Raw genomic sequence first — 57,671 nt, forward strand, 5'->3', positions numbered from 1 at the left:
TGGAGGCCCGCCTGGAAAATCCCGGCGGCCTGGCGGGGCTGCTGGCGGGCTCGCGGCAGGCGCGCTACTGGCAGCAATTCACCGAGCTTTACCAGCAGATTGCCGGCGAGGCCGAGGACGATTTTCAAGACCTGTTCGGTCGCGAATTCTGCCGCGCCTACGAGGAACACAGCAGCCGCTCGCGTCGGCGCTGAGCAACACCAGGATCACACGGATACGACGTTGTCATTGAGGACACAGGATGAGGATCAGCGCTTTACTGGCTGCCGCGGCGACCTTGCTGCTGGCGGCCTGTGCCAGGGACCCGGCCCCCGCCCCCGCTATCGCGGACAAGGCCGCCGCGCCCCTGGTACTGCACCTGCAGGCCATCGCCGGGCTCAACCCTGGTGCTGACGGCGCGCCCGCGCCGGTCCGCGTGCGCCTGTACGAGCTGAAAAACGCCGCGGTGTTCAGCCGTGCCGACTACTTCGCGCTCGCCGACCGCGCCCAGGCCACCCTGGGTGGCGACCTGCTGGACCAGGACGAGGTGCTGGTGCAGCCCGGTGAATACCGCAAGGTGACCCGCCAGCTCAACCCTGCAACCCGCCAGCTCGGCCTGGTGGTGGGCTACCGCGCGCTCGACCAGGCGCAATGGCGCGAGGTGATCGCCGTGGCGCCCGGCGCCGGCGGCGAGTTGCAGATCAGCCTCGACGTCAACGCGGTGCGCAGCGCCGCCGTCGTCCCTTAATCCGAAGGAGTACCCATGTCCTGGAACAATCGAGTGGTGTGGTCGGAGGGGATGTTCCTGCGCCCGCAGCATTTCCAGCAGCACGACCGCTACCTGGAAACCCTGATCGACGCCCGCAGCCGGCCCTTCGTGCCAGGCAGCTGGGGCTTTTCCGAACTGCTGGTGGACCAGGCGTTGCTGGGCCAGGGCAAGCTGGCAATCCTCAGTGCCCGCGGCCTGCTGCCCGACGGCACCCCGTTCAACATACCCGCCGATGACCCGGCCCCGGCGCCGCTGGACATCGACGAGCAACTGCGCGACGGCCTCGTGTACCTGGCCCTGCCACTCAAGCGCGCCGGCGTGCGCGACACTGTCGACGAAGGCGAGAGCAGCGTGGCGGCCCGGTACCAGAGCCAGGTGCGCGAGGTGCGTGACGACAACTCGCCGTTCGAGAACCGCGCCCCGGTGGCCGTGGGCATTCGTGCCCTGCGCCTGCTGACCGCCCAGGACGGCCTCGATGACCATGCCGCCATCGGCGTGGTGCGCGTGGTGGAAAAGCGCGCCGACCGCGCGCTGGTGCTGGACGAGCGCTACATACCGCCGGTGCTGGACGTGGCCGCCAGCAAGGTGCTGGGCGGCTTCACCCGCGAGTTGCTGGGCCTGCTGCACCAGCGCGCCGAAGCCCTGGCCGGCCGCGTGGTGGCCAGCAACGCCGGCGGCGCTTCGGAAATCGCCGACTTCATGCTGCTGCAACTGGTGAACCGCGCCCAGCCATTGATTGCCCACCTGGCGCGCCTGAGCCCGCTGCACCCCGAGCGCCTGTTCAGTGAACTGGTGAGCCTGGCCGGTGAGTTCGCCACCTTCGCCAGTGAGGCCCGGCGCCCGCAGGAATTCGCGCTGTACCAGCACGACAACCTGGCCTTGAGCTTCGAGCCGGTGATGCAGGCGCTGCGCGCGGCGCTGTCGATGCTGATGGACAGCAAGGCCACGCCTATCCCGATCGTCGAGAAAGCCTACGGCGTGCACGTGGCCATGCTGGCCGACCGCACCCTGATCGACAACGCCAGCTTCATCCTGGTGGTGCGCGCCGACGTGCCCGGCGAGACCCTGCGTGGGCGTTTCGCACAACAGAGCAAGGTGGGTTCGGTGGAGCACATCCGCGACCTGGTCAACCTGCAACTACCAGGCATCGGCCTGTTGCCGTTGCCGGTGGCGCCACGCCAGCTGCCCTACCACGCCGGTTCCACTTACTACGAACTGGATCGTGGCAGCGACCACTGGCAGCAACTGCGCCAGTCAGGCGGCTTCGCGTTCCATATTGCCGGGCAGTTCCCTGGCCTGGACCTGGCCTTCTGGGCGATTCGAGGTTAACCGGCCATGCACGACGACCGCACCATGATCATGCCGCGCCCCGGTGGCCGCGGCGCGCCCGCAGGCGGCCAGGAACCGCCGGAGCTGCAAGTGCCCAGCGCGCCGATACTCGACGCCCAAGCCCAGGGGCTCAACCCCTTGGAGCAGGCCGCCGGCCCGCTGCTGACGCTGCTGACGCGCCTGCGCAACACCATCGCCCACCCGGCGCCCGCCAGCCTGCGCGCGCAGCTGCTGACCTGCCTGCGCCAATTCGAAGAGCGCGCGCAAGCGGCCGGCGTGCCGCGCAACGACGTGTTGCTGGCCCGCTACGTGCTGTGCACGGCGCTGGACGAAGCGGTGCTGAGCACGCCATGGGGCAGCGCCAGTGACTGGGGCAAGCAGAGCCTGCTGATCACCGTGCACAACGAAGCCTGGGGCGGCGAGAAGGTGTTCCAGCTGCTGGACCACTGCCTGCAAAGCCCGCGCGAGCGCCTGCCGCTGCTGGAGCTGCTGTACCTGTGCCTGTGCCTGGGTTTCGAAGGCCGCTACCGGGTAATGCATGACGGTCGCAGCCAGCTCGACGCCCTGCGCGAGCGCACCAGCGCCGCCATCCGCAGTGCCCGTGGCGAGCACGAGCGCGAGCTGTCACCGCACTGGCGCGGCGCCCCGGCCAGCCGCGACCGCCTGGCGCAGTTCCTGCCGCCGTGGGTGGGCCTGGCCATTGCCGTGGCCGTGCTGCTGTTGTTGCTGCTAGGCCTGCGCCTGATGCTGGCCGCCGACGCGGAGCCAGTGTTCAAGCATATCCACGCCTTGGGCGAAATCCCGGTGCAGGCCATCGACCGCCCGGCCCAGCAGCCCAAGGTGGTGGAGCGGCCACGCCTGGCCGGCTTCCTGGCCGACGACGTGCGCGCCGGCCGGGTGGCCGTGGAGGATGCGGTGGACCGCTCCATCATCACCATTCGCGGCGACGAACTGTTCCCGTCGGCCAGCGCCAGCATCAAGGACGATTTCCAGCCGCTGATGCTGCGCATCGCCGAGGCCATCGGCAAGGTCAAGGGCCGCGTGCTGGTCACCGGCCACAGCGACAACCGGCCCATCGCTACCCTGCGCTTCCCGTCCAACTGGAAGCTGTCCCAGGCCCGTGCCGAAGAAGTCCGCCAACTGCTGGCCGCACGCACCGGCCAGGCCGAACGCTTCAGCGCCGAAGGCCGCAGCGACACCGAGCCGCTGGCCTCCAACGCCACCGCCGAGGGCCGCGCGCGTAACCGCCGGGTAGAAATCACTGTGTTTGCGGAGGGGGTCGAGTGAAGGCCGTGCTTGCGTTTGTAGTGCGCTGGGTCATCCCGGTGCTGGGCCTGCTGGCCTTGAGCCTGGTGATCTGGTTCGTCGGCCCGCTGCTGGAGTGGCTGGTGCCTGAAGGCCGGCGCTGGGCGCTGATCATCCTACTGTTCGCCGCGTGGCTGGCGTACCGTACCTGGCGCCTGGTGCAGGCCCGGCGCCAGGCCGCCAAGGTGCTTGCCAGCCTGGCCGCCGACACCGCGCCAGACCCGGCCAGCGTGGCCACCGCCGAAGAACTGGCGACGCTGAAGGCGCGCATGGCCGAAGCCCTCGCGCTGCTGAAGAAAGCTCGCCTGGGCGGCGACGAGAAGCGCAGCCTGTACGAGCTACCCTGGTACGTGATCATCGGCCCGCCCGGCTCGGGCAAGACTACCGCCCTGCTCAACTCCGGGCTGAATTTCCCCCTGGCCGCGCACCTGGGCGCCGGCGCCGTGCAGGGTGTGGGTGGCACGCGTAACTGCGACTGGTGGTTCACCGACCAGGCCGTGCTGCTGGACACCGCTGGCCGCTATACCACCCAGGACAGCCACGCCGCGGTCGACAAGGCCGCCTGGCTGGGCTTCCTTGACCTGCTCAAGACCCAGCGGCCACGGCGGCCGGTGGATGGCGCCTTCATTGCCATCAGCCTGTCCGACCTGCTGCTGGCCAGCGAGGCCGAGCGCGCCGCCCACGCCGCGGCCATTCGCACGCGTATCCAGGAGCTGTACAGCCAGCTGGGCGTGCGCCTGCCCATCTACCTGACCCTGACCAAGCTCGACCTGGTGCCGGGCTTCATGGAGTTCTTCGACAACCTGAGCAAGGAAGAGCGCGCCCAGGTGTGGGGCATGACTTTCGCGCTGGACGACGGCAGCAGCGGCGACGGCCCATTGAGCCAGCTGGACAGCGAGTTCCAGGGCCTGGAGCTGCGCCTCAACCAGCGCCTTGTGGAGCGCCTGCAACAAGAACGCGACCCCGCGCGCCGCGACCTGATCTATGGCTTCCCCCAGCAGTTCGGTGCGCTCAAGGCTACGTTGCGAGACTTCCTGCAGGCGGTGTTCCGTCCCAACCCCTACGAAGCTCGCGTGCTGCTGCGCGGCGTGTACTTCACCAGCGGCACCCAGGAAGGCAGCCCCATCGACCGCCTGATTGGCGCCATGGCCCAGAGCATGAACCTGGACCGCCAGCATCTGGCGCGCCAGACCGGCACGGGGCGCAGCTACTTCATCCAGCGCCTGTTCACCGACGTGGCCTTTGCCGAGCGCGGCCTGGTCGGCAGCAACCCGGCCGTGGAACGACGACGCAAATGGCTGGCCCGTGGTGCGCTGGCCGCCAGCGTGGCGCTGGTACTGGTGGTAGGCGGCCTGTGGGTTGCCAGCTACCGGGCGAACCAGGCCTACATCGCCCAGGTCGATGCCCGCGTGGCCCCGCTGGGCCAGGCCGTGCAGGCGCTGACACCGGCACAACGCGAGGTGCTGGCGGTGCTGCCACTGCTCAACGCCACGCGCCACCTGGCCGACGACCCACCCAACTGGGCGCGTGGCCTTGGCCTGTACCAGGGTGACATGCTGGAAAGCGAAGCCAGCAGCCTCTACCGCAAGCTGCTGGTCGCGGTGTTCGCCACGCGCCTGGTGAGCCGGGTTGAAGAGCAACTGCGCAGCGGTGGCACTTCAGACTTTCTCTACGAGGGGCTCAAGGCCTACCTGATGCTGGGCGACCATGCCCACTACGATCCGGCCTTCATCAAGGCCTGGGTCAGCCTGGACTGGGAGCAGCACCTACCACGCGACCTGGCCGCCGACCAGCGCCAGGCGCTCAATGAGCACCTGCAAGCCCTGTTCGAGCGCCAGCCGCCCGATGCCCGCCTGGACGCGCGACTGATCGACGACCTGCGTCGCCAACTGCAACAGCTGCCTGTAGCCCAGCGCGTGTACGACCGGGTCAAGCGCCAGCCACTGCCTGCCGGGGTCAGTGATTTCCGCCTGAGCGATGCGGCCGGGCGCGATGCCGCCCTGGTGCTGGTGCGCAAGAGCGGCAAGCCCCTGGGCGAGCCCTTGAGCGGGTTCTTCACCGCCAAGGGCTACCAGCAGGCCTTCCTGCTCAGTAGCCTGAACCAGTCCAATGCCCTGGCCGAGGAGCAATGGGTGCTGGGCCTGGACCCGGCGCAGCAGCAGGACGCCATCGGCCTGGCCGGCGAGGTGCGCCGGCTGTACCTGCAGGACTACATCCGCCAATGGGACGCCCTGCTGGCTGACATCGACTTCGTGCCGGTGACCAACGTCGCCCAGGCCGCAGACGTGCTGCGAGTGATCTCGGGGCCCACCTCGCCCCTGAAAAAGCTGCTGCAGGCCGTGGCCCGTGAAACCGACCTCGGCCACCTGGACAAGGCCGTGGCTGCGCAGGCCACGCCGGTGGAAAACAACGTCGACAAGCTCAAGCAGAAGCTCGGCTCGCTGGTGGGCCAGGCACCTGCAACGACCCCGCAAGCGCCCGCGGCACAGGAAGACCTGGTGACCGCGCACTTCGCCGAACTCAATGCCCTGGTGGGCAAGGGCAATGGCGACCCCGCCGCCATCGATGGCCTGCTGGCCGACCTCAACGCCCTGTACGTGCAGGTCAGCGCCATGGTCGGCGCCAGCGGCGACGCGCTGCTGGGCGAGGCCAAGAACCAGGCCAGCGCTGCGGCCGCACGGGTCAGCCTGACTGCCGAGCGTGAGCCGCCGGTCGTACAGGGGCTGGTCAAGTCGGTGGTCAGCGCCACCACCAACAGCATGATGGGTGGCGTGCGCAACCAACTCAACGCCGCCTGGGCCAGTGAGGTGGTGAACGTGTACCGCCAGTCCTTGGCCGGGCGCTACCCGCTGGTGACGGCCAGCAGCCGCGACGCCACGCTCGACGACTTCGGCCAGTTCTTCGGCGTCGGCGGGGTCATGGACAGCTACTTCCGCAAGTACCTGCAACCCTACGTCGACACCTCCGCAGCCACCTGGCGCTGGCAGCCGGGCGCGGCGCAGCGCCTGGGCATCACGCCGGGCGTGTTGCAGACCTTCCAGCGCGCGGCGTCGATTCGTGATGCCTACTTCCGCGCCGGCGGCACCCAGCCCGTGGTGCGCTTCGAGCTCAAGCCGGTGGCCATGGACAGCAGCATCACCCAGTTCAACCTCGACCTGGATGGCCAGCAGCTCAGCTATGACCACGGCCCCAGCCGCCCCACCGCGCTGCAATGGCCGAACCCCAACAGCGTTGGCGTGGTGCGCCTGGCCATCGAGCCGCCTGCCGCCAGCGGCCGTTCGGGCATGACCCTGGACGGGCCATGGGCGTGGTTCCGCCTGCTGGAGCAATCGGACCTGAGCAGCGCCGGTTCGCCCGACCGCTTCACCCTGCGCCTGCGCGTGGACGGCGCCAGCATCTCCTATGAACTGCGCGCCAACAGCGCCTTCAACCCGTTCAACAACCGCCTGGTCGCAGGCTTCAACCTGCCGGAGCGGCTATGAACCCAGTGGGCTTCTACGGCAAGCTGGCCAGCCGCGGTGACTTCATCAGCCGCGCCCTGCCGCCCGCTTTCATCAGCGCCTGGGACGCGTGGCTGGCCGCTGGCCTGCGCGCCAGCCAGGCCGAGCTGGGCGAAGGCTGGCTGGACGCGTACCTGGTCAGCCCGCTGTGGCGCTTCCTGCTGGCGCCCGGCGTGTGTGGCGAACAGGCAATGACCGGCGTGCTGATGCCCAGCGTCGACCGCGTAGGCCGCTATTTCCCGCTGACGGTGGCCATGGCGCTGCCCGGCGATACCGACCTGGCCGCCGTGGTCGGCGGCGAGCAGGGCTGGCATGAACAGGTGGAAAACGCCCTGCTCGACACCCTGGAACCGCACGCGGAACCGCAGCATTTCGAAGCCGCGCTGGCCGCACTGCCGCCCCTGGCACTGACCCCGTCGCTGCCTGACAACGACTTCGCCGGCCTGCGCCGCAGCCACGCCGACACGCCGCAGGCGCGCCAGGCCACGCTCGGGCAATGGGCCTGCCTGGGCGCCAGCCTGTGGTGGGGCACCGGTTCGCAGCGGGTGGCCCCAGGCCTGCTGCGCTGCCAGGGCATGCCGGCCAGCGAGGTGTTCACCCGCTTCCTGCACAGCCAGGGAGGCGCGCTGTAGATGGCCGCCCTTCCCGTCCAGCACATTCAAAGCGCCAGCTACAGCCATGTGGGCATGGTGCGCCAGGTGAACGAAGACGCCTGCCTGGACCTGCCCGACAGTGGCCTGTGGGCGGTGGCCGACGGCATGGGTGGCCACGCCGCGGGCGACTATGTCAGCAGCCTGATCATCGACGCCCTGCGGCGCATTCCCGGTTCGCCGTCACTACCGGTGTACTGCAACGCCCTGCGCCAGGCACTGGCCGAGGTCAACACCCTGGTGCGCGACCAGGCGCAGCTGCGTGGCGTGGGCATGATGGGCAGCACCGTCGTCACCCTGGCCATGCGTGGTAGCCAGGGCATGTGCCTGTGGGCTGGCGACAGCCGCCTGTACCGCCTGCGCGGTGGCCAGTTGAGCAGTATTTCCCGCGACCACAGCTACGTGCAGGCACTGGTCGACAGCGGCCTGCTCAGCGAAGCCGAGGCGCGCCTGCACCCGCGCGGCAACATCGTTACCCGCGCCCTGGGCGTGGCCAATGAGCTGGAGCTGGACAGTGCCTTCCTGCACATCCTGCCCGGCGACACCTACCTGCTGTGCAGCGACGGCCTGACCAAGACCGCCGAAGACCACGAGATCCGCGACGTGCTGTGCCACAGCGACGCCTACGCCGTGGTCCGCAGCCTGGTGCACCTGGGCCTGACCCGCGGCGCCCCCGACAACATCACCGCCGTCGTCATCAAGGCCAGCTGAAGAACCCCGAACCATGCAGATCACTATTCCTGGCTACGACATCCACGGCGAAATCGGCGAAGGCGCGATGGCCACCGTGTACCTGGCGACCCAGCGTTCGCTGGAGCGCAAGGTGGCGCTCAAGGTCATGGCCGCGGCACTGGCCGCCGACGCCACCTTCTGCGAGCGCTTCCTGCGCGAAGGCCGCACCCTGGCACGCCTCACCCACCCCAACACCGTGACCATCCACGACATCGGCAATGTCGGCGAGCTGTACTACATGGCCATGGAATACTTGCCCAACGGCACTCTCAAGGACCGCCTGGCCCAAGGCCTGGGGCCCGAGCAGGGCTTGCCGTACCTGCGCCAGATCGCCTCGGCGCTGGGCTATGCCCACGCCCAGGGCCTGGTGCACCGCGACGTGAAACCGGCCAACATCCTGTTCCGCGCGGACGGCACGGCAGTGCTCTCGGACTTCGGCATCGCCAAGTCCCTGGACGACCGCACCCAGTTCACCCAGGCCGGTTTCGCCGTGGGCACGCCCAGCTACATGAGCCCGGAGCAGGCGCGCGGCCAGGAGATCGACGGCCGCGCCGACCTCTACGCGTTGGGCGTGGTGCTCTATGAAATGCTGGCGGGCAAGCTGCCGTACGTGGGTACCGATGCCCTGTCCACGGCGCTCGCGCACCTGACCCAACCGCTGCCGGAATTGCCCATCGCCCAAGGCCGTTACCAGCCGATCCTCAGCCGCCTGCTGGCGAAGGACCCCGCCGAGCGCTTCGCCGATGCCCATGCGCTGCTGGCCGCCCTGGACGAACTGGACCGGCAGCCGGATAACGACGCCACGCGCATCCGCCCGGTGATTAGCGCACCTTCGCTGGCCGGCCTGGAGCCGGTGAGCATCGACATTCCCCAGGCTGCTCCTGCCCCTGCCCCCGCCGAACCACCTGCCGTGTTGCCAGGGAAAACCAAGCGCCCGGTGCTGGCCCTGAGTGCCATCGCCGTGGCCGTGCTGCTGGCCATCGGCGGCGGTGGCTACGCCCTGCTGGGTGGCGGCAAGACCAAGGCGGCCGCCGAGCCCGCCGCGCAGGTGGCGCCCCCGCCACCGGCCGTTGCCGCCGAACAGGACGGTGGCAACCGACCGCTGCTGATGGCGGGCAAGAAAACCCTGTTCCAACGCATTCTCAGCAAGCCTGGCGCCAGCCTGGCAGCCGAGCCCGGCGCCAAGGGCGGCAAGGCGCTGCCAGCGTTCTCGGTGCTCTATGTGTACCAGCGCAAGGCTGTCGATGGCGTTGAATGGCTGCGGGTGGGCGCAGGCACCGAAGGCCACAGCGAAGGCTGGCTGGCAGCCGGCCAGGTCAGCGACTGGAAGCAGAGCCTGGTGCTCAAGTTCACCGAGCGTTCGGGCCGCGCGCCAGTGATGTTCCTCAACGCTGCCAGCAGCGTTGAACGCCTGCTGGCCGACCCTGCTGCCGCCCGCCGCGCCCTCACGCAGGCCCAGGCGGGCCAGGGCGATGGCAAGTTGCTGCTGGCCCTGGAGCCAGGCGCCAGTGCTATCCCCCAGGACAAGTTCTACCTGCTGCCCATCTTCGACTCGAAGGAAAGCTTCGATGACAACGGCCAGCCGGTACAACTGCTCAACGTCGCCTCCATCGACCCGGGCACCAACGACGGGCCAGCGGCCACGGCCAAGACCGACGCCTTCCGCACGGCCGTGGTGCTGGTGGTGGACACCTCGGTGTCGATGCAGCCCTACATCGACCAGGTCACCGCCGTGGTTCACGAACTGCAGAGCCAGATTGCCCAGCGCGGCGAGCTGGATAACGTCAGCTTCGGCCTGGTGGGCTTCCGCAACAACCTGAGCAAGACCCCGGGCCTGGAGTATCTGGCCAAGACCCTGATCCCCCTGGACCAGGGCCGTGACCCGCAACGCTTCCTGGACCTGGCCCGGCAGGTGAAAGCCACCACGGTGTCCAGCCAGTCGTTCAACGAAGACGCCTTCGCCGGGGTGATGCAGGCCGTGCAGGGCATGGATTGGTCGCCGTACGGCGGCCGGTTGATCCTGCTGGTGAGCGACGCCGGCGCGCTGCGCAAGGCCGACCCGCTGAGCAGCACGCACATGAACGAGGCCGAAGTGCGCCAGGCGGCGCTGAACAAGCAGATCAAGATTTTTGCCTTGCACCTGCGCACCGACGCCGGCAAGAACAACCACGCCTCCGCCGAGCAGCAGTACCGGGTGCTGACCGCCGACGCCAACCCGCAGATCGGCGATCTCTACGTGCCCATTCCCGGTGGCGACGTGCAGCGCTTCGGCGAGCGCGTCCGCGAGATCGGCTCGGTGTTCGCGCAACTGGTGCATCAGGTGCGCAGCGAATCGCCGGCGGTGCCGCTGCTGGCCAAGTCACCGAGCCTGAGCGATAAATCCGCCGCCATCGGCTACGCCATGCACATGGACTTCCTTGGCCACCGCGCCGCCAACCGCGCCCCCCAGCTGGTCAGCGCCTGGACCGCCGACCGCGACCTGACCAACCCGGCGCTGCCGGCGTTCCAGGTGTGCGTGCTGCTGACCAAGCTGCAGCTCAACGACCTGCAACAGTCGTTGAAGCTGATCGTCGACGCTGCGCGCAAGACCCAGACTTCACCCAAGGACTTCTTCCAGGAGATCGCCAGCGCCAGCGCCTACATGAGCCGCGACCCTTCGGCACTGCGCAGCGGCGCCAACCTGGCCGACGGCGGCGTGCTGGGCGAATACCTGCAAGGCCTGCCCTACCGCAGCAAGGCCCTGACCATGACCCAGAACCTGTGGTTGTCGCTGTCGGTGGCCGAGCAGCAGGACTTCATCGACGAGCTGGAATCGAAGATCCAGCTCTACGAAACCTTCCACAACGACCTGGCCAACTGGGTGCGCTTCGGCGACGCCGAGCCGGGTGACGCGCTGTACCGCGTGCCACTGTCGACGCTGCCATGATTATGCTCGACCTGCACGAGGTGTGTACAACGCGCGGCCAGGGCGCCCAGCGCTACAGCTTGGAAATCGAGCGGCTGCAGCTGGCTGCGGGTGAGCAGTTCGCCCTGGTGGGCCCCAGCGGTTGCGGCAAGAGCACCCTGCTCGACCTGCTGGCCCTGGTGGCGGCCCCGGAGCAGGCTGCGCGCTTTCAGTTCTGCGGGCAGGACGTGCTCGGCCTGTGGCGCGCCAACCAGCAGGACCGCCTGGCAGACCTGCGCAGCCGCCACCTGGGCTATGTGCTGCAGACCGGCGGCCTGCTGGGCTTCACCAGCGTGCGCGGCAACATCAGCCTGCCGCGGGCACTGCTGGGGCTGCCCGAGGACGGCAGCGTCGAGCGCCTGGCCGAGCAGCTGGGCATTGCCGAGCAGTTGGGCAAGAAGCCGGCGCAATTGTCCGTGGGCCAGCGCCAGCGGGTCAGCTGCGCCCGCGCCCTGGCCCATGGCCCTCGCTTGCTGCTGGCCGATGAGCCGACGGCAGCACTCGACCCGTTCAATGCCGAGCGGGTGATGCAACTGCTGCTGGCCCAGGCCAGTGCACAAGGCGCCACGCGACTGATTGCCACCCACGACGAACAATTGGCCGAACGCTGCGGCCTGCCCATGTTGCGCCTGGCGCTTGTGCGCGACAGCGACGGCGGCGTGACCGCACGCCTGGAGCACGGCTGATGCGCGCCGCCCTGATGATGACGCTGGCCTGGCAGGACTTCCGCGACGAGTGGCGGCTGTCGCTGTGCGCGGTGCTGGCGCTGGTGGCCGTGGTCGCCCCCTTGCTGTTGTTGTTCGGCCTCAAGTTCGGCCTGATCGGCGGGCTCACCGAGCGCCTGCAACAAGACCCGGCCACGCGCGAAATTATCCCGCTGGCCGGTGGCCGCTTCAGCGCGGCGGACATCGCTGCGCTGGCTGCGCGCCCCGACGTGGCGTTCGCTTTGCCGCGCACCCGGCAAATCGCCGCCACCGCGGACCTACTTGATCCCCAGGGCAAGACGCTCGCGGTGGAGATGATTCCTACCGGCGCGGGCGATCCGTTGCTAGGTAGCATCGCGGCGCCAGCAGGCCTGACCGATGTCCTGCTGAGCCAGACCACCGCGCAAAAACTCGGCGCCCATGCCGGGCAAGCGGTCGAAGCCTTGATCACCCGCCAGGACGCAGGCCAGGTGCAAGTCCGCCACCTGACCCTGCTGGTGAAAGCTGTGCTGCCCATCAGCGTTTTCCAGCGTGACGCCATCTTTGCTTCCCTGGCCTTGCTGGAGGCCGCCGAGGATTACCGCGATGGCCGCGCCGTGCCCGCCCTCGGCTGGCCCGGTAGTGCGGCGGGCAACGCCCGGGTTTACCCGGCGTTCCGCCTGTACGCCCGGGACCTGGCTGCCGTCGAACCGCTACGCCAGTTCTTCGCCCGCCAAGGGTTGGTCGTGGCAACTCAAGCCAGCGCCATCGAGCAGGTCCAGGCGCTGAGCCAGCGGCTCTCCACGGTGTTCTGGCTGATTGCCGGGCTCGCCTGCGCCGGCGCTTTTGCCGCCATCGCCGCCGGCACCCTGGCAGCGGTGGAGCGCAAGCGCCGGGCATTGTCGGTCCTTCGTTTGCTGGGGCTGCGCACCGGCGCGTTGCTCGGTTTCGTCTTGGCGCAGGCGCTGTACAGCGCCTTGCTGGCCGCCCTGCTCGCCGCGCTGCTCTACGGCCTCGGCGCCAACCTGCTCAACCACCTTTTCGATCAACTGGCCAGCCACTTGCTGCCAGCCCACCTGGCCGTCGCCCTGCTGGCGATTGTACTGGTCAGCCTGCTCGCGGCCACCGCCGGCGGCTGGCGCGTGACCCGCCTGCAGGCCGCACAAGGAATTCGCGATGTTTAGACACTGGGCCTTCGCGGCGCTGATGGCGGCCAGTTCGCTGGCCATGGCCGACGACAACAAGTTCGACAACCCCAAGCCGCTGCCCGATGACGTCAGCCTGCCGCTGCCCTGCGACGGCGAAATGGTGTTCCGTTATGTCTACGTGCTGGCCAACGGGCCGCTGGACGACCGCGAGATCAACCTCGGCTACCCGTTCAGCGAGGGCGAGGCCGGCTACAAACAGTCGTTCATTTCCGGCTACCGCCGCGACTACATCAACGGCCAGTTCACCCTCAATGACCTGGCGGCGGACTGGCGCAAGACCCTCACCCCGCTACTGCCCAGGAACGGCCCCGGCAACCCGCTGAAGCCGATGCTGTATTTCATCGGCAAGTACGAGGTCACTGCCCGCCAGTACGCCCAGGTAATGGCACAGGCGCAATCACTGGCCAGCGGCGAGGCGCCCCCAGCCTGCGAGGCCGATGCTGCCATGACCGGGCGCCTGCCCAAGGTCAGCCTGTCGCACTTCGAAGCGGAACGTTTCGCCGCGGTGTACAGCGCGTGGCTGATGAAATACCACCGCGAGTTGCTGCCTGTGAGCGGTCGCGGTACCAGCGCCGAAGACGGCGGCCTGGGCTTCGTGCGCCTGCCTACCGAGGTGGAATGGGAGTATGCCGCCCGTGGCGGCCAGGCGGTCAGCCGCCAGGAACTGGAGGGGCGGCTGTTCCCCCGCCACGCCGAAGGCAGCGATGAAGATGGCCCGCTTTCTGACTATGCCGTGTTCAGCCAGGTCGCTGGCGGCACCGGGCAAGGCGCGCGGCTGATGCCGATTGGCACCAAGTTGCCCAACCCCATCGGCCTGTTCGATGTGATCGGCAACGCCGCCGAAATGGTCCAGGAGTCCTTCCAGCTGGTCAGCGCCGGACGCCGCCAGGGCACCTACGGCGGCTTCGTGGTCAAGGGTGGCAACTACCTCGAAGGCGAGATGACCTTGTTCACCGGCATGCGCCGCGAGTACCCGCTGTTCGCCGCCGACGGCACCGAGCAGCGCAACGAGACCACCGGTTTCCGCGTGGCCTTGGGCGCCCTCGCCGCGCCGCGTTCGCGCTACAGCGAGCTGTTTGCGCAGTGGCAAAAAGAAGGCCGGCTGGCTTCGCTGACCGACGCCATCGACGACGCCCAGGACCCGACCAAGCGCCTGGACAGCATCATCGCCGCCAGCGTCGACCCTCGCCTGCAGGCTGAGCTGGGGCTGGTCAACGAAGAGCTCAAGCGCAACGTCTCGCTGATCGCCAAGCAGCGCGAGGAAGCCGCCGGCAACCTGATCCAGTCCTCGGCCCTGGTGGCCGAGACCATCAATAACTACAACATCCGCCTGACCAACCTGCGCACCACGCGTGAAAAGGCGTTGGCCATGAAGGACCAGGCCAGCGCCGACCTGCTCGGCTCGGCCATCGACAACGGCCGCAGCGCGCTGGATGGCGCCGTGGCGATCTACATCGACAACCTGGCCACGGGCACCCGTTACACCGACGCGGTGATCCAGGCGCAGTTTCAACGAGTCAAGGAAGAACTGGGGCGCAAGCCGGTACTGGGCAAGAGCCTGGTAGCACGCGCCACATTGTTCGTCACCCACGTGGGCCAGTACCGCAAGCAACAGCGGGCTGACCCCGAGGTGATTTTGAAGGAACTGCTCGCCCAGGCTGGCAAGAAGTAAGCCGGGCCCACGAGCGAGCGAACAAAGGGTGGGCAGCCATGGTGGCAGCCCGCCGCAACAGCTAAACCAAAGGAAGAGACACTTATCATGCGTTCGACCCTCAACACCTTTACTGCCGCCAGCGCCCGCCGCAGTGCACTGCTGATCGCCACCAGCTTCACCCTGGTACTGGGCGGCTGCGCCAGCGCGCCAACCTCCAAGGTGGCGCAGACCACCAAGGTCGAGTACTACCCCACCTGCTACGAGCCGGTAGAACACCTGCGCAGCACCAACTCGGACATGACCAAGTCGGTAGCAACCGGCGCGGTGGTGGGCGGCCTGCTGGGCGGCGTGACCGGCGCCCTGGCTGGCGACAAGGAGAAGATGGGCCGCAACGCCGCCATCGGCGTGGCCGGCGGTGCACTGGCCGGCGGCGCAGTGGGCTACTACACCCAGAAGCAGCAGCAGATCACCGACGACAAGCAGCGCATCGGCTCCTACGCCACCGACGTCGACAGCAGCACCCAGTCCCTGGACCGCAACATCGCCTACGCCAAGGCTTCGCAGACCTGCTACCAGGCCGAGTTCGATCGCCTGATTTCGGCTCGCAAGGCCAAGACCATCAGCGACACCGAAGGCCGTCGTCGCCTGGCCGAGATCGTCTCGGGCCTGCGTGAAAGCAACCAGTTGATCGTGGCCGCCAACGGCAAGGCCACCCAGGACGTCGACTCCTACTCCCAGGCCTATGAGAAAGACCTGCAACAGGTAGGCGTGCAGCGCCAGGACGTGGTCACCGTGGCCACCGCCGACAGCACCTCGGTAGTACCGACCAAGGCCAAGACCAAGGTCAAAGTGAAGAAGCCCGCTCCAAGCAACGTGCCTACCCAGGCCGTGAGCACCGAGAAGAGCCTGCAGAACGCCCAGGCCAAACAGGCTGAAGGCAAGCAAGTGGCCGCCAACGGCCAGAGCCTGATGGCCAAGGTGTGCAGCAGCCCGGACATGGGCGACTGGGCACCGGACAGCTGCAAGGCTTGAGCTGACGCAGGCTAGACCTAGGTCCCCAGCTGCTTCAGCGGCTGGGGGCTTTTCTTTACCTGGGATTTGGGATTTAGACCGGAGTGTTCCACGTGGAACGTGCGCTTGACCGTTGAAACTGTCAGTTACTCCTTCGGCGAGGCGCTATTGCGATTCGGCTTGACTATTTTTCGTCCACCCGTAGGATTGCGTGCAGATAGATGTGCCCGGGGACTTGCTGCTCAGTCATGCAAGGAATTCTATTGGCCGACCCCTACGGGGGGCTCCAGACACCACTGGTTTAAAGAGCACCCGAAACTTTCTTCTGCGAAAAGCCACTCCTCGGAGTGGCTTTTTTGTATGCCTCATTTTCTGGTTTTCACGCGCGGCAACTGCCCTGTGTAGGCCACCGTCTTGACCAGCACCTGAAAAGGGATGCTGTTGACCCTTCCTGCTACAGGGGGACGACTTCGGTCATAGGGATGCACGGTCTTGATCCACATCATGATTCCGGGCACGAGCAATTCATGTTTATCGACGCTGAAAGCGACCTTGATCCTTTGGTGCTCACGGCACTCCACAACGATCCAATTCTCCACCCCATGGCGGAAATTTTTACCGAAAACGCATGGTTGCGCTCGCCACTTGGAAATCCATCCCACCAGCAAAAAACTCAGATGGTACCGGACGGGACATAGGACCCTTAACTCGCCTCTTTCATCACGGATAGTTACGAGACCTGCCAGCGACTCATCATGCCCAGGTTTCCGCGTGTAGCAGTGGCTCTTGAAACGACACTCCGCAACGATGTGTTGGCAGTCGGCCAGATTCAATTTCAGGACCGTTGAGGCCAGATGAGCAAAATCATAGGTCGCGCCTCCATGGGTAAAAGGCGCGGGATGGTCTTGGAATGCGTGCACTACCTGTCCTTATCAAGCCGTCCTTGGCGGTCATGAGCAGGCCACTGCGGCCTGCCCCGACAAGATTCTAAGGGCCAGTACGTAAGCTTGATCGAAGATTTTCAAGTCAAAAATTGTCGATCCGAGCAGGCCATAGCCACGGCATTTCATTAGCGAAACAAGCCATCAAAACGCCGCTATCGCCGACGTTACCGGAAAAAGCACTCTTTTCTCGCAGTTACACACCGCGCGCACAGCCGGTGTGCAGATCCGTGCCATATAGAAAACCGTGTTTTACCTGTGGAACGTTCACAAATTAACCACACGCATTTAACCATCTAATAAATAACGGTTTTTTTCAAAAATCTAGTGAGGAAACGCTGCTGGCATTGTTCATGCACTAAACGTCGTATCACCTATAAAACAGACCAGAGAGCTTCCCCAATGGCTGTGAAAGAGATGTATGCCGTTACCCCGCAATGGAATCAGCAAGCTCCCAAGGAAGACCTGGAGCCGACCGAGATCGAGTTTCGCCAGGTCGGCAAGTGCTTCCCGGCCAAGGGGAAGGCTGAAGCGCCGTTCGCTATCCGCCAAGTGAATTTCAAGATTCGCCGTGGCGAGGTGGTGTCGATCATCGGGCCTTCCGGCTGCGGCAAGAGCACCATCCTCAATATGGGCTCGGGCCTGTACCGCCCCAGCGAAGGCGAAGTCTTCGTGGGTGGCGAAGCCGTGACCGGGCCAGTGCGCAAGGTGGCGTTCATGCTGCAGAAGGACCTGCTGATGCCTTGGCGCAGCATCCGCCGCAACGTGGAGCTGGGCCTGGAGATCCAGGGCATGGCCAAGGAGCAGCGCAAGGTCATCGCCGAAGATCTGCTCAACCGCTGCCACCTGCAAGGCTTCGCCGACCACTACCCCTTCCAGCTGTCGGGTGGGATGCGCCAGCGCGCGGCGCTGGCCCGCACCCTGGCCATCGACCCGCAGGTGCTGTTCCTCGATGAGCCGTTCTCGGCCCTGGATGCGCAGACCAAGATGATCCTGCAGCAGGACCTGGCGCAGATGCTCTACCAGGAGAAGAAGACCGCGCTGTTCATCACCCACGACCTGGTGGAGGCCATCGCCATGTCCGACCGCCTGCTGGTGATGAGCGCCCGCCCCGGCACCATCGTCGAGGAAATCGTGGTGGACCTGCCCTTCCGCAACAACCCGCTGGAGCGCCGCAAGCTGCCGGAGATCGGCCCGCTGGCCGGGCGGCTGATGGAGCTGCTGAAGGTCGGCGAAGACACCGAACTGCATTGATCAACGCCTCACGGCCATCACCGATTCAGGAGCACGCATGTTCAAGTCGCTGTTCACCACCACCCTCCTTGCCGCCGGGCTGGGCCTTGCGGGCCTGGCCCAGGCGCAGACGGACGTCACCTACCTGCTGCCGGCCCCACCGAATTCGCCCGCGTTCGCACCCTGGGTGATCGCCAAGGAAAAGGGCTACTACAGCAGCAAGGACCTGAACGTCGAGTTCATCGCCGCCAAAGGCGGTGTCGACGTGGCCAAGCAGATCGGCGCCGGCAACGCCATGGTCGGCGGCGCCATCGGTGACACACCGATCGTAGTGCGCGCCAACGGCATCCCGGTACGGGCCGTGGCCGTGCTGGGCGCCGGCGGCGTGACCATGATCGCCACCAACGCCGACGCCTACATCAATTCCATCCAGGACCTCAAGGGCAAGACCCTGACCGTGATGTCCTACTCGGACACCACCTACTACGCCCTGCTGGCTTCGCTGCGCAAGGCCGGCCTGGGCAAGGACGACGTCAACGTGCAGGCCGCCGGCCCCGCCGGTGTGTGGCAGCTGTTCTCGGCCAAGAAAGCCGAAGCCATGGCCGGCGTGCCGGACTGGGTGGTAGACGCCCAGGATGCCGGGCTGAACGTGAAACTGATCCCCCAGGACCAGGTGTTCGAGAGCATGGCGCAGGCCATCCTGGCCTCCGACGACGCCATCCAGAACCACCCCGACGTGGTGCGCGGCGTGGTACAGGCCACCCTCGAAGGCATGCGCGACATCATCCAGGACCCGCACGCTGCCGCCGTCACCTTCGCCAAGGCGGTGCCCGCCTACGCCGGCAAGGAAGCCGAGCTTGAGCGCGTGTTCAAACTCTATGTCGACAACGTCTACGCCCACCAGACCGTGCTGGGCCGCATAGACCCCGCGCGCCTGGACAAGGTCCGCCAGTTCTACGTCAGCGAAGGCATCGTCGCCAAGGAACCCAAGCTGGAAGACCTCTACACCAACCAGTTCATCGACACCACGACGGCCGCCCAGTAAGCCGCGGGACACACACAGGTATTAACCGATGAGAAGTCTGAACCCCTCCATGCTCGGCAGCGCCGGGCTGCTGATCCTGTTCCTGCTGGCCTGGCAATTCGGCCCGGGCCTGCTGGGCATGCCCGAATTCGTCATGCCCAAGCTGAGCCGCGTGGCCCAGGAAACCGTGTCCATGTGGGGCACCAGCGGCCTGATGAAACATACCCTGATCACCGCCTTCGAAATCATCGTCGGCTTCGGCCTGGGCGCCCTGCTGGGCGTGATGATCGGCGTTTCCCTGGGCCTGTCGCCGTCGGCCGAGGCGATGCTGTCGCCGTACATCCTGGCTTTGCAGATTGCGCCGAAAGTGGCCTTCGCGCCGCTGTTCGTGATGTGGCTGGGCTACACCATCTACCCCAAGATCCTGATTGCCATCCTGATCGTGTTCTTCCCGGTGATGATCAACGTGCTGTCGGCGATCCGCACCGTGGACCCGGACATGATCAACCTGGTGCGCACCATGAACGCCAGCCGCTGGCAGATCTTCCGCCTGGTGGAGTTCCCTTCGGCCATGGCCGCGCTGTTCTCCGGCCTGCGCATCGCCTCCACGTTGGCCGTCATCGGCGTCACCGTCGGCGAGTTGGTGGGCGGCAACCAGGGCCTGGGCTTCCTGCTGGTGGACGCTGAAGGCCAGGGCAACACCAGTGGCGTGTTCGTCGCCATTGTCATGCTCACCCTGATCGGCGTGCTGGCCTACGGCGCGGTGGTATGGGCCGAGAAGCGCGTGCTGCATTACCTGCCCAAAGCCATGCTGAGTACCAAATGATGAAACCTTCCATTCGACTGCTTGAAAGCCGCCGCGTGCTGGTCACCGGTGGCGCCCGCGGCCTGGGCCTGGCCTTTGCCGAAGCCATTGCCCGCGCCGGCGCGCGGGTGGTGATCGCCGACATTCTTGCCGACCGCGTGCAGCAGGCCGCCGCCGAGCTGCAGGCCATGGACCTGGACGTCACCGGCCTGGTGGTGGACCTCGCAGACCCGGCGTCCATCGACGCCTGCGTGGCCGCCGCCACCCAACAACTGGGCGGCCTGGACGGCCTGGTGAACAACGCGTCGGTGACCAACTCCGGCGGCAAGACCTGCGAAGAGCTGGACATCGACACCTGGGACACGGTGATGAAGGTCAACGTGCGCGGCACCTGGCTGATGACCCGGGCCTGCCTGCCGGCCTTGCGCCAAAGCGGCCACGGCGCGGTGATCAACCTGGCCTCCGACACCCCGCTGTGGGGCGCCACCAACCTGCTGGCCTATGTCGCCAGCAAGGGCGCCGTCATTGCCATGACCCGCAGCCTGGCCCGCGAGCTGGGCAAGGACAACATCACCGTCAACGCCATCGCCCCCGGCCTGGTGCTGGTGGAAGCCACCGCCTACGTGCCCGAGGCACGCCACCGCCTGTACACCGAGCAGCGCGCCATCCAGCGCGCGCAGTTGCCCGAGGACGTCAGCGGCGCGGTGATCTTCGCCCTTTCCGACCTTGCCCGCTTCATTACTGGACAAACCCTGCCGGTCAACGGCGGGTTCGTCATGCCCTGAGAAGGAGACAGCCGTGACTGATCTAGCCGCACAACAACAAGCCCCGAAAAGCTGGGAACGTCCTGAAGGCGCCAGCCTGGAAGCCTGGATGCAAACCCGCATTGCCCGTTACGAGACGCGCAAGTACGACTGGAACGCGCTGAAGTTCCAGGCCGACTACGACCCCAAGTACCGCCGCGCGCAAATGCGCTACATCGGCACCGGCGGCACCGGGGTGAGCACCGACATGAACACCATCCCGTCGGAGAACTTCACCTTCTCCACCATGGTGATTCCTGCCGGCCACGAAGGCCCGTCGCACCTGCACACCGACGTTGAAGAGGTGTTCTTCGTGCTGCGCGGCAAGCTCAAGGTGGTGATCGAGAAGGACGGCGAGCGCTACGAAACGATCCTTACCGACCGCGACGTGATCTCGGTGCCGCCGGGCGTGTACCGCGAAGAGATCAACATCGGCGATGAGGACGCACTGATGTGCGTGATGCTCGGCGCCAAGAAGCCCATCACCCCGACCTATCCGCCAGAGCACCCTCTGGCCTCGATCAAGCGCGGTTGACGCCATGTTGCACGCCACTGAAAACCTCGACCCCAGCGCTGAACTGCAAGGCCTGCTGGCCAGCCGTTTCCCCCAGCGACTGCTGAACGTACCCGGCGGCCAACAGGCTGTGCGCGAAACCGGCAACGGCCCGGCCGTGGTGCTGCTGCACGGCATCGGCTCGGGCGCTGGCTCCTGGCTGGAAGTGGCGCTGCAACTGGGCCAGGGCGCCCGGGTTATCGCCTGGGACGCCCCTGGTTATGGCGAGTCCACGCCGCTGGCGCCTGCCGCGCCGCGCGCCGAAGCCTATGCCGAGCGCCTGCTGCACACCCTGGCTGCACTGAACATCGAACGCTGCGTGCTGGTGGGCCATTCGCTGGGGGCCATCACCGCCGCCGCGTTTGCCCGCCTGCACCCCACGCACGTCAGCCGCCTGGTGCTGCTGAGCCCGGCGCGTGGCTATGGCGACCCTGGCCGCGAAATCCAGCGCCAGCAGATCCGCAGCAAACGCATCGCCACTTTGGAAACGCTGGGCATCGCGCAGATGGCTGCCCAACGCAGCAGCGCCATGCTCTCGCCACGCCCCACCGCCAAGGCGCTGGCCTGGGTGTGCTGGAACATGTCACGCCTGAACCAACACGGTTATCGCCAGGCCATCGAGCTGCTGTGCGGCGACGACCTGCTGCGCCACGCCCCGCTGCCAGTGCCCTGCGAAGTGCACTGCGGCGAGGCCGACGCGATCACTGCCCCCGAAGGCTGCCTGACCCTGGCCAAGGCCCTGGGCGCCAGCTTCAACCTGATCGCCGACGCCGGCCACGCCAGCCCCATAGAACAACCCGCCGTGGTGGCAGGCCGCCTGGCCTTCGCCCTCAAGGAATCTTTGACAGGTAGTGCCCAATGAACGACTCAGATCTGAACAAGGACGCCCAGGACAAATACATTGTCCCGGGCCTGGAGCGCGGCCTGTTGCTGCTGTGCGAATTCAGCCGGCAGAACCGCACCCTCACGGCGCCGGAATTGGCGCGCCGCCTGGAGCTGCCGCGCTCGACCATTTTCCGCCTGCTCACCACGTTGGAAACCATGGGCTTCGTCAACCGCAGCGGCAACGAATACCGCCTGGGCATGTCGGTGCTGCGCCTGGGCTTTGAATACCTGGCGTCGCTGGAACTGACCGAGCTGGGCCAGCCGCTGCTGGCGCGCCTGTGCGACAAGCTCAACTACCCCAGCAACCTGGTGGTGCGCGACGGCCGCTCCATCGTCTACGTGGCCAAGGTCTCGCCGCCGTCGGTGTTCTCCAGCTCGGTCAATGTCGGCACCCGCCTGCCCGCCCACGCCACCGTGCTGGGGCGCATCCTGCTGGAAGACCTGAGCCTGGCCGAGCTGCGCGAGCTATACCCCGAAGAACACCTGGAGCAGCATTCGCTGTGCACGCCCAAGACCGTGCTGGACCTGTTCAACCTGGTGCAGGCCGACCGCCAGCGTGGCTACGTCAGCGGTGAGGGCTTCTTCGAATCGGCTATCTCCACCGTTGCCGCGCCCGTGCGTGACCACAGTGGCTGCGTGGTGGCAGCGCTGGGCGTGACCATTCCGACCACGCAGATCGGCCACGTCAACTTCGAGGAAACCCTGGCCCAGGTGCGCCGCAGCGCCGACGAACTGTCGCGCCTGCTCAACTACACCCCCGGCCATGGCAGCCGCGTCACTGCGCTGATGAGGGATTGAGATGAGCCTTTATCAGATTCAAGGCAGCACCGCGATCGTCACCGGTGGCTCTTCCGGCATCGGCCTGGCCTGCGTCGAACTGCTGCTGGAAGCCGGCGCCAAGGTGGCTTTCTGTGGCCGCAACGAAGACCGCCTGCGCAGCGCCGAAGCCGACCTGCGCGCACGCTTTCCTCATGCTCAGTTGCTGGCCCAGGTGTGCGACGTGCTCGACGCCGCCAGCGTGCAGGCGTTTGCCGCCGCCAGTGAAGCCGCCTTCGGCCCGGCGCAGATGCTGATCAACAACGCCGGCCAAGGGCGGGTGTCGACCTTCGCCGACACCACCGACGCGGCCTGGACCGAAGAGCTGAACCTCAAGTTCTTCTCGGTGATCAACCCGGTGCGCGCCTTCATGCCCCAGCTTGAACGCTGCCCAGGTGCGGCCATCGTCTGCGTGAATTCGCTGCTGGCCAGCCAGCCCGAGCCGCACATGGTCGCCACCTCCGCCGCCCGCGCCGGGCTGAAAAACCTGGTGCGTTCCATGGCCACCGAGTTCGCCGAGAAGAGCATCCGGGTCAACGGCATCCTCATCGGCCTGGTGGAGTCGGGCCAGTGGCGCCGCCGCTTCGAAGCCCGTGAAGAGCGCCACCTGGACTGGTCGCAATGGACCGCGCAACTGGCGCAACGCAAACACATTCCCCTGGGCCGCCTGGGCCTGCCCGTAGAGGCAGCCCGCGCGATCCTGTTCCTGGCTTCGCCCTTGTCGGCTTACACCACAGGCAGCCATATCGACGTTTCTGGAGGCCTGTCCCGCCATGCGTAACGACAACCAAGTCACCGTAGGTGCTGCCATTACTGCGTTCCTCGAACACTGCGACGTGAAGGCCGCGTTCGGGGTCATCTCGATCCACAACATGCCGATCCTCGATGCCTTCGCCGTGCGCGGCAACATCCGCTTCGTCATGGCCCGCGGCGAAGCCGGCGCCACCAACATGGCCGACGCCTACGCCCGCACCACCGGCGGCCTGGGCGTGTGCCTGACCTCCACCGGTACCGCTGCGGGTAACGCGGCAGGCGCCATGGTGGAAGCGCAGACCGCCGGCACGCCGCTGCTGCACATCACCGGGCAGATCGAGACCCAGTACCTGGACCAGGAATTCGCCTACATCCACGAGGCCCGCGACCAGCTGACCATGCTCAAGGCCGTGTCGAAAGCCGCCTTCCGCGTGCGCAGCGTGGAGACCGCGCTCAGCACCCTGAAGCTGGCGGTGCAGACCGCCCTCACCGCGCCCACCGGCCCGGTCAGCGTCGAGATCCCGATCGACATCCAGTCCACCTTCATCACCATGCCGACTGACCTGGCGCCGCTGCCAATCCCGGTCGCGGTGCCGGCACCTGAAGCGCTAGACGCACTGGCCGAACGCATGGCCGGGGCCAAGCGCCCGATGCTGTGGCTCGGTGGTGGCGCGCGCCATGCGGGCAAGCAGGTGAAGCGCCTGATGGCCATGGGCGTGGGTGTCATCACCTCTACCCAAGGCCGCGGCGTAGTGAACGAGGACGACGAGCGTTGCCTGGGTGCGTTCTCGCAAAACCGCGCCGTGGAACAGTTCATGCAATCGTGCGACGTGTTGCTGGTGGCCGGTTCGCGCCTGCGCTCCAACGAGACGTTCAAGTACGCACTGAAGCTGCCGCAGACCACCCTGCGTATCGACGCTAACCCGGCCATCGAAGGCCGCAGCTACAGCAGCGACCAGTTCGTGTGCGGTGATACGGCGCTGGCATTGGACGGTTTGGCCAACCGACTGGAAGGTCGCCTGAATTTAGACCCAATGTTCCACGTGGAACTATCTGCGGTGCGCACCAACTCCCGCGCCCAGCTCAACAGCGACCTGGGCCCCTACACCGCCCTCGTGGAGCAGTTGCAAGCCGTCACCGGCCGCAACTTCTCCTGGGTGCGCGACGTGACCCTGTCCAACAGCATCTGGGGCAACCGCCTGATCAACCTGTTCCACCCGCGCGCCGGCGTGCACGCTTTGGGCGGCGGTATCGGCCAGGCCCTGGCCATGGGCATTGGCGCAGCGGTGGCGGCTGCCGAAACCGCACCGGAGCGCAAGGTGTTCACCCTGGCCGGCGACGGCGGCTTCATTCTCAACCTGGGTGAGCTGGCGACCCTGGTGCAGGAAAAAGCCAATGTGGTGATCCTGCTGATGAACGACCAGCGCTACGGCGTGATCCGCAACATCCAGGACGCCATCTACGGCGCCCGCCACGCCTACGTGGAACTGCACACACCGGACTACGCGCAGCTGGCCGAATCCATGGGCCTGCGCCACGCGCTGGTCAGCGACCTGAAAAACTTCGGCGGTGTGATCGAAGGTGCGCTGGCGGAGCCGGGGCCCTTCCTGCTGGAAGTGGACATGCTTGCCGTCGGTGGTTTTGCCACCCAGTTCGCCGGCCCGCCCAACAGCGAAACCAAGGCTCAGAAGGCCACTGCCTGAGGACCGCGCCATGCTGCATATCACCATGATCGGCTGCGGCGCCATTGGCGTCGGCGTGCTGGAGTTGCTGGAGAAGGACCCGACCCTGTGCGTTGACCACGTCATCGCCTCGGCGGGTTCCGAAGACCTGGTGCGCCAGCGCCTGGCCAGTTTCAGCCAGCCGCCGCAAGTGCTCACCGCCCTGCCCGCCAACGCGCGCCCGGACCTGCTGGTGGAGTGCGCCGGCCACCGGGCCATTGAGGAACACGTGCTGCCGGCGCTTGAGCGTGGCATCGCCTGCCTGATTGTGTCGGTGGGCGCGCTGTCGGAAGTGGGCCTGGTGGAACGCCTGGAAGCGGCCGCCGAGCGTGGGCAGACGCGCATCGAGCTGCTGCCCGGCGCCATCGGCGGCATCGATGCGCTGTCGGCCGCCAAGGTCGGCGGCCTGGACGCGGTGAACTACACCGGCCGCAAGCCGGCGCGCGCCTGGAAGAACACGCCCGGCGAACTGGCCTGCGACCTGGACGCTATCACCGAAGCCACGGTGATTTTCCAGGGTAGCGCCCGCGAAGCCGCGCAGCTTTATCCGAAGAATGCCAACGTCGCCGCCACCCTGTCGCTGGCGGGCATCGGCCTGGACCGCACCCACGTGACGCTGATCGCCGACCCGCACAGCGACGAGAACGTGCACCAGTTCGAAGCCCGCGGCGCCTTCGGTGGTTTCGAGTTGAGCCTGCGCGGCAAGCCGCTGCAGGCCAACCCGAAGACCTCGGCCCTTACCGTGTACAGCGTGGTCCGCGCCCTCGGCAACCACGCCCACGCGATTTCAATCTAGGGGATGAACATGACCTTGGAACAGACCTTACCCATCTGCATCGCCGGCCAGTGGCGCCTGGGCCGTGGCGAACGCTACGCCACCCGCTACCCCGCCACCGGCGAGCCGGTGGCCTGGCTCAACGCCGCCAGCCTGGACGATGTTGAAGACGCCGTGCGCGGCGCCCATGAAGCGTTCCTTCACAGCGGCTGGGCGCAGCGCAAACCCCATGAGCGCGCGAGCGTGCTGTACCGCATCGCCGCGCTGATTCGCGAACGCAGTGAAGAACTGGCGCAGCTGCAACGCCAGGACAACGGCAAACCCATCGGTGAAACCCGCGCGCTGGTGGCCAGCGCCGCCGGCACGTTCCAGTTCTTCGCTGCGGCCTGCGAAACCCTGGAAGAAACCATCACGCCGTCGCGCGGCGACTTCGTCACCATGAGCGTCTATGAGCCCATGGGCGTCGTTGCCGCCATCACACCGTGGAACTCGCCCATCGCCAGCGAGGCGCAGAAGGTTGCGCCAGCCTTGGCAGCCGGCAACGCGGTGGTGATCAAGCCAGCGGAAATCACCCCGCTGCTGGCCCTGCAACTGGCGCGCATCTGCGAAGACGCCGGCCTGCCCAAAGGGCTGGTCAGCGTGCTGCCCGGCAAGGGTTCGCTGCTGGGTGACGCCCTCACCCAACACCCGCTGATCAAGCGCGTGTCGTTCACCGGTGGCACCAGGACCGGGAAGCACATTGCCCACATCGCCGCCGACAAGATGATGCCGGTGTCGCTGGAACTGGGCGGCAAGTCACCGACCATCGTGCTGGATGACGCCGACCTGGACCACGCTGTGGCCGGGGTGCTGTACGGCATTTTCAGCTCGTCGGGCGAAGCCTGCATTGCCGGTTCGCGGCTGTTCGTGGCGCGCTCGTTGTACGAGCCGTTCATGGAACGCCTGGTGGCTGGCGCCGCCAAACTGCGCCTGGGTGACCCCGCCGACGAAAACACGCAGATGGGCCCGCTGATCAGCGCCAGCCACCGCGAGTCGGTGGAACGCTACGTGGCCCTGGGGCTCGCCGAAGGTGGCAGCCTGCGCCTGGGCGGCCAGCGCCCCACCGGCGGTATCTATGACAACGGCTACTTCTTCCCGCCCACCATCCTTGAGGGCCTGACCAACAGCCAGCAGACCTGCCAGGAAGAAATCTTCGGCCCGGTGCTGGTGGCCATGCCCTTCGACGACGAAGCCGAACTGATCGAGCAGGCCAACGACAGTCTTTACGCGTTGGCGGCCGGCATCTGGACCCGCGACTACAAACGCGCCTGGGCCCTGGGCCGCAAGATCCAGGCGGGCACGGTGTGGATCAACACCTACAAGCAGTTCTCCATTTCCACGCCGTTCGGCGGCTGGCGCGACAGCGGCCTGGGCCGTGAAAAAGGCCGCCTGGGCATTCTGCAGTACATGGAACAGAAGAGCCTCTACTGGGGCATGAACGAACAACCATTGGCCTGGGCCAACGGCCACTGAGAGGTAGCGTGATGAGCGTTTTAGGTATTGATGAAGTCACCTACGGCGTCGAGGACCTGGCCACCTGCGCGCGCTTTTTCAGCGACTGGGGCCTGAACAAGGTCAGCGAGCAAACTGACGAGGTGATCTTCGAAACCCTCAACGGCTGCCGCGTAGTGCTGGCCGCCATCGACAAACCCGGCCTGCCGCCCGCCATCGAAGCCGGTTCCACCGTGCGCGAAGTGGTGTGGGGCGTGGCGAACGAAGCCGACCTGGCGCTGTACAGCGAGCGTATCGCCAATGACCCAGGCTTCGTGGAAGGCAACGGCCGCATTGGCTGCACCGACCCCAACGGCCTGGCGATTCGCCTGCAGGTCACCCGCAAGCGTGAGCTGGACATCGAATGCAGCGGCCACAACACCTGGCAGACCAAGGGCCGTATCAACAAACCGGCGCCGATCTACGAGCGCGCCACGCCGATCGAAGTGGGTCACGTGGTGTTCTTCGTCACTGACGTGAACGCCTGCGAAACCTTCTACCACGAGCGCTTCGGCTTCCAGGCCTCGGACCGCTACCCTAACCGCGGCGCCTTCCTGCGCACCGCCGAAGAAGGCGGCCACCACGACCTGTTCATGCTGCAGCTGCCCGCCCCGCGCGCCGGCTTGAACCACGTGGCCTTCACTGTGCGCGACGTGCACGAAGTGTTCGGCGGCGGCATGCACATCTCGCGCAGCGGCTGGGCCACCGAGATCGGCCCGGGCCGCCACCCGGTGTCGTCGGCGTTCTTCTGGTACTTCAAGAACCCCGCCGGCGCGCTGATCGAGTACTACGCCGACGAAGACCAACTGACCGGCGAATGGCAGCCACGGGAGTTCGAGCCGGGCCCGACGGTGTTCGCCGAGTGGGCCATTGCCGGCGGCATCGACGGCAACACCCGGCGCCAGCAACACGTCGAGGCGCCGCAGGGCAAGTTCCTCACCGACAAGCCCAAGGAAGGTGGCCAGCGATGAGCGAGAGCCTGCTGCTGACCGTGCTGCTCAAGCACGATCAATCGAAGAACCTGGAAGACATCCAGGCGCACATGAAAAAAATGGACTGGTGGGAAAGCTTCCCGCCTGAAGGTGTCGAGGTGGTTTCCTGGACCGTGGCCATGGGCCTGGGCCAGATCGTCACCCTGCGCCTGCCGCCCAGCCTGCTGGGCAAGGTCAACGTCGAGCTGGAGCGCGCCGCCTGGGGCGTGTTCCGCACTGAATGCTACGCCACTTACGACTTTGTACCCGTGCGCGAAATGATCCGCGAACGGGTACGCAACGGAGGCCAATGACATGAGCAGCACCGAACCCTACGTGCAGCCCCATCAGGCGCGCAAACGCCCCAACACCCAGTTCGAAGACCTGCTGGGCGACTCCATCGAGCGTGCCTACGGCAGCGGCATCGCCGACCTGCCTGCGCTGCTGACGCACTTGAACCACGCCGGCCCGCCCTGCCCGCTGACCACCGGCGAGTGGACCGAAGATGCGTACAAGACCCTGATGGCCCGGCTGGGCGCGTAAGACGCCCGAGGTAGAAGAACATGAATATGCACGTGACCGCTGACCCTGTTGAGAACCTGCTGGCCAACGGCCTGAAAGACCTGTGGTTCCCGGTATTGCCCTCCGAACTGCTGGGCGAAAAGCCGCTGTCGGTGCGCCGCCTGGGCTACAAGATTGCCCTGTGGCGCGATAACGACGGCAAAGTCCACGCCCTGGAAGACCACTGCCCGCACCGTGGCGCGCCGCTGTCCCAGGGGCCAGTGCTGGGTGACCGGCTGCAGTGCCCGTACCACGGCGTGGAAGTGCGCTGCGACGGCACCGTCACCAAGGTGCCCGGCAGCCCCGGCTGCAAACTGGAAGGCGCCCGCCCTACCCGCATGTTTCACACCCGCGAGGCCGCGGGCGCGATCTTCCTGTTCAACGCCACTGACCCGCACCTGGACACCCCGCCCGAACTGGTGCTGCCCGAGCAGCTGACCTCGCCCGAGTGGAGCAGCTTCCTGTGCTACACCGAGTGGAAAGGCGACTACCGCTACGTGCTAGACAACGTCATGGACCCAATGCACGGCACCTATCTGCACAAGATGTCCCACTCCATGAGCGAGGGCGAAGCCACCGCCAAATTCGTCACCCGCGACACTGACCAGGGTTTCTTCTTCGAAAAGGAAGGCCAGCGCGGCGTCAATTTCGACTGGACCGAGTTCCTCGACAATGGCTGCCATTGGCTGCGGCTGGAGATTCCGTACCCGAAAACCGGCGGCCCGGGCGGTAACTTCACCATCGTTGGCAGCTACACCCCCAGCAGCCGCTCGCTGGCTGCGGTGTTCCACTGGCGCGCCCGTCCGCTGACCGGCTGGCAGCGTGACACCTGGCGTTTCCTGTACAAGAACCGCCTGGAAGCGCGCCACTGGGCCGTGCTGGAACAGGACCGCGTGCTGCTGGAATTCATGGAGCCGGACGCCAACCAGCGCGAAAACCTCTACCAGCATGACCTGGGCGTGGTGCGCCTGCGCCGTTACCTGAAGAGCCAGGCCAAGGCCCAGCTTGAACTGATCGAAGCGAAGCAACTGCCATGAACGCCGCCGTTCAGCGTATCCGCGCGTCGAGCTTGACCGAACTGGCCAGCGCCACCTGGTCCAACGCCCTGCTGATCGGCAACGAGGTGGTGATGTCCGGCATGACCGGGCACCCCGCCACCCGCACGGCGGCCCAGGCTGGCGAACCCATGGGCGTCTACGACCAGACCCTGCTGGTGCTGAACAAGGTGCTGGCGCTGGTGGAAGCCGCCGGCGGCCACATCGGCAACATCTACCGGCTGACGGTGTATGTCACCGCCATTGCCGACAAAGATGAAGTGGGCCGTGCGCGTCGGGATTTCTTCAAAGGCTTCGCCCATTTTCCTACCTCCACCCTGGTCGAGACGAGCGCCCTGGTGTTCCCCGAACTGGTGGTGGAAATCGAGGCCGGCGCCCGGCTCGATGTTGACCTACGCACGGCGCAGGAGAGCTGAAGCATGTCCAATTCCAACACCATCACTGCGCTGGTGCACACCCTGCGCTATGAAGCTGAAGGCATCATGAGTGTCGAACTGCGGCCTTGGGGCGACACGGTTTTCGCGCCGTTCGAAGCTGGCTCGCACATTGACCTGCACCTGCCCAACGGCCTGGTACGCAGCTACTCCCTGCTGAACGCGCCCAGCGACCAGGGCCGCTACGTGGTCGGCATCCTTCGCGACCGCAAAAGCCGCGGCGGCTCGGAATACGTGCACGCACAATTGCGCGTGGGCATGCAGCTGAAGATCTCGCAGCCGCGCAACAACTTCGCCCTGGACCTGAACGCGAAACACAGCGTGCTGGTGGCCGGCGGCATCGGCATCACGCCGATCTACTGCATGTTCCGCCAGCTGCTGGCTTTGGGTAAGTCGGCGCAGCTGATCTACTGCGCGCGCTCACGCCAGGAGGCGGCGCTGGTCGAGTCGCTGGGCGGCCTGGAGGCGAAGGTGGTCTACCACTTCAACGACGAGAAAGGCGTGCCACCGGACCTGGCCCACTACCTGGCGGGCCAGCCGGCGGACACGCACTTCTACTGCTGCGGGCCGACGCCGATGCTGGATGCGTTTGAACGCACCTGCGAAAGCCTGGGTTATCCACATGCGCACATCGAACGCTTCGCGGCGGTAGAAGTCGCGGCCAGCGAGGAAGCGCAAAGCAGCTACAGCGTGGAACTGAGCAAGTCGGGCAAGACATTGAATGTAGAGCCTGGGTTGAACTTGTTGGATGTATTGCTGGAAGCGGGCTGTGACATTGATTACAGCTGCCGCGAGGGCGTGTGTGGTTCCTGTGAAACCAAAGTTGTGGAAGGTGATGTTGATCACCGAGATGGTGTATTGACCAAGTCGGAACGCGCAGCCAACAAGTCGATGATGGTATGCGTGTCGGGCTGCAAGAGCCGACGATTGGTATTGGACATATAACTTCCTGAAGCCGGCAAATACGCCGGCTTTTTTATGAACGTTGCTCAGCGCCCCATATTGAGGTGGCCGTGCACTAAGGAAGCACACCGCTGTTACCGGGGTACCGCAGTGTTTCAAGGGCGGCACAAAACAACTTGTTTTATATATAAAGCATTGAATTATTTGGTTTTATTTAGCCCCAACACTAATTAAACCACTGGCACATTTCCTGCTAAATCCATCGTGGGTTCACACATAATACAACGTTCCACCCTTAAAACAGTGGACCCTGCCACTCAATGATTCAACACCGCGCTCGCCTATTCGAGCCACGGAAAACTGTTGCCCATTGTTTTTAACCGTAGCAACTTTGCAGGGTTGGGGATAGCAATGAAAAAGTCTGTGATTGGCCTGGGTTTGATTATCAGCAGTTGTGCCGCATTGGCCGCCGAACCCGGCCCGGCTGCACCCGACGTACCCAGTGACGTTAAAAAACCGTTCCCGCATATCGCCTGGCGCAGTGACGATGGCGACAGCAGCCTGGACATCGGCGGTGCGCTGCGCACCAATTACCGCGACGAGCACTGGAAGACTACCGAGAACAACGGGCGCTTCCTGTTCGACACCTTCCGCCTCGACGTGAAAGCCACTTATAAACAGGCGTATGGCGATGTGGGCTATTGGTTCCAGGACGATGGCAAGCACTCGGTGGACCACGGTTTCGTTGGCTACAAATTCACCAGCAACTCCAGCCTGCAACTGGGCGCGCCGTTCAAGCCGTTCGGCCTGGAACCTTATCCACAGTTCGGCTGGAGCTACCACATTCCCTTTTTCATGGGTTACGGGGTAAGCGCCGGCACCGGCCTGAAGTACAGCTACAAGGACAAGGACTGGGACCTGCAACTGGGTTACTTCCCGCGCATGTTGCCGTCCGATATCCGTTATTCGCCGGAGATCGGCCGCTATGCCGACCTCAAGGACAACGCCGTGGCCATCACCCAGTCGCGCCAGGACAACGAGAAGCGCAACCAGGTCAACGCGCGGGTGGCGCGTACGTTCAGTGGCAGCGACTGGAGCAGCGAGATCGGCGCCTCGTTGGCCGCCTCGCAGCTGTACAACGCCACCACCGATGACAACGGCAGCTACTGGGCCGCCGGTGTACACGCCATCTTCAACACCGGGCCGTGGACCGTGACAGGCCAGGGCATCCGCTACGAATACGATCCGAAGAACCCAACAGGCGTCAGCAACGACTCGGTGCTGATGGGCGGCAACGGCCTGACGCCCGCTTACCTGATCGCGGCCAAGGCCACCCTCGCCTCGCTCAACGTTGGTTATGACATCTATACGCCAAGCCTGGGGCAGTTGAAGAAGATCAAGCTGTACAACGACTACAGCCGCATGATGAAAGACAAGAGTGGCTGGGACGACTCGCAGATGTTCACCGTGGGCGCGCAGTTCATCGCCATGCCGATCATGGCGTGGGTGGACTTCACCTGGGCGAAGAACGCCAACCCGTTCGGAGGGGCAGAAAACGGCACAGGGTGGACCAGCACGTCATCGAGCGGGAGCAACCAGTGGTATTACCGGACCAACGTGAACATTGGGTATTACTTTTAATGTAGAGCAGCCCGCGGAAGCCCTCTGTAGCAGCGGCCCCAGGCTGCGCAACCCTTCACCTCGCTGAAGATCTCCAGTGCACTCAGGGGCCAGCGCAGCCTGGCGGCAGCGGCTACGCGAAACCCTGCGCACAACCCCGCTGTAGCAGCGGCCCCAGGCCGCGTCCCGGGGCAACACAGGACTGCCGCCGGACGCAGCCTTCGGCAGCTGCTACGGGGGCATGCTCACCCGATCTGGAACAACCCATCCACCACCTGCGTCTGCGCCAGGCGTTCGCGCAGGTCGGTGTCGATCTCGGGGTCGTCGGGCTTGTACAAGCGCACGCGGCGGTAGGCGTCGACGCGGTTGATGTCCTTGCCCAGGAATTCCCACACCACCCGGGTGCAGGCCGGGGCGCGGTGGTCGGCGGAAGACACGCCGATCTTCAGGCCATTGAGGCGCTTGATGCGCGCCTTGTAGCTGGGGATGAGCACCGTCTGGCAGATTTCATTCGAGGTCAGCGATTCGTAATCGACGAAGAACAGCCGGTTTTGCAGGCTATAGGCCACCCCCAGGTAGCGGTAGCGCTCGTATTCTTCACCCTTGATACCCGGCGTTTGCAGACGTTCGCTGCGCTCATAGGTATAGTGCCCGCCCTCTTCGTGCACGTGTACCAGCGAGCACAGGATGTGCCCCGGAACCGACATCGAGTGGTAGTACTCGTAGTAATAGCCCAGGTGGGCGGCCAGGTCCGGGGATGAACGCTGGCGCAGATGCTCCAGGGCCCGTTGCGGCCCGGTCATTTCCGGCTGTTCCACGGTGTGGCGGTGACGCACGCCGATCAGACGCGTGAATTGCTCGGCCGGCAGGCCGATCTCGTATTCCTCGACCCCGAAAAAGTCGCAGATGCGCTTGAGGTTGTAGGGCGTCGGCAGGCTCTGGCCACTCAGGTACTTGTTGAACTGCGCACGGTTGATGTCCAGCCGCCGGCACACCTCGGCAATGGACGGATAGTGCCGACACAGCAACTGCAGGTTCGCCGGGAGATATTCACGCATGTGCAGCTCGTCGATATGGCGCCAAGGAGCGCGAAGGTAGCATCAAGTAGCGTCATTTTCCATCAACCCGCGAAATTGCTCCGCACGGGTCAATCGCCAACCATTTGCGCCCCGGTAACTGGGTGCGGCGTGTTGCACCCGGACCAGTCAAATTCGCCATCAAAAAAAAAACAGCGAGGATTACTCCATGCTTGAAGTCATCAACGACTTCCTCTCGGGCAAAGTACTGATCGTGCTTATTGTCGGCCTCGGCAGCTATTTCACGATCCGCTCGCGTTTCGTCCAGCTTCGACACTTCTTCCACATGTTCGCGGTGTTCCGTGACAGCCTCAAGAGCAGCTCGGACCAGCTGAGTTCGTTCCAGGCGCTGATGCTCAGCCTGGCTGGCCGCGTGGGCGCGGGCAACATCGCCGGCGTCGGCATTGCCGTGACCCTGGGTGGCCCTGGCGCCGTGTTCTGGATGTGGGTCACCGCGCTGGTGGGCATGTCCAGCAGCTTCTTCGAGTGCACCCTGGGTCAGCTGTACAAACGTTGCGACTCCGAGGGCCAGTTCCGCGGCGGTCCTTCGTATTACATCCAGCACGGCCTGGGCAAGCGCAAGCTGGGCATGCTGATGGCCATCCTGCTGCTGGTGACCTTCGGCTTCGCCTTCAACGGCCTGCAATCGCACGCCGTGACCCACTCGCTGAACAACGCCTTCGGCCTCGACGTGCACAAGACCGGCATCGCCCTGGCCGTGCTGCTGGGCCTGGTGTTCGTGGGCGGCATCAAGCGTATCGCCAAGGTGGCTGACCTGCTGGTACCGGTGAAGACCCTGGTGTACATCGGCGTGACCCTGTACGTGATCGGCCTGCAGTTCGAACACGTACCCGCCATGCTGGAAACCATCGTCAAGAGCGCCTTCGGCCTTGACCAGGCCTTCGGTGGCCTGGTGGGTAGCGCCATTGTGATGGGTGTGAAGCGCGGCGTGTTCGCCAACGAAGCCGGCCTGGGCAGCGCCCCGAACGTGGCCGCCGTGGCCCAGGTCGAGCACCCGGTTGCCCAGGGCGTGGTCCAGGCGTTCAGCGTGTTCCTGGACACCTTCGTGATCTGCACCTGCACCGCCTTGCTGATCCTGCTGTCGGGCTTCTACACCCCGGGCTTCGAAGGTGACGGCATTGCCCTGACCCAGAACTCGCTGGCCGCCGTGGTCGGTGACTGGGGCCGCATGTTCATCAGCGTGGCACTGGCGCTGTTCGTGTTCACCTCGATCCTCTACAACTACTACCTGGGCGAGAACAGCCTGCGCTTCCTGGTCGGTGAAAACCGCAAGGCGCTGATCGGCTACCGTGCCCTGGTACTGGCGCTGATCGTGTGGGGCGCGGTCGAAGACCTGAGCACCGTGTTCGCCTTCGCCGACATCACCATGACCATGCTGGCGTTCGTCAACCTGATCGCCCTGGCCATGCTGTTCAACATCGGCTTGCGCCTGCTGGCGGACTACGATGCCCAGCGCAAGGCCGGCATCAAGACCCCGGTGTTCGACGCCAGCCAGTTCCCGGACCTGGACATCGACGCCAAGTCGTGGCCAGCCGTGACTGCCGGCACCGAAGCCGACAAGGCTGTGAACCTGGCCCAGGCACAACGCTAAATGGCCGGGGCATTCATGCCCACCCACCTGGCCCCGGGCGACTATGTCGCCCGGCCCAGGCTCGGGATCATCACCGGCTCTGGGCCAGAAGCCGGGATGGACATGTGGGCCAAGCTGCTGGAAGAAAACCGTCGCCGCCTGGGCCAGGCGTTTCGCGGCGACCTCGATGCCCCCGCGGTGTCGATCATCTCCGACCCCGAACTGGGGTTGTCCATGGAATTGCAGAAGACCGAACAGCAAGTGTGGACCGCCCTGCGCCAGGACGTCCTGGCCCTGGACGGCACCGTCGCTGCCTTCGCCATTGCCTGTAACACCTTGAACCTATTTGCCGAACGCATTCGCGAGCTGAACCTGCGTAGTGTGTTCGTCTCGTTCTGCGACGTGCTCGAACACTACCTGCGCAGCCGCGGCCTGACCCGCGTGTGCCTGCTGGGCGCGCGCCCGGTGGCCGAGTTGGGCGAGTGGTCGCCGTACCGCTCGCTGCGCCAGCACGTGGCGTTCGAACCGGTGCAGGCCCAGGCCTTGCATCAACTGATCTACGACATCAAGGCGCTGGGGCCCAGGCACCCCGAGCTGCGACCGCGTTTCGTCCGGCTGCTGGACAGCATTGAGTCGGACACGGTGTTGCTGGCGTGCACCGAGCTGCCCCTGATCGCCGATATCGACACCGACAAGCAACTGGTCGATGTCACCCAGCTGGTGGCCGAAGCCATGCTCGACCACAGCCTCATTCGCTAGGAGAACGGGCACATGAATTCGCCCCATGCAGTACCCGCCCGTCAAGTGATGGTGCTCTACACCGGTGGCACCATCGGCATGCAGGCCACGGCCAACGGCCTGGCGCCTGCCTCGGGCTTCGAACAGCGCCTGCGCGAGCAACTGGCCGGCCACCCCGAGCTGGCCATCCCGGCCTGGCGCTTCCGCGAGCTGCTGCCGCTGATCGACAGCGCCAACATGACCCCCGACTACTGGCAGCGCCTGCGTGAAGCCGTGGTCCAGGCCGTGGAAGCGGATGGCTGCGACGCGGTGCTGGTGCTGCATGGCACCGACACCCTGGCCTACAGCGCGGCGGCCATGAGCTTCCAGCTGCTGGGCCTGCCGGCGCCCGTGCTGTTCACCGGTTCCATGCTGCCCGCCGGTGTGCCGGACAGCGACGCCTGGGAAAACATCAACGGCGCCCTGCTGGCCCTGGGCCAGGGCCTGCCAGCCGGCGTGCAGCTGTATTTCCACGGCGAGCTGCTGGCGCCGACCCGCTGCGCGAAAATCCGCAGCTTCGGCCGCAACCCCTTCGCCGCCCTCAAGCGCCGTGGTGGCGTGGCCGCGGCCGGGCAACTGCCAGCAGCCCTGGGCTACCACCAGCCCAAAGCCCTGGCCAAGGTAGCGGTGCTGCCGCTGTTCCCCGGCTTCGGCGCTGAGCCGCTGAACGCGGTGCTGGCCAGCGGCGTGCAGGGCGTGGTGCTGGAGTGCTACGGCAGCGGCACCGGCCCGTGCGATAACCCCGGCTTCATTGCCGCGCTGCAGGCCGCCCAGGCCAACGGCGTGGTCATCGTGGCCGTGACCCAGTGCCACGAAGGCGGCGTGGAGTTCGACGTCTACGAGGCCGGCAGCGGCCTGCGTACCGCCGGCGTGCTGGCCGGTGGCGGCATGACCCGCGAAGCGGCGTTCGGCAAGCTGCACGCGTTGCTGGGCGCTGGCCTGCCGGTGGCCGAGGTGCGCCGCCTGGTGGAGCTGGATTTGTGTGGTGAGTTAGCCTAGCCGGTAACGAGAGGCACGCTCCTTGCTCGGTATCCGCCAGGTTCCCGTCGGATATCGAGCATGCTCCATTCCCACCTCACCACCCTCAACGCCGTCTCGCTGGTGCTCAACACCTTCAAATCCGAAGGCCTGAGCAGCGAAGCGCTGCTGGCAGGCAGCGGCATCAGCCCCGCCGACCTGAGCCGCGCCGACCCACGCATCACCACCAGCCAGGAAATGCAGGTGTGCGCCAATGCCGTGGCCCTGCGCGAGGAAATCGGCCTGGAACTGGGCCGGCGCATGCACGTTTCCGCCTACGGCATGCTCGGCTACGCCCTGCTGTCCAGTGCCACTTTCGGTGACGCCCTGCGTCTGGCGCTGCAATATCCGGCACTGCTGGGAACACTTTTCCACCTGCAACTCAAGGACGATGGCGAGCGCATCTGGTTCAGCGCCAGCCATTACACCGACAGCCCCGCCCTGGCGGTATTCAACGCCGAGCTGTGCATGACGTCCTTGAAGGTGATCTGCGACGACCTGCTCGGCCACCCCCTGCCCTTGCTGGCCGCGCGCTTTGCCCATCCCGCCCCCCGCTACCACCACGGCTATGCCGAGACCTTCGATTGCCCGATGCATTTTGAGGCCTGCGACCATGCCTTTGCCTTCGACAAGGCCTGGCTGGACCAGCCACTGCCCCTGGCCGACCCGGTCACCCACCGCGCCATGGCCGAGCGCTGCCGCGTGCAGAACCTGGAGTTCACCGGGCGCCAGGCCTGGCTGGGGCGCATTCGCCAACTGCTTGAAGCGCAGCTGGCCGATGCACCTGGCCTGGACGGCCTGGCGCGGCAGATGAACTGCTCGGCGCGCACCCTGCGCCGCCACCTCAGCGACGTGGGCAGCAGCTACCAGGACCTACTCGACCAACTGCGCTTCGAGCGCGCCAAGCACCTGCTGGCCGACAAGCAGGTCCCCATCTACCGCATTGCCGAGACCCTGGGCTTCAGCGAAACCGCCAGTTTCCGCCATGCATTCGTACGCTGGAGCGGCGTGGCGCCGAGCCATTTCCGCGCCTGATTGGTGCGCTGCGCGTCAAACGGGGGCGAAATCCGGTCAGCACGCTTGGCCATATCGATCCCCTTTTGGCCGTTCCCGACGTTCCCGATTCACCGTTGGCACATCAAGAATGGAGCCCTGATTCAGCCACCGGAGAACAAGAAAATGCTGACGATTTATTCGGACGACCACCACCTGCACCACGGCCGCTGCGAGCTGATCGACGGGCAACTGATGCCCTGCTTCGAGATGCCCTCGCGCGCCGACCATGTGCTGCAGCGGGTCAAGGACCGTGAGCTGGGCCCGGTGCAGGCACCCAAGGACTTTGGCCGCGCACCCATCGAGCGCATTCACGACAAGGGCTACCTGGACTTCTTCCAGGGTGCCTGGCAGCGCTGGACCGAGATGGGCCGCGAGGACGACATCATGCCGTTCACCTGGCCGGCCCGTACCCTGCGCGCCATCAAGCCCACCACCCTGCTGGGCGAGCTGGGCTACTACTCCTTCGACGGCGGCGCGCCGATCACCGCCGGCACCTGGCAAGCCGCCTACAGCGCCGCCCAGGTCGCCCTGACCGCCCAGGCCGCCATGCAAGCCGGCGCCTACAGTGCCTTCGCCCTGTGCCGGCCACCGGGGCACCACGCCGCCAGCGACGTGATGGGCGGCTACTGCTACCTGAACAACGCCGCCATCGCCGCCCAGGCCTTCCTCGACCAGGGCCACCAGCGCGTGGCGATCCTCGACGTCGACTACCACCACGGCAACGGCACCCAGGCCATTTTCTACCCGCGCAGCGACGTATTCTTCGCCTCGATCCACGGCCACCCGGAGTTCGAATTCCCGTTCTTCCTGGGTTATGCCGATGAAGTGGGCGAAGGCGCCGGCGAAGGGTTCAACGTCAACTACCCGTTGCCCGCTGGCAGCGCCTGGGACGTATGGGGCGCGGCCCTGGATGCCTCCTGCCAGCGCATCGACGACTACGCGCCGGACGTGATTATCGTGTCCCTGGGCGTGGACACCTTCAAGGATGACCCTATTTCGCAGTTCAAGCTGGACAGCCCCGACTACCTGAACATGGGCAAGCGCATCGCCGCCCTGGGCAAGCCGACGCTGTTCGTGATGGAAGGCGGCTATGCAGTGGAAGAGATCGGCATCAACGCCGTGAACGTGCTGGAAGGTTTCGAACGCGCCCTCAAGGAACGCCAACATGCATAAGTTCAAGCAAGCCCTGTGCGCCCTGGCCTTGGCCTGTGGTGCAGCCCACGCCGACGAGCCACGCACCCTGAAGGTGTACAACTGGTTCGACTACATCACCCCGCAGACGCTGGTGGACTTCCAGAAGGACGACAACGTCAAGCTGGTGTACGACATCTTCGACACCAACGAGGCCCTGGAAGCCAAGCTGCTGACCGGCAATTCCGGCTACGACGTGGTGGTGCCGTCCAACGTGTTCCTCGCCAAGCAGATCGAGGCCGGGGTGTTCCAGCCGCTGGACCGCAGCAAGCTGACCAACTTCGAACACCTGGACCCCAAGCTGATGAAGCTGCTGGAGCTCAATGACCCGGGCAACAAGTACGCGGTGCCCTACATGTACGGCACCATCCTGATCGGCTTCAACCCGGCCAAGGTCAAGCAGGTGCTGGGCGACAACGCCCCGGTGGACAGCTGGGACCTGCTGTTCAACGAGGACAACATCAAAAAGCTCAAGCAGTGCGGCGTAGCCATGCTCGACTCGCCCTCGGAGATTCTGCCGCTGGCCTTGCAGCACTTGGGCCTGGACCCCAACTCCAGCAACCCGGCCGACTACAAGAAGGCCGAGGCGCTGATGATGAAGATCCGCCCGTACATCACCTATTTCCACTCGTCCAAGTACATGGCTGACATCGCCAACGGCGACATCTGCGTGGCCGTGGGCTACTCGGGCAGCTTCTCCCAGGCCGCCAACCGCGCCCGCGATGCCAAGAATGGTGTGGTGGTGGACATGCGCCTGCCCAAGGAAGGCGCGCCGATCTGGTTCGACATGCTGGCCATCCCCAAGGGCGCGGCCAACCCCGAGGATGCGCATAAATTCATCAACTACCTGCTGCAACCCCAGGTGATCGCGCCTATCAGCGACTTCGTCGGCTACCCCAACCCCAACAAGGACGCTACTGCCAAGGTCTCGGAAGCGATCCGCACCAACCCGAACCTGTACCCCACTGACGAGATGATGGCCAAGCTGTATACGCTGAAGCCATTGCCCCACGACGCGGAACGGGCGCGCACACGGGCATGGACCAAGATCAAGTCGGGTACCTGACCCCACCCCCGTAGCAGCTGCCGCAGGCGGCGTCCGGCCGTGACGCGCAATAACTGCCAATACCGCGGCGCCTGGGACGCGGCCCAGGGCCGCTGCTACGGGGCCCAGGCTTGGCGTAAACGGGATAGGGCGGTCACGGTGGCCGGCTCATCCACCGCCGCAAACCCCAGCACCAGCCCCGCCCGGTTATCCACCGGCCCGTTCGAATCTTCCAGCCAGTAATGGCTCAGGGCGTTCACCTCCACCCCCACCGCTTCCGCTTGCGCCACCAACTCCTGCTCCCGCGCCAGCGTATCCACCGGAATGGTCAGGTGCAGGCCGGCGGAGACGCTCGGCAGCGGGCCGATTCCGGGGATATCCACAGGCCAGTTGTTCAGCAATGCGTCCCTGCGCGCCAGCGCGGCACGGCGCATGCGGCGGATGTGGCGCTGGAAGTGGCCGTCGGCGATGAAGCGGGCCATGACCCGCTGGGTGCCAATTTCCGAGTGCCGCAGCGTTACCCCGCGCTTGCGCGAGAACGCATCCACCAGCGCTGGCGGCACCACCAGGTAGCCCAGGCGCAACGCCGGGAAGGCGACCTTGCCGAAGGTGCCCACGTAGAGCACACGGCCACTGCGGTCCAGCGCCGCCAACGGCGCCAGGGGCGCTCCGCTGTAGCGGTACTCACCGTCGTAGTCGTCCTCGACGATCCAGCCCTGGGTGCGTTCGGCCCATTCCAGCAAGGCCAGGCGCCGCGCCAGGCTGAGGGTTACCCCCGTGGGATATTGGTGCGCGGGGGTGACATAGGCCATGCGGCAGCCCTCGATGCCATCCAGTGCCGAGCACACCAGGCCCTCCTGATCCACCGCCACGCCGGCCAGCCTGGCACCGGCATTGGCGAAGGCATGCCCGGCGGCCCGGTAGCCTGGATTTTCGATGGCAACGGTGTCGCCAGCGTCCACCAGCAACTGTGCACAAAGTGCTATGGCCTCCTGCGCACCGGTGGTGATCAGAATTTGTTCAGCGCCGCAGGTCAGGCCGCGAGAACTGCGCAGGTAGGCGGCTATCAGCCCGCGCAGCGTGAGGTCACCGGCCGGATCACCGTAGCCCAGCAACTCGGGGTCGGGTGCACGCAAGAAAGCCGCATAAAGCTTGGCCCACGTGGCAAACGGGAACAGGTCGAACGCTGGTACGCCGACCCGAAACGCCCGTGGCGGCCCGCTGCGCAGGGGCGACAAGTGGTGTTCATCCAACAGCTTTAAGGCCTCGCTGTGGATAACTTTACTGGATGAAAAGCCAGTACTTTCAAGCGAATTTGTGGATAACCCTGTGGATATACCCCGGTATAACCCTGTGGACAGTTTTGTGGATAGTTTTTCTGGCGGATGCTCCAACACCGCCACGTAGGTGCCGTCCCCTACCCTGCCCTCCAGGTAGCCTTCGGCGTACAACTGGTCGTAGGCACGCACCACGGTGTTGCGCGACACCCCCAGGGCGTTGGCCAGGTCCCGGGTAGCAGGCATGCGCGTGCCGCTGGCCAGGCGGCCATCCAGCACCCGTTCGCGCAGGGCCTGGTACAGCCCGCGGCTGAGGCCACGGGCCGCGTCCAGATGGATGCCGGCCGGGTCGAAGGGCAACGCTGGGGAGGTGATTGGCACGCTAATGGTCCTATGAAAATGACAGGTAATGGATCTTACAAAGGTCCAATCCACTGCCTAGGATAGGCACACACGCCGAGGATTTTCGAGCCATGTATCTACCCGCCGCTTTCCACGACCAGGACATCGAACGTCTGCAGCAGCAGATGCAGGACTGCCGCCTGGCGATTGTTGTCACCCACGGCGACAGCGGCCTGCAGGCCAGCCACGTGCCGTTGCTGCTGGACCGTGCCGCCGGCCCGTTCGGCACCCTGCGCGGCCACCTGGCCCGGGCCAACCCGCAATGGCAGGACCTGGCCAATGGCAGCGAAGCGCTGGTGATATTCAGCGGTGCCGACGCCTATGTCAGCCCGAACTTCTACCCCAGCAAGGCCGAGCACGGCAAAGCGGTGCCGACCTGGAATTTCCTGGCCGTGCATGCCACTGGCACGGCCGAGGTGTTCAGCGACGCCGAGCGCCTGCGCGCGCTGGTCAGCCAGCTCACTGACCGCCACGAGGCGGGCCAGGCCAAGCCCTGGGCCGTGAATGACGCCCCCGCCGACTACCTGCAAAGCATGCTCAAGGCCATCGTCGGCTTCGAGCTGCCCATCAGCCGCCTGGAAGGCAAGCGCAAGCTCAGCCAGAACCGCAGCGCCGAGGACATCGCCGGCGTGCGCCAGGGCCTCGCGGCCAGCATCGATCCCCTGGACAACGCCGTTGCCCAGCTCATGAGTGAATAAGGAGCCACCATGTCATCCGTTGAAATTCGCCCGGTCACCGTAGCTGACAAGGAACACTGGTTGCCCCTATGGCAAGGCTACCTGCGTTTCTACGAAACCGAGCTGGCGCAGCAGGTCACCGACAGCACCTGGCAACGCCTACTGGACCCCAGCGAAACCACCAACGCTGCGCTGGCGTGGAAGGACGGGCGCGCCATCGGCATGGTCAACTTCATCTACCATCGTTCCAACTGGTCGATCGAGAACTCTTGCTACCTGCAGGACCTGTTCGTCAGTGAGGAGGCGCGTGGGCTGGGCGTTGGGCGCAAGCTGATCGAGCATGTGTACGCCACCGCGGCCGCCGCAGGCTGCGTCAAGGTCCACTGGCTGACCCACGAGACCAACGCCACCGCCATCCAGCTGTATGAACGCATCGCCGAACGCCCCGGCTTCATACAATTTCGCAAAGCACTGTAGGAATTGACCATGTCCAACCCCGTCGTCGACTGGCAACCCGCCGTCGAACCCAGTGGCTCCACCTTGCAAGGCCGCTTCGTGCGCCTGGAAAAACTCGACGCCGGCCACCACGGCGACCAGCTGTGGGCTGCGCTGCAGGGCCCCGACCCGAAACTCTGGGACTACCTGCCCTACGGCCCCTTCACCGAGCGCGGGCTGTTCGATGCCTGGCTCAGGGGCCAGGCGGGCAGCAGCGATCCGTTGTTCTACACGGTTATCGACAGCGCCAGCGGCAAGGCCGAGGGCATCCTCAGCCTGATGTCCATCGTGCCGGAGCATGGCCGTATCGAGATCGGCCACGTGGCCTTCGGCGCCCGCATGCAGCGCACACCGAAAAGCACCGAGGCCGTGTACCTGCTGGCCAAGCTGGCGTTCGCCCTGGGCAACCGCCGCCTGGAGTGGAAGTGCAACAACGCCAACGCCCGCTCCAAGCAGGCCGCCGAGCGCCTGGGCTTCACCTTCGAAGGGGTGTTCTGGCAGCACATGATCGTCAAGGGCTGCAACCGCGATACCGCCTGGTATTCGATCACCGACGGCCAATGGCCGGCGGTGCATGCGGCGTTCGATGCCTGGCTGGCGGATGCCAACCAGGGTGCCAATGGCCAACTCAAAAGCTTGAGCGAACTGCGAACGGCCCGCCGTTAAATTATTTCAAATTGTACGGTTAAACATAGCTGTAAACACACATCGCTATATAGGACGGCCTTCCAATTACAAAAGGCCGTCAGTCATGCTTCCGTCCCCGTCCCGCCTAGCCTGCGCCCTGTCCATCCTCAGCCTGGGGATAACTCAAGCCAACGCCACGGTCATCAGTGCGCCCACCACCGATTCGCAGACGCTGACCGGGGAAAAGACCCTGACCGTGACCAGCACCGGCAGCATCACCACCAGCGGCAAGGCGCTGAGCCTCAAGGACTCCACCAGCGGCGCTGGCGTGGTTGTGGATAACACCGGCAGCATCATATCCACAGGTGGCCGCGCCATCGACAGCAGCGGCAGCGAGACTGCGGGGCGCATCTACACCTTCATCAACCGCGCCGGCGGCCTGATCCAGGGCTACGACGACGCCCTGCGCATCAACAGCAACTTTCCCACAGGCAGCGTATTGATCGATAACAGCGGCACTATCCGCTCCAGCACCGGCCAGGGGATAGACCTGGATAGCCTGCGCAGCGCCGGCACCACCACGACCATCATCAACCGCGAAGGCGGCTTGATTCGCGGCGACGCCAGCGACGGCATGAAGACCGGCGGCAATGCGACGATCATCAACTACGGAGAGATATCCACAGGCGATTCGCTCACCGATGCGCAGAAATACGATGGTGTGGATGTCGATTCGGCCACCGGCGTGACTGTGTATAACTACGGCACTATCAGCGGTGGCCGGCATGGCATTACCACCGACCTGGGGGCCACGCTCTACAACTACGGCGAACTCACGGGCCGTAATGGTTCAGGGTTCGGCTCGGACGGCGACGGCACTGTGTATAACTTTGGCACCATCACCGGTGCGTACGCGGGCTTGAAAGCCAATGGCGATGGCGACGGTGTGGATATCGATGGCATTGGCCATGTGGAAAACCACGGCACCATCCAGGGCACGGGCGCCGGGGGTGTGGATAAGAATGGCTTCGCTAACGGCAGCGAGGGCATTGCCATGGGTGGCGGCTATATCTACAACGCCAGCGGCGCGCTGATCAGCGGCGCCAATAACGGCATTCTGGTGGATGACGGCAGCGGTGGATCCGGCGTGGGGGCCCTAACCCTGATCAACCAGGGCACCATCCGGGGCCTGGACGGCTTCGGCATCCAGTTGGTGGGCGAATTCGACGACAAGGTCACCAACGCCGGCCTGATCAGCGGTAGCAACGGCCTGGCCCTGGACCTTGGCGGCGGCAATGACACCCTCACCCTGCTTAGCGGCAGCCGCTTCGAGGGCCTGGTGGACGGTGGCAGCGGCTACGACCGGCTGGTGATGGACGATGCCAGCGGCGGCAGTTTCGGCGCCAGCCGCAATTTCGAATGGCTGCAGGTGAACCAGGGCACCTGGACCCTGACCGGCACCGGCGATTTCAGCGACGGCGGCGAGATATCCACAGGCGCCACGCTGATCAACCAGGGCAGCATCGCCGGCACCCTGACCGTGGACAACGGCGGCACCTATGCCGGCGGCGGCAGCGTCGGCAACCTGCTGGTGAACGGCACCCTGCTGACCAGCAGCGCGCTGGGCACTGCCAGCGTCGCCGGCAACCTGACCTTCGGCAGCGGCGCTACCCTGGCCTATGGTGTGAACGCCGACGGCAGCAGCGCCCCCGTACAGGTGGGCGGCACCGCCACGCTCACCGGCGCCACCCTTGAAGTGGTGCCCAGCACTGGCGACTACCCCTGGAAAAGCCACTACACGGTGCTTGAGGCCGGCAACATCGAAGGCACCTTCGCCAAGGTCACCAGTGACTACGCGTTCCTGACCCCAACCCTGAGCTACACCGCCACCCAAGTCGGGCTGGACTACAACCGCAATGACATCGCCTTCAGCGATTACGCCACCACGGGCAACGGCGCCAGCGCCGCACGCAGCCTGGGTGGGCTGGACCAGAACAGCACGCTGTACAACGCACTGCTCAACACCTCTACCCGTACGGCCTCCGCCGCCATCGAGCAACTGGCGGGCGGCAGCAACGCCAGCCTGGCCGCGGCCACCCTGAGCGGCAGCGCCCAGGTGGGCAGCACCATGCTCGCGGCCATGCAGCAGATGGGCGGCACCGCCGGCCTGCTGGTGGGCCAGAACGACCAGGACACGCCGGCCCTGGCCGCCAACGGCGTACCGGACAGCGCCCGCAACCTCAACGACCCCAACGCCCAGGGCCGGCTGTGGCTGCAAGGGTTGGGCAGCTACGGCAAGCTGGACGGCAAGGACGGCGCCAGCGCCCTCACCCAGCGCACCAAGGGCAGCGTGATCGGCGCCGACTGGGCTGCCACCCCGGCCTGGCGCCTGGGTGTGCTGGGCGGCTACTCGAAGACTGACCTGGACACCAGCGGCGTCGAGGGTTCGGTGGACAGCTGGCACCTGGGCGCCTACGCCCTGCGCCAGGACGGGCCGCTGGCGCTGCGCCTGGGCGCCGCCTACAGCCACCACGATGGCCGCAGCCGCCGCAGCGTGGCGTTCGATGGCTTTACCGACAGCCCCAAGGGCGACTACAACGCCGACAGCCAGCAGGCCTTCGCCGAATTGGGCTACAGCCTGGGCAGCGGCCGCCTGAGTGCCGAACCCTTCGCCACCCTGGGCTACCAGCGCTACCACCGCGACGCCTATCAGGAGAAAGGCGGCGCCGCGGCGCTGGATGTCAGCGCCCAGACCCAGGACAACGTCAGCAGCACCTTCGGCGTACGCGTGGCGCACCTGGGTACCCTGGCCAACGGCATGAGCATTACCCCGCGGGCCAGCCTGGGCTGGCGCCATACCTATGGGGATGTGGACAGCGAGACGCGCCAGGCCTTCCTGTCCGGCGGCAGCGGTTTCAGCGTGCAGGGCACGGCGCTGGACCGCGACAGCCTGCTGGCCGAGGCCGGGCTGGACGTGGGCATTACCGCGCGGCAGACGTTGGGCGTGGCATACAGCGGGGAATATGGCAGCAACAGCCGCAATCACGCCGTCATAGGCCAATGGCAACTGAAATTCTGAACCTGTAGCCGCTGCCGTCAGGCTGCGCTGGTCCTGGCGTACGCTGCGTATCTCCAGCGAGGCATAGGGCCAGCGCAGCCTGCGGCAGCGGCTACAGGGTTGCGTGCAGCAGAATAAAAAAGGGAGGCCGAAGCCTCCCAGAGGTTAAACGTTGATCAACCCACGATCTCGATCAGAATCTCGCCCGGGTTCACCCGGTCGCCCTTGGCGATGTGGATGGCCGTCACCTTGCCGGCGATAGGCGCCTGCACTTCGGTCTCCATCTTCATCGCTTCAGTGATCAGCAACGCCTGGCCGGCCTTGACGGTGTCGCCTTCCTTGACCAGCACATCGACGATGTTGCCCGGCATGGTGGTGCTGACGTGGCCCGGCTCGCTGGCCTGCTTGCGCTTGCCAATGCCGCCGCCGACGAATTCGTTGAGCGGCTCGAACACCACTTCTTCCGGCATGCCATCGATGGACAGGTAGAAGTGGCGCTTGCCTTCGGCCTTCACGCCCACGCCGGTGATGTCCACGCGGTAGGTTTCGCCGTGCACGTCGATGACGAACTCGGTAGGCACGCCCTCGCCGCTCGCCGAAGGCGCCTTGCCCGGCTCTGGAATCGGCAGCAACACTTCAGGAGTGAGCTTGCCGGCAGCGCGTTCCTCGAGGAACTTGCGGCCAATGTCCGGGAACATGGCGTAGGTGAGCACGTCTTCTTCAGAGGTCGCCAGGGTGCCGATTTCGCCGCGCAGGCGCACCATCTCGGGCTTGAGCAGGTCGGCCGGGCGCACGTCGATCACTTCTTCGCTGCCGATGGCCTGGCGGCGCAGCTGCTCGTTGACCTGGCCAGGGGCCTGGCCGTAGCCGCCCTGCAGGTACAGCTTCACCTCATTGGTGATGGTCTTGTAGCGCTCGCCGGCCAGCACGTTGAAGAACGCCTGGGTGCCGACGATCTGCGAGGTCGGCGTCACCAGCGGCGGGAAGCCCAGGTCTTCGCGAACGCGCGGGATCTCGGCCAGCACTTCGTTCATGCGGTTGAGGGCGCCCTGCTCCTTGAGCTGGTTGGCCAGGTTGGAAATCATCCCGCCCGGCACCTGGTTGACCTGCACCCGGGTATCGACGGCGGTGAATTCGCTTTCAAACTGGTGATATTTCTTACGCACGGCGTAGAAGTACAGGCCGATTTCCTGCAGCAGTTCCAGGCTCAGGCCGGTGTCGAACTCGCTGCCTTTCAGCGCCGCCACCATGGACTCGGTGCCAGGGTGGCTGGTGCCCCAGGCGAAGCTGGAGATGGCGGTGTCGATATGGTCGGCGCCGTTTTCCACTGCTTTCAGCTGGCACATGGCAGCCAGGCCGGCGGTGTCGTGGGAGTGGATGAACACCGGCAGCGACTGCTCGGCCTTCAGCGCGCGCACCAGTTCGCCGGTGGCGTATGGGGTCAGCAGGCCGGCCATGTCCTTGATGGCGATGGAGTCGCAGCCCATGGCTTCCATCTTCTTGGCCTGGGCCACGAACGCGTCGATGGTGTGCACCGGGCTGGTGGTGTAGGCGATGGTGCCCTGGGCGTGCTTGCCCGCAGCCTTCACGGCCTCGATGGCCACGCGCAGGTTACGCACGTCGTTCATGGCGTCGAAGATGCGGAACACGTCGATGCCGTTGACCGCGGCCTTGGCCACGAACGCCCGCACCACGTCGTCGCTGTAGTGGCGGTAGCCCAGCAGGTTCTGGCCGCGCAGGAGCATTTGCAGGCGGGTGTTGGGCAAGGCGGCGCGCAGCTTGCGCAGGCGCTCCCACGGGTCTTCCTTGAGGAAGCGCACGCAGGCATCGAAGGTGGCGCCGCCCCAGACTTCCAGCGACCAGTAGCCGACCTTGTCGAGCTTGTCGCAGATGGGCAGCATGTCTTCGGTGCGCATGCGGGTGGCCAGCAGGGACTGGTGGGCGTCGCGCAGGATTGTGTCGGTAACGAAGATTTTCTTGGACATTATGGGGTTCCTCACAGGCCTGCGTGGGCGGCGATGGCGGCGGCGATGGCCAGGGCCAGCTCTTCGGGTTTGCGCTTGATCGAGTAGTTGGTCAGTTCAGGGTGGGCTTCGACGAAGCTGGTGTTGAACTGGCCGCTACGGAATTCGGGGTTGCGAAGGATTTCCTGGTAGTACGCGGCGGTGGTCTTCACCCCCTGCACACGCATGTCGTCCAGTGCCCGCAGGCCGCGATCCATGGCTTCTTCCCAGGTCAGGGCCCACACCACCAGTTTCAGGCACATCGAGTCGTAGAACGGCGGGATGGTGTAGCCGGTGTAGATCGCCGTGTCGGTGCGCACGCCCGGGCCGCCGGGGGCGTAGTAGCGGGTGATCTTGCCGAAGCTGGGCAGGAAGTTGTTCTTCGGGTCCTCGGCGTTGATGCGGAACTGCAACGCGAAGCCACGGTGGTGAATGTCTTCCTGTTTCACCGACAACGGCAGGCCGGAGGCCACGCGAATCTGCTCGCGGACGATGTCGATGCCGGTGATTTCCTCGGTGATGGTGTGTTCCACCTGCACCCGGGTGTTCATTTCCATGAAGTACACCTCGCCCTCGGCGAGCAGGAACTCCACGGTGCCGGCGTTCTCGTAGCCCACGGCCTTGGCGGCGCGCACGGCCAGGTCGCCGATGTAGGCACGCTGTTCGGGGGTGAGCTGCGGGCTGGGGGCGATCTCGATGAGCTTCTGGTTACGGCGCTGGATCGAGCAGTCGCGCTCGAACAGGTGCACCACGTTGCCGAAGCTGTCACCCAGGATCTGCGCCTCGATGTGCTTGGGATTGACGATGCATTTTTCCAGGAACACTTCCGCCGAGCCGAAGGCCTTGGTGGCTTCGGAAATCACGCGGGGGAAGTTCTGCTCCAGCTCTTCGCGGCTGTTGCAGCGGCGGATACCACGGCCGCCGCCACCGGAAGTGGCCTTGAGCATCACCGGGTAACCGATGCGGTCGCCTTCGGCCAGGGCTTCCTCGATGTCGGCGACGTTGCCCTCGGTGCCCGGGGTGACCGGCACGCCGGCCTTGATCATGCTGCGGCGGGCTTCGGTCTTGTCACCCATGCGGCGGATGACTTCGGCCGAAGGGCCGATGAATTTGATGCCGCGTTCGGCGCAGATGTCGGCCAGCTCGGCGTTTTCCGAGAGGAAACCGTAACCGGGGTGCAGGGCATCGCAGCCGGTTTCCACCGCCAGGTTCACCAGCTTGCGCGGGTTCAGGTAACCGGCCAGCGGCTCGGCGCCAATGCTGTGGGCCTCGTCGGCACGTTTCACGTGCAGGGCGTGGCGATCGGCGTCGGAATAGATCGCGACGGAGCGAATGCCCATCTCGGCGCAGGCACGCACGATTCGTACGGCAATTTCACCACGGTTGGCGATCAGGATCTTTTTTATCACTTGGATGTTCCTCGACCGTTGACTAACAGACCGGCAAAACCGGTCGGCGCATGACACGGCCCGCTCGGCCAGTCGCACCTTCACAGTAGCGCCGTGTAACAATTAACAAAAATCAATATTTGTTAGGTCAGCCATAAAGGAAGCCTTATAGTCAGGCGACCATGGCGCGGCAACGAGGACTACATCATGCGTAAGTCATTGATGCGTATGACATTACGGCAACTTCAGATCTTCAACGAAGTCTGCGACCTACGGTCTTACAGCCGCGCTGCAGAGGAAATGTCGCTGACCCAGCCCGCGGTCAGCCTGCAAATTCGTCAGCTGGAAGAGCTGGTTGGCCAGCCATTGTTCGAATATGTGGGCAAAAAACTCTATTTGACCGAGGCAGCCGAAGCGTTGCAGCGCGCCAGCCGCGACATCTTCGGGCGCCTGGAAAGCTTCGACATGCAGCTGTCGGACATGCAGGGCTCGCTGCAAGGCCAGCTGAAACTGGCGGTGGAATCCAGCGCCAAGTACTTCGTGCCGCACCTGTTCGCCGCGTTCAAGCGCCAACACCCTGAGGTCAACCTTAGCCTGACCGTGTGCAACCGTGCACAGGCCATCCGTCGCCTGTCGGATAACCGCGACGACCTGATCATCATGTCGATGGTGCCCCAGGACATGGGGCTGGAGTTCATGCCGTTCCTCAACAACCCCATCGTCGCCGTGGCGCCGCCGGATCATCCACTGTGCCAGCTGGAACGCCTGCGCCTGCAGGACCTGGAGCCGCACACGCTGCTGATGCGCGAGCAGGGCTCGGGCACGCGCAAGGCCTGCGAGGAGTATTTCAAGGAGAAGCGCGTGCACTTCACCCAGACCATCGAGGTGGCCAACGCCGACGCCCAGCGCGAAAGCGTCATCGCCGGGCTTGGCCTGGCCCTGTTGACCCGCCATGCGTTGAACATGGAGTTGGCCACGGGGGTGCTCAAGGAACTACCGGTCGAAGAACTGCCGCTTTATCGCAGTTGGTGCATCGTGCAGGCCAAGGCCAAGCGGCTATCGCCGGTGGCACTGGCCTTTCAGGCGTTCATCCGCATGGAACGGGCGCAGATCACCGCCCTGGCTGAACGTTTTTCTGGACGTTTGCCGACGTTGCCTGCCAATAGTTGATGGATTCCATATCGGGAAAATCAGAGATTTCCTGCAGCAGGCGGCGCTGCTCGGAGTAGCTTTCGATTGCGCGGCGGAATTCCATGCGGCGCTGGTCTTCCTGCTGGCGCTTGGTCTTGTTGGTGCCTTGGTCCTGCGAGCCATCGAAGTAACGAGCCATTGCGTCTCTCCCAGTTCGAGTGCGGGGACTTCAGACTGGGCTTGGGCGGTTACGATTTGTGGGCGCGGGGATGACGGTTCGGTTAAATCGCACCCGTAGCAGCGGCCCCAGGCCGCGTCACAGGCGCCGCGCAATAGCCGGTCTACATCCTGTGGGAGCTGGCTTGCCAGCGAGCTGTTGGGGCCATAAAAGCTCGCTGGCAAGCCAGCTCCCACAAGACAGTTGCGGATACGGGATATTTCAGTCGTCGAGGGCTTTGACCGACTTGGGCGACAAGCGCAGGCTGCGCAAGCTGCGCTTCACGCTCTTGAGGTGGTTGACCAGGCTCGGGCCACGCGCCATGGCCACGCCCATGGCCAGCACGTCGATCACCACCAAGTGGGCGATGCGCGAGGTCAGCGGCGTATAGATCTCAGTGTCTTCGTGCACGTCGATGGCCAGGTTCACCGTCGATAGCTCGGCCAACGGCGTCTGGCTGGGGCACAGGGTGATCAGCGTGGCGCCGCTTTCGCGCACCAGGTTGGCGGTGATCAGCAGGTCCTTGGAGCGCCCCGACTGCGAGATGCAGATGGCCACGTCACCGGGCTTCAGGGTCACGGCCGACATGGCCTGCATGTGCGGGTCGGAATAGGCCGCCGCGGTCAGCAGCAGGCGGAAAAACTTGTGCTGGGCATCGGCCGCCACTGCGCCGGACGCGCCAAAGCCGTAGAACTCGACGCGCTGGGCCTGGGCCATGGCGGTCACCGCGCGCTGCAGCGCCTGCGGGTCGAGGTGCTCGCGCACCTCCATCAGGGTGTGCAGGGTGGTGTCGAAGATCTTCAGGCTGTAGTCGGCTACCGAGTCGTCTTCATGAATGGCGAACTGGCCGAAACTGGCGCCGGCGGCCAGGCTCTGCGCCAGCTTGAGCTTGAGGTCCTGGAAGCCCGAGCAGCCGATCGCGCGGCAGAAGCGCACGATGGTCGGCTCGCTGATGCCAACGTTGTGGGCAAGGTCCGCCATGGAGCTGTGCATCACGGCCGCGGGGTCGAGCAGCACGTGGTCGGCGACTTTGAGCTCCGACTTGCGTAACAGGTGGCGAGACTGGGCGATGTGTTGCAACAGGTTCAATGGAGGAGACTCGTTCAGGATCGGAAGACCGATGTAGCTTTCTTGTAGTTATACTACATGACCTGCGACACGCCCAGCTAAACGATAGTCAAGTTCGCGAATGAACCTGGCCAAGCTGCCCGCGATAATCCGGGTCTTGCTCCAGCAACCCGCCAAAAGCCTGGGCTTCCACCGGTTTGCTGATCAGGTAACCCTGGATTTCGTCACATCCATGAGCGTTCAAAAACGAAAGTTGCTCGTGCGTTTCAACACCTTCAGCCACCACTTTCAGTTGCAGGCTGTGGGCCATGGCAATGATGGCGCGGGTGATGGCCGCATCTTCACTACCTTCGGCCAACCCGCGAATGAACGCCTGGTCGATCTTCACGTAATCCACCGGGAAGCGCTTGAGGTAGCTAAGGGAAGAGTAGCCGGTTCCGAAGTCGTCGATGGCTAGTTTTATCCCCAGGGCCTGCAGCTGGTGGAAGGTGGCAATGATGTGCTCGACGCTGTCCAGCAATTGGCTTTCGGTCAGCTCCAACTCGAGGAATTGCGGTGCCAGCCCGGTGTCGCTGAGCACCTGGCGCACCAGGCTGACCAGCTTGCCCTGGCGCAACTGGTGCACGGAGAGGTTCACTGACACGCGAATGGGCGCCAGGCCCTGGCGCTGCCATTCGCAGGCCTGCCAGCAGGCCTGGCGCAGCACCCATTCGCCGATGGGCACGATCAGGCCGGTCTCCTCGGCCAGGCCGATGAAGTCCCCGGGCGGGATCATGCCCATGGCCGGGTGGCGCCAGCGCACCAAGGCTTCGGCGCCATTGAGGCGGCCGGTGGCCAGGCACAGCTTGGGCTGGTAGTAGACCTCCAGCTGCTGCTCGTCGATGGCCTTGCGCAGTTGCTGTTCCAGCTGCAGGCGCTCCAGGGTGCTGGCCTGCAGGCTCTCGGTGTAGAACTGGAAGTTGTTGCCGCCCAGGTGCTTGGCGTGTTGCATGGCCATGATCGCCTGGCCCACCAGCGCCGAGACGTCGCGCGCGTTGTCGGGCAGCAGGCTGATGCCGATGGAAGCGCTGACGACCAATTCCTGGTTCTCGATCATCTGCGGCACGCGCAACTTGGCCAGCAGCCGGCTGGTCACCCGGGCCAGGCTGGACAGGTTGGCGTAGGCGTCGAACAACACAGCGAACTCGTCGCCAGACAGCCGCGCGATGGTGTCGGCCTCGGGCAGGGCACTGCTGATGCGCCGCGCCATCTGCTTGAGCAACTGGTCAGCGGCCTCATGGCCCATGGTCTCGTTGAGCAGCTTGAAGCGGTCCAGGTTGATGTGCAGCAGCGCCAGGCTGCGGCCGCCCTGGCGCACGCGCTGGTTGGCTTCCTGCAGGCGCTCGCGGAACAGCGCGCGGTTGGCAAGGCCGGTCAGCTCGTCGTAATGGGTGAGGAAGCGCATGCGCTCCTCAGACTCGCGCCGGGCGGACAGGTCGGCGCAGAAGGCGATGACATTGCTGATATTACCGCGATGGTCGCGCACCACGCTCAGTTGCAGCCACTGCGGGTACAGCTCGCCGTTCTTGCGCGCCTCCACCAGCTCGCCTTGCCACTGGCCGGCCTGGTGCAGGGCTTCGTCGATCTGCCGATGATGCCGGCGCGCGTCACGGCTGCACGGCAGCTCGACCACATTGCGCCCCAGCACTTCTTCGCGCGAGTAACCGGTGACCTTGATAAAGGCCTCGTTCACCGACAGCACGGCATAGTCGCTGTCGAGAATGATGATGCCTTCGCTGGCCGCCTCGAACACCATCGCCGACAACCGCTGCTGGTCTTCATGGGCCTTGCTGGCGCTGATGTCACGGCGGGTGCCGAGCATGCGCAGGACCTTGCCGGTTTCCCCGCGCTCCACCGCACGCCCGCGGTCTTCGATCCAACGCCAGCGGCCGTCGCTGTGACGCACGCGGTATTCAATGCGGTAATCCTCGGTGCGGCCCTTCATGTGTTCCACCAGGGTGCGCTTGAGGTGTGGCACATCCTCCGGGTGCAGGCGCGGCTTGAGGTGGCGGAGCATGGCGGTGACGTACTCCGGGTCCAGGCCGAACAGCTGCTGCACGTGGGTATGGTGCACTTCGTCGGACTGCAGGTCCCAGTCCCACAGGCCCAGTTCGCTGGCCTCCAGCGCCAGCGCCAGGCGCGCCTCGCTCTTGCTCAGCGCCTGGTTGGCCAGGTCCAGCTCGTGGCTGCGCTGGGCCACGCGGGTTTCCAGCCCGGCCTGGGCTTCGCGCAGCTCGCCTTCGGCACGCCGGCGCTGGTCCACCTCGCGGGCCAGTTCCTGGTTCAGCCGCGCGCTGGCGGCCTGCGCGTGCTGCAGGTTTTCGATCAGGTCCTGGTTCTGGAAGCGGCGAATCAGCCCGCGCTCGATCAGGCGGTTGACCTGCCAGGCCACCACCACCAGCGCCCCCAGCAGGATCAGGCCCAGCCAGCCCCAACCGTGCTGCGCGCCGCTGCCAATCAGGAACAGGCAGCCGATGGGCGGCAACAGGCAGGGCAAGGCGAAGCTGAGGAAGGCCGGCAGGCTGACGGCATACGCCACACTGGCCGACAGCGTGGCCGCCCCCAGCAGCCCGAACACCCAGGCTTGCTGGACGAAGCTGTCGGTGGGCACCAGCAGGATGGCGGCGCCAGCCAGGGTCAGGCCACTGACGAACGAGCCGAACAGGAACATGCGCAGCCACACCGGCTGCGACTGCCGGTCGGGAATGGCCGAATCGAAGGCGGCCACCTGGATGACCCGCATGGCCACCAGCGCGGTCAGCCACACCAGCCACACGCTCACCAGCACGTAGTGCTGGGGCTCCCACAGCAGCCAGGCGCAAACCAGGCCGTTGGCGAGCATCAGCAAGGTGGGCAGCAAGGAGCCCTGGTACAGCAGGCGCGTGCGCTCGACCGCCAGTTGCGCGGCGTATTTGCGGCGTATATCCCGTTGCCCCTCCGTGGAAGCAGGACCTGAAGCGAGTGTCATAGGCAATATTCTTATTAATGTGCGGAGCCTGAACGTGCAGCGAGCATACACAAGCCCGCCGCCCCGCCACAGCCCCCGCGCAAACAGATGAAAGAGGTTATTTATCGACCGCTCGAACGCCGGGTTTGCTCCAATCTTGTCCAGCACCCTAAAATGGCCGGATGCGCGATGACCTCTCCCTTCTGCTGAATTCCCTCAACGATGCCCAACGGCAGGCCGTAGCGGCCCCGGTTGGCCGTCAGTTGGTCCTGGCCGGTGCTGGTTCCGGTAAAACCCGAGTGCTGGTGCACCGTATCGCCTGGTTGATCCAGGTCGAACAGGCGTCCCCGCACTCCATCCTGTCGGTGACCTTCACCAACAAGGCCGCAGCCGAGATGCGCCAGCGCATCGAGCAACTGATGGGCATCAACCCGGCCGGCATGTGGGTGGGCACCTTCCACGGCCTGGCCCACCGCCTGCTGCGGGCCCACTGGCAGGAAGCGAACCTGAACCAGAACTTCCAGATCCTCGACAGCGACGACCAGCAGCGGCTGGTCAAGCGGGTGATCCGCGAGTTGGGCCTGGACGAACAGCGTTGGCCTGCCCGCCAGGCGCAATGGTTCATCAACGGCCAGAAGGACGAGGGGCTGCGCCCGCAACACATCCAGGCCAGCGGCGACCTGTTCCTGGGCACCATGAAGTCGATCTACGAGGCTTACGAAGCGGCCTGCGCCCGTGCCGGCGTGATCGACTTCTCCGAGCTGCTGCTGCGCGCCCTGGACCTGTGGCGCGACCACCCCGGCCTGCTGCAGCATTACCAGCGCCGCTTCCGCCACCTGCTGGTGGACGAGTTCCAGGACACCAACGCCGTGCAGTACGCCTGGTTGCGCCTGCTGGCGCAGGGCGGCGACAGCCTGATGGTGGTGGGCGACGACGACCAGTCCATCTATGGCTGGCGTGGCGCGAAAATCGAGAACATTCACCAATACTCCGCGGACTTCCCCGATGTGGAAACCATCCGCCTGGAGCAGAACTACCGCTCCACCGCCGGCATCCTCAAGGCTGCCAACGCCCTGATCGCCAACAACACCGGGCGCCTGGGCAAGGAGCTGTGGACCGACGGCGGCGACGGCGAACCGCTGAGCCTGTACGCAGCCTTCAACGAACACGACGAAGCGCGCTACGTGGTGGAAACCATCGAAGCGGCGATCAAGACCGGCATGTCGCGCAGCGACATCGCCATCCTGTACCGCTCCAACGCCCAGTCGCGGGTGCTGGAAGAGGCCCTGCTGCGCGAGCGCATCCCATACCGTATCTATGGCGGCCAGCGCTTCTTCGAGCGTGCCGAGATCAAGAACGCCATGGCCTACCTGCGCGTGCTGGAAGGCCGCGGCAACGACGCCGCGCTGGAACGCATCATCAACGTGCCGCCGCGCGGCATC

General features: G+C 65.4%; 50 protein-coding genes (2 of these 50 only partly in view). 42 read left to right on the forward strand and 8 right to left on the reverse strand.

Annotation, left to right across the window (positions count from 1 at the left end):
* The 12 genes from tagH to tagQ all read left to right on the forward strand — a co-directional run.
* Positions 1-194, forward strand: partial view of a type VI secretion system-associated FHA domain protein TagH gene (gene tagH / locus AC0J42_RS30235; protein ID WP_473006918.1) — the 3' portion only. It extends 1,078 nt beyond the left edge of the window; only the last 194 of its 1,272 coding nucleotides appear in the window; the start codon falls outside the window, past its left edge; its stop codon occupies positions 192-194.
* A gap of 47 nt (positions 195-241) precedes the next feature.
* Complete coding sequence (gene tssJ, locus AC0J42_RS30240) at positions 242-727, forward strand: type VI secretion system lipoprotein TssJ (RefSeq protein ID WP_473004912.1); 486 nt, start codon at positions 242-244, stop codon at positions 725-727.
* A 15-nt stretch (positions 728-742) separates the two neighbouring features.
* Positions 743-2,077, forward strand: a complete 1,335-nt coding sequence (gene tssK / locus AC0J42_RS30245) for a type VI secretion system baseplate subunit TssK (RefSeq protein WP_473004913.1) — start codon at positions 743-745, stop codon at positions 2,075-2,077.
* Between the two features lie 6 nt (positions 2,078-2,083).
* Entirely contained in the window at positions 2,084-3,364 is a 1,281-nt protein-coding gene (locus AC0J42_RS30250) for a DotU family type VI secretion system protein (protein WP_473004914.1), read from the forward strand.
* The gene (tssM, locus tag AC0J42_RS30255) at positions 3,361-6,864 is read left to right on the forward strand and encodes a type VI secretion system membrane subunit TssM (RefSeq protein WP_473004915.1); all 3,504 of its coding nucleotides are present in this window, start codon (positions 3,361-3,363) and stop codon (positions 6,862-6,864) included. The genes AC0J42_RS30250 and tssM overlap by 4 nt, the downstream gene beginning before the upstream one ends.
* Complete coding sequence (gene tagF, locus AC0J42_RS30260; protein ID WP_416421585.1) at positions 6,861-7,514, forward strand: type VI secretion system-associated protein TagF; 654 nt, start codon at positions 6,861-6,863, stop codon at positions 7,512-7,514. The genes tssM and tagF overlap by 4 nt, the downstream gene beginning before the upstream one ends.
* Complete coding sequence (locus tag AC0J42_RS30265; protein ID WP_473004916.1) at positions 7,515-8,243, forward strand: PP2C family protein-serine/threonine phosphatase; 729 nt, start codon at positions 7,515-7,517, stop codon at positions 8,241-8,243.
* 13 nt (positions 8,244-8,256) lie between these two features.
* On the forward strand, positions 8,257-11,190 hold the full coding sequence (locus AC0J42_RS30270) for a serine/threonine-protein kinase (RefSeq protein ID WP_473004917.1): 2,934 nt from the start codon (positions 8,257-8,259) through the stop codon (positions 11,188-11,190).
* A gap of 2 nt (positions 11,191-11,192) precedes the next feature.
* Complete coding sequence (locus AC0J42_RS30275; protein ID WP_473006919.1) at positions 11,193-11,894, forward strand: ABC transporter ATP-binding protein; 702 nt, start codon at positions 11,193-11,195, stop codon at positions 11,892-11,894.
* Positions 11,894-13,075 (forward strand): FtsX-like permease family protein, encoded by a 1,182-nt coding sequence (locus AC0J42_RS30280; protein WP_473004918.1) that lies wholly within the window; start codon positions 11,894-11,896, stop codon positions 13,073-13,075. The genes AC0J42_RS30275 and AC0J42_RS30280 overlap by 1 nt, the downstream gene beginning before the upstream one ends.
* A gap of 22 nt (positions 13,076-13,097) precedes the next feature.
* A complete protein-coding gene (locus tag AC0J42_RS30285) occupies positions 13,098-14,771 on the forward strand; it encodes a formylglycine-generating enzyme family protein (RefSeq protein WP_473006920.1) in 1,674 nt (557 codons plus the stop codon).
* Positions 14,772-14,858: 87 nt separating this feature from the next.
* The gene (gene tagQ / locus AC0J42_RS30290) at positions 14,859-15,785 is read left to right on the forward strand and encodes a type VI secretion system-associated lipoprotein TagQ (RefSeq protein ID WP_416421589.1); all 927 of its coding nucleotides are present in this window, start codon (positions 14,859-14,861) and stop codon (positions 15,783-15,785) included.
* Between the two features lie 344 nt (positions 15,786-16,129).
* Here the strand turns inward: tagQ and AC0J42_RS30295 are convergent, their stop codons facing one another.
* Entirely contained in the window at positions 16,130-16,684 is a 555-nt protein-coding gene (locus tag AC0J42_RS30295) for a hypothetical protein (RefSeq protein ID WP_473004919.1), read from the reverse strand.
* Positions 16,685-17,122: 438 nt separating this feature from the next.
* Between AC0J42_RS30295 and AC0J42_RS30300 the strand changes: the two genes are divergently transcribed.
* The 18 genes from AC0J42_RS30300 (at position 17,123) to AC0J42_RS30385 (ending at position 33,168) form a co-directional block, all read left to right on the forward strand.
* Positions 17,123-17,959, forward strand: a complete 837-nt coding sequence (locus AC0J42_RS30300; RefSeq protein ID WP_416427503.1) for an ABC transporter ATP-binding protein — start codon at positions 17,123-17,125, stop codon at positions 17,957-17,959.
* Positions 17,960-17,996: 37 nt separating this feature from the next.
* Positions 17,997-18,983 carry an ABC transporter substrate-binding protein gene (locus AC0J42_RS30305; protein ID WP_473004920.1) on the forward strand — a complete coding sequence of 329 codons (987 nt, stop codon included), beginning with the start codon at positions 17,997-17,999 and terminating at the stop codon, positions 18,981-18,983.
* Between the two features lie 28 nt (positions 18,984-19,011).
* Positions 19,012-19,788 carry an ABC transporter permease gene (locus tag AC0J42_RS30310; RefSeq protein ID WP_027980853.1) on the forward strand — a complete coding sequence of 259 codons (777 nt, stop codon included), beginning with the start codon at positions 19,012-19,014 and terminating at the stop codon, positions 19,786-19,788.
* Entirely contained in the window at positions 19,785-20,552 is a 768-nt protein-coding gene (locus AC0J42_RS30315) for an SDR family oxidoreductase (protein WP_473004921.1), read from the forward strand. Before AC0J42_RS30310 ends, AC0J42_RS30315 begins: the two co-directional genes overlap by 4 nt.
* A 13-nt stretch (positions 20,553-20,565) precedes the next feature.
* Positions 20,566-21,105 (forward strand): cupin domain-containing protein, encoded by a 540-nt coding sequence (locus tag AC0J42_RS30320; RefSeq protein WP_416421594.1) that lies wholly within the window; start codon positions 20,566-20,568, stop codon positions 21,103-21,105.
* A 4-nt stretch (positions 21,106-21,109) separates the two neighbouring features.
* The gene (locus AC0J42_RS30325) at positions 21,110-21,985 is read left to right on the forward strand and encodes an alpha/beta fold hydrolase (protein ID WP_473004922.1); all 876 of its coding nucleotides are present in this window, start codon (positions 21,110-21,112) and stop codon (positions 21,983-21,985) included.
* Positions 21,982-22,806 carry an IclR family transcriptional regulator gene (locus AC0J42_RS30330; RefSeq protein ID WP_473004923.1) on the forward strand — a complete coding sequence of 275 codons (825 nt, stop codon included), beginning with the start codon at positions 21,982-21,984 and terminating at the stop codon, positions 22,804-22,806. Before AC0J42_RS30325 ends, AC0J42_RS30330 begins: the two co-directional genes overlap by 4 nt.
* 1 nt (position 22,807) lies before the next feature.
* Positions 22,808-23,605, forward strand: a complete 798-nt coding sequence (locus AC0J42_RS30335; RefSeq protein WP_473004924.1) for an SDR family oxidoreductase — start codon at positions 22,808-22,810, stop codon at positions 23,603-23,605.
* Entirely contained in the window at positions 23,598-25,280 is a 1,683-nt protein-coding gene (locus tag AC0J42_RS30340; protein ID WP_473004925.1) for a thiamine pyrophosphate-binding protein, read from the forward strand. The genes AC0J42_RS30335 and AC0J42_RS30340 overlap by 8 nt, the downstream gene beginning before the upstream one ends.
* Before the next feature lie 10 nt (positions 25,281-25,290).
* Positions 25,291-26,094 (forward strand): aspartate dehydrogenase, encoded by an 804-nt coding sequence (locus tag AC0J42_RS30345; protein ID WP_473004926.1) that lies wholly within the window; start codon positions 25,291-25,293, stop codon positions 26,092-26,094.
* Between the two features lie 9 nt (positions 26,095-26,103).
* On the forward strand, positions 26,104-27,585 hold the full coding sequence (locus AC0J42_RS30350; RefSeq protein WP_473004927.1) for an aldehyde dehydrogenase: 1,482 nt from the start codon (positions 26,104-26,106) through the stop codon (positions 27,583-27,585).
* Between the two features lie 11 nt (positions 27,586-27,596).
* Complete coding sequence (locus AC0J42_RS30355; protein ID WP_416421601.1) at positions 27,597-28,574, forward strand: VOC family protein; 978 nt, start codon at positions 27,597-27,599, stop codon at positions 28,572-28,574.
* Positions 28,571-28,888, forward strand: coding sequence for a hypothetical protein (locus AC0J42_RS30360; protein WP_455920859.1), 318 nt, complete (start codon positions 28,571-28,573; stop codon positions 28,886-28,888). The genes AC0J42_RS30355 and AC0J42_RS30360 overlap by 4 nt, the downstream gene beginning before the upstream one ends.
* A gap of 1 nt (position 28,889) precedes the next feature.
* Entirely contained in the window at positions 28,890-29,117 is a 228-nt protein-coding gene (locus AC0J42_RS30365) for a recombinase-like helix-turn-helix domain-containing protein (protein ID WP_416421603.1), read from the forward strand.
* 20 nt (positions 29,118-29,137) lie between these two features.
* Positions 29,138-30,172, forward strand: coding sequence for a Rieske 2Fe-2S domain-containing protein (locus tag AC0J42_RS30370; RefSeq protein ID WP_473004928.1), 1,035 nt, complete (start codon positions 29,138-29,140; stop codon positions 30,170-30,172).
* Entirely contained in the window at positions 30,169-30,606 is a 438-nt protein-coding gene (locus tag AC0J42_RS30375) for a RidA family protein (protein ID WP_473004929.1), read from the forward strand. Before AC0J42_RS30370 ends, AC0J42_RS30375 begins: the two co-directional genes overlap by 4 nt.
* 3 nt (positions 30,607-30,609) lie before the next feature.
* Positions 30,610-31,569 (forward strand): PDR/VanB family oxidoreductase, encoded by a 960-nt coding sequence (locus tag AC0J42_RS30380; protein ID WP_473004930.1) that lies wholly within the window; start codon positions 30,610-30,612, stop codon positions 31,567-31,569.
* A gap of 369 nt (positions 31,570-31,938) precedes the next feature.
* Positions 31,939-33,168 (forward strand): hypothetical protein, encoded by a 1,230-nt coding sequence (locus AC0J42_RS30385; protein ID WP_416421607.1) that lies wholly within the window; start codon positions 31,939-31,941, stop codon positions 33,166-33,168.
* Positions 33,169-33,392: 224 nt separating this feature from the next.
* On the opposite strand, the gene AC0J42_RS30390 is transcribed toward AC0J42_RS30385, so the two are convergent.
* A complete protein-coding gene (locus AC0J42_RS30390) occupies positions 33,393-34,205 on the reverse strand; it encodes a helix-turn-helix domain-containing protein (protein WP_416421608.1) in 813 nt (270 codons plus the stop codon).
* Positions 34,206-34,392: 187 nt separating this feature from the next.
* Here AC0J42_RS30390 and AC0J42_RS30395 point away from each other — a divergent pair, with 187 nt between their 5' ends.
* From AC0J42_RS30395 to AC0J42_RS30420, 6 genes are all read left to right on the forward strand, one after another.
* Positions 34,393-35,835, forward strand: a complete 1,443-nt coding sequence (locus AC0J42_RS30395) for an alanine/glycine:cation symporter family protein (RefSeq protein ID WP_473004931.1) — start codon at positions 34,393-34,395, stop codon at positions 35,833-35,835.
* 15 nt (positions 35,836-35,850) lie between these two features.
* A complete protein-coding gene (locus AC0J42_RS30400; RefSeq protein WP_473004932.1) occupies positions 35,851-36,573 on the forward strand; it encodes an aspartate/glutamate racemase family protein in 723 nt (240 codons plus the stop codon).
* A 12-nt stretch (positions 36,574-36,585) separates the two neighbouring features.
* The gene (locus AC0J42_RS30405) at positions 36,586-37,590 is read left to right on the forward strand and encodes an asparaginase (protein ID WP_416421611.1); all 1,005 of its coding nucleotides are present in this window, start codon (positions 36,586-36,588) and stop codon (positions 37,588-37,590) included.
* Between the two features lie 60 nt (positions 37,591-37,650).
* Positions 37,651-38,643, forward strand: a complete 993-nt coding sequence (locus AC0J42_RS30410) for an AraC family transcriptional regulator (RefSeq protein WP_473004933.1) — start codon at positions 37,651-37,653, stop codon at positions 38,641-38,643.
* A gap of 144 nt (positions 38,644-38,787) precedes the next feature.
* A complete protein-coding gene (locus AC0J42_RS30415; protein ID WP_416421613.1) occupies positions 38,788-39,837 on the forward strand; it encodes a histone deacetylase family protein in 1,050 nt (349 codons plus the stop codon).
* Complete coding sequence (locus tag AC0J42_RS30420) at positions 39,830-40,921, forward strand: polyamine ABC transporter substrate-binding protein (protein ID WP_416421614.1); 1,092 nt, start codon at positions 39,830-39,832, stop codon at positions 40,919-40,921. The genes AC0J42_RS30415 and AC0J42_RS30420 overlap by 8 nt, the downstream gene beginning before the upstream one ends.
* Positions 40,922-41,016: 95 nt before the next feature.
* Here AC0J42_RS30420 and pdxR read toward each other — a convergent pair whose 3' ends face one another.
* Positions 41,017-42,552, reverse strand: a complete 1,536-nt coding sequence (pdxR, locus tag AC0J42_RS30425) for a MocR-like pyridoxine biosynthesis transcription factor PdxR (RefSeq protein WP_473006921.1) — start codon at positions 42,550-42,552, stop codon at positions 41,017-41,019.
* A 98-nt stretch (positions 42,553-42,650) separates the two neighbouring features.
* Between pdxR and AC0J42_RS30430 the strand changes: the two genes are divergently transcribed.
* The 4 genes from AC0J42_RS30430 to AC0J42_RS30445 all read left to right on the forward strand — a co-directional run bounded on the left by AC0J42_RS30430 (position 42,651) and on the right by AC0J42_RS30445 (position 47,457).
* Complete coding sequence (locus AC0J42_RS30430; protein WP_416421615.1) at positions 42,651-43,277, forward strand: FMN-binding negative transcriptional regulator; 627 nt, start codon at positions 42,651-42,653, stop codon at positions 43,275-43,277.
* Between the two features lie 9 nt (positions 43,278-43,286).
* Entirely contained in the window at positions 43,287-43,733 is a 447-nt protein-coding gene (locus tag AC0J42_RS30435) for a GNAT family N-acetyltransferase (protein ID WP_473004934.1), read from the forward strand.
* Between the two features lie 9 nt (positions 43,734-43,742).
* Positions 43,743-44,417 (forward strand): GNAT family N-acetyltransferase, encoded by a 675-nt coding sequence (locus tag AC0J42_RS30440; RefSeq protein ID WP_473004935.1) that lies wholly within the window; start codon positions 43,743-43,745, stop codon positions 44,415-44,417.
* A gap of 85 nt (positions 44,418-44,502) precedes the next feature.
* Positions 44,503-47,457: an autotransporter outer membrane beta-barrel domain-containing protein gene (locus AC0J42_RS30445; protein WP_473004936.1), complete on the forward strand. Its 2,955-nt coding sequence runs from the start codon at positions 44,503-44,505 to the stop codon at positions 47,455-47,457.
* A gap of 155 nt (positions 47,458-47,612) precedes the next feature.
* Here the strand turns inward: AC0J42_RS30445 and oadA are convergent, their stop codons facing one another.
* Both oadA and AC0J42_RS30455 read right to left on the reverse strand, forming a co-directional pair.
* On the reverse strand, positions 47,613-49,421 hold the full coding sequence (gene oadA / locus AC0J42_RS30450; protein ID WP_416421619.1) for a sodium-extruding oxaloacetate decarboxylase subunit alpha: 1,809 nt from the start codon (positions 49,419-49,421) through the stop codon (positions 47,613-47,615).
* 11 nt (positions 49,422-49,432) lie between these two features.
* Positions 49,433-50,848, reverse strand: a complete 1,416-nt coding sequence (locus tag AC0J42_RS30455; protein WP_473004937.1) for an acetyl-CoA carboxylase biotin carboxylase subunit — start codon at positions 50,846-50,848, stop codon at positions 49,433-49,435.
* 186 nt (positions 50,849-51,034) lie between these two features.
* Between AC0J42_RS30455 and AC0J42_RS30460 the strand changes: the two genes are divergently transcribed.
* Positions 51,035-51,997, forward strand: a complete 963-nt coding sequence (locus AC0J42_RS30460) for a LysR family transcriptional regulator (RefSeq protein WP_473004938.1) — start codon at positions 51,035-51,037, stop codon at positions 51,995-51,997.
* On the opposite strand, the gene AC0J42_RS30465 is transcribed toward AC0J42_RS30460, so the two are convergent.
* The 3 genes from AC0J42_RS30465 to AC0J42_RS30475 all read right to left on the reverse strand — a co-directional run bounded on the left by AC0J42_RS30465 (position 51,939) and on the right by AC0J42_RS30475 (position 56,250).
* Positions 51,939-52,157, reverse strand: coding sequence for a PA3496 family putative envelope integrity protein (locus tag AC0J42_RS30465; protein ID WP_473004939.1), 219 nt, complete (start codon positions 52,155-52,157; stop codon positions 51,939-51,941). The genes AC0J42_RS30460 and AC0J42_RS30465 overlap by 59 nt on opposite strands.
* 240 nt (positions 52,158-52,397) lie before the next feature.
* The gene (hexR, locus tag AC0J42_RS30470; RefSeq protein WP_416421622.1) at positions 52,398-53,264 is read right to left on the reverse strand and encodes a transcriptional regulator HexR; all 867 of its coding nucleotides are present in this window, start codon (positions 53,262-53,264) and stop codon (positions 52,398-52,400) included.
* Positions 53,265-53,352: 88 nt separating this feature from the next.
* The gene (locus AC0J42_RS30475; RefSeq protein ID WP_473004940.1) at positions 53,353-56,250 is read right to left on the reverse strand and encodes an EAL domain-containing protein; all 2,898 of its coding nucleotides are present in this window, start codon (positions 56,248-56,250) and stop codon (positions 53,353-53,355) included.
* Positions 56,251-56,411: 161 nt separating this feature from the next.
* Between AC0J42_RS30475 and uvrD the strand changes: the two genes are divergently transcribed.
* Positions 56,412-57,671 carry the 5' portion of a DNA helicase II gene (uvrD, locus tag AC0J42_RS30480; RefSeq protein WP_416421624.1) on the forward strand. It continues 924 nt past the right edge of the window, so only the first 1,260 of its 2,184 coding nucleotides appear in the window; its start codon is at positions 56,412-56,414; the stop codon falls past the right edge of the window.

It is taken from the genome of Pseudomonas sp. Tav-5-1A (assembly GCF_055755055.1).

Bases quoted from the DNA above. Each gene is read 5' to 3' on its own strand.
- AC0J42_RS30300 (WP_416427503.1), top strand. From the start codon at position 17,123: ATGTATGCCGTTACCCCGCAATGGAATCAGCAAGCTCCCAAGGAAGAC.
- AC0J42_RS30345 (WP_473004926.1), top strand. From the start codon at position 25,291: ATGCTGCATATCACCATGATCGGCTGCGGCGCCATTGGCGTCGGCGTG.
- AC0J42_RS30270 (WP_473004917.1), top strand. From the start codon at position 8,257: ATGCAGATCACTATTCCTGGCTACGACATCCACGGCGAAATCGGCGAA.
- AC0J42_RS30420 (WP_416421614.1), top strand. From the start codon at position 39,830: ATGCATAAGTTCAAGCAAGCCCTGTGCGCCCTGGCCTTGGCCTGTGGT.
- AC0J42_RS30410 (WP_473004933.1), top strand. From the start codon at position 37,651: ATGCTCCATTCCCACCTCACCACCCTCAACGCCGTCTCGCTGGTGCTC.
- AC0J42_RS30475 (WP_473004940.1), bottom strand. From the start codon at position 56,250: ATGACACTCGCTTCAGGTCCTGCTTCCACGGAGGGGCAACGGGATATA.
- AC0J42_RS30280 (WP_473004918.1), top strand. From the start codon at position 11,894: ATGCGCGCCGCCCTGATGATGACGCTGGCCTGGCAGGACTTCCGCGAC.
- AC0J42_RS30435 (WP_473004934.1), top strand. From the start codon at position 43,287: ATGTCATCCGTTGAAATTCGCCCGGTCACCGTAGCTGACAAGGAACAC.
- AC0J42_RS30250 (WP_473004914.1), top strand. From the start codon at position 2,084: ATGCACGACGACCGCACCATGATCATGCCGCGCCCCGGTGGCCGCGGC.
- AC0J42_RS30405 (WP_416421611.1), top strand. From the start codon at position 36,586: ATGAATTCGCCCCATGCAGTACCCGCCCGTCAAGTGATGGTGCTCTAC.
- AC0J42_RS30465 (WP_473004939.1), bottom strand. From the start codon at position 52,157: ATGGCTCGTTACTTCGATGGCTCGCAGGACCAAGGCACCAACAAGACC.
- AC0J42_RS30365 (WP_416421603.1), top strand. From the start codon at position 28,890: ATGAGCAGCACCGAACCCTACGTGCAGCCCCATCAGGCGCGCAAACGC.
- AC0J42_RS30370 (WP_473004928.1), top strand. From the start codon at position 29,138: ATGAATATGCACGTGACCGCTGACCCTGTTGAGAACCTGCTGGCCAAC.
- tssJ (WP_473004912.1), top strand. From the start codon at position 242: ATGAGGATCAGCGCTTTACTGGCTGCCGCGGCGACCTTGCTGCTGGCG.
- AC0J42_RS30310 (WP_027980853.1), top strand. From the start codon at position 19,012: ATGAGAAGTCTGAACCCCTCCATGCTCGGCAGCGCCGGGCTGCTGATC.
- AC0J42_RS30385 (WP_416421607.1), top strand. From the start codon at position 31,939: ATGAAAAAGTCTGTGATTGGCCTGGGTTTGATTATCAGCAGTTGTGCC.
- AC0J42_RS30400 (WP_473004932.1), top strand. From the start codon at position 35,851: ATGCCCACCCACCTGGCCCCGGGCGACTATGTCGCCCGGCCCAGGCTC.
- AC0J42_RS30460 (WP_473004938.1), top strand. From the start codon at position 51,035: ATGCGTAAGTCATTGATGCGTATGACATTACGGCAACTTCAGATCTTC.
- AC0J42_RS30360 (WP_455920859.1), top strand. From the start codon at position 28,571: ATGAGCGAGAGCCTGCTGCTGACCGTGCTGCTCAAGCACGATCAATCG.
- AC0J42_RS30340 (WP_473004925.1), top strand. From the start codon at position 23,598: ATGCGTAACGACAACCAAGTCACCGTAGGTGCTGCCATTACTGCGTTC.
- tagF (WP_416421585.1), top strand. From the start codon at position 6,861: ATGAACCCAGTGGGCTTCTACGGCAAGCTGGCCAGCCGCGGTGACTTC.
- AC0J42_RS30355 (WP_416421601.1), top strand. From the start codon at position 27,597: ATGAGCGTTTTAGGTATTGATGAAGTCACCTACGGCGTCGAGGACCTG.
- AC0J42_RS30285 (WP_473006920.1), top strand. From the start codon at position 13,098: ATGGCGGCCAGTTCGCTGGCCATGGCCGACGACAACAAGTTCGACAAC.
- AC0J42_RS30415 (WP_416421613.1), top strand. From the start codon at position 38,788: ATGCTGACGATTTATTCGGACGACCACCACCTGCACCACGGCCGCTGC.
- AC0J42_RS30330 (WP_473004923.1), top strand. From the start codon at position 21,982: ATGAACGACTCAGATCTGAACAAGGACGCCCAGGACAAATACATTGTC.
- AC0J42_RS30350 (WP_473004927.1), top strand. From the start codon at position 26,104: ATGACCTTGGAACAGACCTTACCCATCTGCATCGCCGGCCAGTGGCGC.
- AC0J42_RS30430 (WP_416421615.1), top strand. From the start codon at position 42,651: ATGTATCTACCCGCCGCTTTCCACGACCAGGACATCGAACGTCTGCAG.
- AC0J42_RS30440 (WP_473004935.1), top strand. From the start codon at position 43,743: ATGTCCAACCCCGTCGTCGACTGGCAACCCGCCGTCGAACCCAGTGGC.
- AC0J42_RS30315 (WP_473004921.1), top strand. From the start codon at position 19,785: ATGATGAAACCTTCCATTCGACTGCTTGAAAGCCGCCGCGTGCTGGTC.
- tagQ (WP_416421589.1), top strand. From the start codon at position 14,859: ATGCGTTCGACCCTCAACACCTTTACTGCCGCCAGCGCCCGCCGCAGT.
- AC0J42_RS30265 (WP_473004916.1), top strand. From the start codon at position 7,515: ATGGCCGCCCTTCCCGTCCAGCACATTCAAAGCGCCAGCTACAGCCAT.
- AC0J42_RS30445 (WP_473004936.1), top strand. From the start codon at position 44,503: ATGCTTCCGTCCCCGTCCCGCCTAGCCTGCGCCCTGTCCATCCTCAGC.
- AC0J42_RS30275 (WP_473006919.1), top strand. From the start codon at position 11,193: ATGCTCGACCTGCACGAGGTGTGTACAACGCGCGGCCAGGGCGCCCAG.
- tssK (WP_473004913.1), top strand. From the start codon at position 743: ATGTCCTGGAACAATCGAGTGGTGTGGTCGGAGGGGATGTTCCTGCGC.
- AC0J42_RS30325 (WP_473004922.1), top strand. From the start codon at position 21,110: ATGTTGCACGCCACTGAAAACCTCGACCCCAGCGCTGAACTGCAAGGC.
- AC0J42_RS30380 (WP_473004930.1), top strand. From the start codon at position 30,610: ATGTCCAATTCCAACACCATCACTGCGCTGGTGCACACCCTGCGCTAT.
- AC0J42_RS30375 (WP_473004929.1), top strand. From the start codon at position 30,169: ATGAACGCCGCCGTTCAGCGTATCCGCGCGTCGAGCTTGACCGAACTG.
- AC0J42_RS30305 (WP_473004920.1), top strand. From the start codon at position 17,997: ATGTTCAAGTCGCTGTTCACCACCACCCTCCTTGCCGCCGGGCTGGGC.
- AC0J42_RS30335 (WP_473004924.1), top strand. From the start codon at position 22,808: ATGAGCCTTTATCAGATTCAAGGCAGCACCGCGATCGTCACCGGTGGC.
- AC0J42_RS30390 (WP_416421608.1), bottom strand. From the start codon at position 34,205: ATGCGTGAATATCTCCCGGCGAACCTGCAGTTGCTGTGTCGGCACTAT.
- oadA (WP_416421619.1), bottom strand. From the start codon at position 49,421: ATGTCCAAGAAAATCTTCGTTACCGACACAATCCTGCGCGACGCCCAC.
- AC0J42_RS30395 (WP_473004931.1), top strand. From the start codon at position 34,393: ATGCTTGAAGTCATCAACGACTTCCTCTCGGGCAAAGTACTGATCGTG.